Origin of the sequence: Pseudoalteromonas sp. BSi20311, assembly GCF_000239875.1 — a bacterium.
In the GTDB taxonomy this organism is placed as follows: domain Bacteria; phylum Pseudomonadota; class Gammaproteobacteria; order Enterobacterales; family Alteromonadaceae; genus Pseudoalteromonas.
On the sequence record NZ_BADU01000084.1, the window covers coordinates 1 to 57,671 of the forward strand.

The window sequence follows — 57,671 nt, forward strand, 5'->3', positions numbered from 1 at the left end:
TTTTTTTGTATTTATAACTTTAACTTACAGTTGCGATTGTAAGTAGTTTTCAAGCCCAGTGTTTTTGATCAGTAGTTGCTGTGTTTCTAGCCAATCAATTTGCTCTTCTTGCTCATTTAAAATGTTATCGAGCGCTTCACGGCTAATGTAATCTTTTTTACTTTCAGCTAGTTTAATCGCAGCACGTAGCTCATCTACTGTATCAAGTTCAAAGCTCATGTTAGCGGCAATCATTTCTTCGCTGTTTTCACCAATGCGTAAGCGTCCTAAATCTTGAAGGTTAGGCAGGCCTTCTAAAAATAAAATACGCTCAATTAAACGGTCGGCGTTTTTCATTTTTTGTATCGATACTTTGTAATCAGCTTTGTCTAGTTTACTAAAACCAAAATCTTTAAACATGCGTGCATGTAAAAAGTATTGGTTAATACCCACAAGCTCATTAGCAAGTACTTTATTTAGTGCTGCAATAACGTCTTTATCGCCTTTCATAATATAAGTCCTTATTCGCCCATTTGAGCTTGGTGATAGTTTTGAGTGCCAATTTTGTCAATTAGACCTAGTTGTTGTTCTAACCAGTAAACATGATCTTCTTCGGTATCAAATAATAGCTTTTCTAGAATTTCACGAGATTGATAATCTTGCTGCTGTTCACAGATGGCAATAACGTCTTTAACACACTCAACCACTTCAAGTTCTAAAGTTAAGTCGTTTTGCATCATGCTTTTTACATCGCTACCAATTAAGAGGTCACGACGTTTGGTCATGTTTGGTACGCCTTCTAAAAAAAGAATACGTTTAATTAGCCAGTCAGCGTGGTCTTTTTCTTCTTCCATTTCATGGTTAAGACGCTCATAAAGTTTGTTTAAGCCCCAATCGTCGTACATACGAGAATGAATAAAATACTGGTCAATAGCAGCTAATTCGTTAGCTAACAATGTATTGAAGGCGTCGATTACTTTTTGATTACCTTTCATAGCGCTTATCCTAAAAATTCTAATTGTGGCTAGTCTAGTATATAGGCACAGAATTGCAAGTAATTTACTTATAAATCATATGGTTAATATTGAGTTTGATTCTCGTTTAAGTTTGCATTGCTGGTTAATAAACGGACAGGTTGTTATTTGTATTTTAGATCAGCAAGTTAGTTGAGGGTATAAGCGCGTTCATACCGTAAAAGTATGAACGCGTAAGTGATCAAAATTGATAAGTAACACCCACTGTGGCCGTTGTACCTAAACCTTTAATGTTGTATCCACCATAGGTGTAAGATTGCGCACGGGCAGGGAAGTAGTCTTGGTTAAATAGGTTTTCTATCCCGATAAAACTTTTCCAGTTGTCTGCAAACTGATACTGACCACTTAAATTAAAAACCGTGTAGTTATCGACAGGTCCCTGATCGCCAACATATTTACCATTATCATTAGGCTCAAAGCGCTTTCTATCACCCACATACAAGTAACTTAATGTTAATGATAGGGCATCCGTAGGTTGCCAGTTAAGATTGGCTGTGGCTTTTGGTGGGCTGATTTGCTTAGAGCCTAAGTATATATCTGCTTCAGTATTTTCACCTTCTACATAACTATAAGTTGCCAGTAATTTAAGAGATGGGCTTATGGTGTAGTCTACTAAGGCTTCATAACCCCAAATTTCTTGAGGTGCTCTAACCGGTTCATAAACACCCGTTACTTCATTAAATTTGTTTGTAGTGCCAAGCTCAGAGGTGCTTCGATATGCTGCGACTTCTAAACGAACTGCATCAAATTGAGAATTAAAACCAATTTCATAATTATCGATAATTGAAGCCTGTGTTTGAATAAGGCCTATATCATTTACTGTGGCAGAGCGAAGTAGGCGGCCAATATCTGATATATCAGATCCCTGTGAGTAGTTTAAAAAGGGGCTGAATTTTTCATCTAGATTGTATTTAATGCCCACGTTATAGGTCGTAGCATTGTAATCAACCGTGTCGCCTTTTACGCTAATTGGCACAGAGCATTGCGTGGCCGTTTTACATAATTTAAGCGTGCGATAATCATCTACGCTAAGGTCGATATTTTCTTTGCGTACACCGGCCTTTATTATTAAGTCATTAGCGATAACCCACTTAGTTTGTAAAAAGCCCGCGACACTTTTCATGTCCATTTCTGGCACCCAAACACGCCCATCAACCAGCGGTTGTGCAGTTACATCATTTAACGCATCAATTCCGTAAATAAATGACGCTTCAACTGAGTCAAAGTCCACCTGGGTATTAAAAGTTGCTCTGGCGCCTTTTTTTTCTGAACTTATAACTGATTGACCACCTTGATAATTCTCATCAGGATTGGCAAGGTTTGGAGAGAAGAAAAACACATTTTCTATATCTTGCGTATAGAAGTCTAACGTCATTTGTGTGTTTTCAAGCAGTGCGTAGTCGGTGTATTTTAAGGTTATATTTTCGTTGCCTTCTGGCCCTTGTGGTTTACCTTGCTTTTGTAATTCTGACGGCACATGAATGGCGTAGGTTTTTTCTCCTAGGCTCATATCACCAACAACATCGCCTAAGTCGGTTTTTTGTTGTGAACTGAAGTAGTTATAACTAAATTGGAGTTGCTTTTCATCATCAAAGTCATAGCCAAGCTTAGTGAAGTAATTTTGTGTAACGGCATCAGATAAACCATATTGTAAACCGAGAATATCGCCTTGCGAATCGCGTTGTACACCGTTTTCTTCATAGCTTGCAGTCACTAAATAACTCAATTTATCTGCACGACCATTCAATGCTGCAGATAACCTTGCGCCTGCGCTTTCTTCAAGTTTTACCGCACTAAAACGACTCGATAAGCTTATTTCACCTTGGGGTTGGCCATCGCTTTGTGCTTGTTTGGTAATATAGTTAATAATTCCGCCTGATGCGCCGTTACCATAAATTGACGTTGCCCCTTTAATGACTTCTATTCGACCTATTGCGCTTGGATCTAAGGTTTTTACCCCTAATGATCCGTTACGCAGTGGCGTTGACTGTGGCACGCCATCAATCATGATCAGTGGGGCACGCCCGCGTAAAGTTTGTCCTGAATTACTTGAGCTTCCAGTATCTGGAGCAAGGCCGGGAACCATTTGTGCTAAAAGGCTTTGTAATTCTGGATTAACTTTTAAATGCGCTTCTATTTGCTTTTGACTAATAATAGTTATGGAAGCTGGGACCTCATCAATACTTTCAAAAACACGACTACCCGAAACAATAACGTGCTCCATTTCTGTTTGATTTAAATTTCTTTGGATCGTTGATTCGTCTGCAATACTGGCGCCACTGACTATTAATGCTATTAAGCTCAGAGATGTTTTAAACATGCGGGTCCTTCGTTTGAATGGTTTTAGTTGTATTAATGATGGGCGCAATATTAAGAGTAATTTAAAGTAAGCGCAAGGTTAATGATAATTGTTTTTATTTGCATATATGCTGTTGCAAGCTACAGGGGGTCAGATATAACGTTGCGTTAAAAATAGATGCTCGTAACGGCAGTTGATTATTGTTAGCAGGCCTTCTGCGTTTTGTTGCACAAGGCATAAAAATAAAGATGTGTTCAGTTTTAATTACAAAGTACTTTGTATAATCAAACTAAGGTGAACAACACTCAATTACGCAGTGTTCAATTGCAAATTCATCATGTAAATAGTGTTTTATGGCATTAAGCTCAATAGGGGTATCTGTTTGCATCACAATTTCACAGTGAGTGGTAGTATCGTCCAGTTGCCACGCTTTTATGGATTTTATTTGCGTAATAGCAAACTGTTGCAGTAATTTCTTGCTTATAAGTTGCTGATCAAAACCAATGGGTGCTGCTTGCATTAAAATACTACAGCTGGCTTTAAGTAATAATACGCCGTGATAAATAACGTACAGTGATATTAAAATGGTCGCTATTAAATCAACTACATACCACTGGTATAAAATGATTAAAGTACCGGCAATAATAACGACTATTGATGCCATTGCATCAGACACATTATGAATAAACGCCGCCTTTATATTCATGTTGTTTTTAGCACCGGCTCTGTAGGTTAATAAAGCGGTTAACAAATCAATAAATAGGGCTATTGCAGCCACCCACACAATAATCCAACCATTAATAGGTTGCGGGTTTAAATAACCGCTAATTGCTTCAAAAATTAAATAACAGCCAATCACAATCAAGGTTGTACTGTTAAAAAGTGTGGCTAATATTTCAGCGCGTTTGTAGCCAAAATGGTGCGTGCTATCAGCACTTTTTTTGCCAATTTTTCGAGCAATAAGCGCTATAAATATGGCTGCCGCATCGCTTAAGTTATGCAGCGCATCAGCAATTAATGAAAGGCTGCCTGAAAATACACCACCTATAACTTGAGCTATAGTAAGCAGTACATTAATAAAAACGGCTAAGGTGAGTTGTTTATCACTGTGGCTGTCATCTACATGACTATGAGAGTGTTCATGCCCCATATTATGTTGCCCATTTATTGTTGATATTCTGTATGCTCATCATGACAACTTTAAAGCGGTTATTAAAGAGAATTTATGGTTTGTACGCAATTAGTCTAAATCTAACAATAAGTTAATATTGATTATAAAGTGTTATGTTGTAATAGGCGGGTTTTATGCTTTAATGGCTTTATAACGAAAAGATAAAAGTGGCTAAGTAAAAAGCATGGCCTGTAGGTTAGTATAATTAATTATGAAAACACGCTCAATTCAACATCAGTTAGCCATTATTTTTATCGTTATTGCTTTAGTACCCTTGGCTATAATGGCTTTTATAAACCATCAGCAAGTGCAAAATAGTCGAACCCTTAATGATTCTGCAAAGCTTAACCAGCTCAGTAGTATAGCTAAGCAATTAGCAGAGACTTGGTTTGTTGAGCGGTTAAATAACTCCCAACAATTAGCAGAGCTATTAACTCGTGACTCAGCACAAAGTAACGCGTTAACGTCGCCTTTAATTGATGACTATATTAAATTACACCCCTATATTAATGCTATTGAGTTAATAGAAAAACCAGAACAATTCACATCACTCAACACAAACTATTTTAGCGCTATTACTCGTGACGATATAAACGCTATTTTTACTCGTCTAAATAGCAGCCAAAAAGCTGTATTTCGCTCTTTTGCAGTCGATAAACAAACCTTTCATATTATTGCAACGCCACTTTTTAATAGTAATGAGCAATTACACGCTGTGCTGCTTAGCGATATTTCCGTGGCAAAATTATTACGTTATCTCAAATTACAGGTTATGCAAAATACCCAAGCCGACTTTTATATATTTTATAAAAATAACGCTCAAGGAGTCGATTCTGACTTAAATCAACTCTTAACCTTGCCTTTTGAGCCATCTTTAATGGCTTTGCCGGTGTTTGAGTATACCGATAAAAACAAACAGCTACATGCTGCAACAACCACGAAGTTAAACTTTTTAAATGCCCAAAGTTGGCAATTAGTTGTAACTAAGCCTGTGGTATTTAGCGAGTTTCAGCCTTTTTTAACCATGCACGTTATTCTCGTACTAGTTGTGATTATTTTGATTATGAGTGCTTTAGGGTGGAGTCACCGACGTTTATCTAGGCCATTACATCAACTTACTCATGTTACTGATGAAAGTACAACGCCCACATTACTTAACAGTAATGCTGAATTTGCGCATTTACCACATGAGTTACAGTTATTAATTAATGTGCAGCAACACCAGCATCGTCAATATCATACACAAGCAACTTCATTACAAAATGCGTTAAAGCAATTAGCGCAGCAAAAAAGTGCATTAGATGAGCATGCTATTGTTGCGGTGACCGACTTAAAAGGCACGATTACGTTTGCCAATAGTAAATTTTGCAAAATTAGTGGCTACGAACACCACGAGTTAGTTGGCAAAAATCACCGTATTTTAAATTCAGGTGTGCACCCTAAAGCGTTCTTTAAAAATATGTATGAGGCGCTTAAAAAAGACAAAATTTGGCATGGCCAAATTTGTAATAAAGCTAAAGATGGGCGTTTTTATTGGGTAGATACCACTATTGCTGTTTTTGTAGATGATGATGGTAGGGCACACAGTTATGTTGCAATTCGTACAGATATTACCGCGCTTAAATTACAAGAAATAGAATTAGAGCAGCATAAAACACAGCTGGAACTTGTCATTGACTCAACCGCAGTAGGCATATGGGATTGGTACATTGATTCGGGCAAGGTTACCTTTAATTCACGTTGGGCGGAGATCATCGGTTATACACTCAGTGAATTAACGCCAACCAGTATTGAAACGTGGCAAAAGTATGCACACCCAGAAGATTTAGTACTTTCAAACCAAAAATTACAGGCACATTTTGCCGGTGAAACCGAACATTACGTTTGCGAAGCGCGGATGCGACATAAACAAGGGCATTGGATTTGGGTGTTAGATACCGCAAAAGTGGTTGAATATAATAGCGATGGTTCTCCAAAGCGGATGATTGGTACACATTTAGATATTTCTGAACAAAAAGCTACCCAAGAACAGTTACAAAGTAGTCGCGATCAGTTTGCTACATTGGTGGGTAATATCCCCGGTATTATTTATCGCTGTAAATATGATGCGTTGTGGACCATGATTTACATGAGTAAACAAACAAGTGAAATAACAGGGTACGAGCCTACCGCCTTAATAAATAATCAACAGCATAGCTTTATTAGTATTATTCATCCTGATGATCGCACTGACGTTAGAAATAAAATTAGAGAGTGTGTACAAGAACATCGTTCTTGGTCTATAGAGTACAGAATAATTACCAACGATAACTGCACTCGTTGGGTCAACGACAAAGGCCAAGCCATTTATGACACCAATGAAGACGTGTCTTATCTCGATGGATTTATACTTGATATTACTGAGCGTCACGAAGCGCAGCTGAAAATTGCTCGACAACAAGACTTACTTGAATCAATGAGTAAACAAGGGCAAATAGGTGCGTGGGAAATAAACTTAAACACCAATGCTGTATATTGGTCTGATGAAGTTAAAGCTATTCATGATGTGCCTAGCGATTATGAGCCAGAAATTACCACCGCAATAAATTTTTATAAGTCAGGTGAGCACCGACAAATTATTGAGACGCTATTTGAAAAGGCGATTACAACCGGTCAAAGTTGGAGTGTAGAACTTATTATACTCACCCATAAAGGAAACGAAATATGGGTTAAATCGATGGGGCAAGCTGAATTTAAAGAAGGCGAATGTGTTCGTGTTTTTGGCTCGTTTCAAAATATAGATGCGCACAAGCGGCTTGAATTAGAAAGCGAAAAAGCCAATAGATATAATAAAAACTTAGCCACACTTACGGTTTCTCCTGAGGTGCAAAGTAGCGACGTCGATAAAGTAAAATTACTGGCGGTAAAATCAATGTGTGAGGTGTTAGATGTTGACCGTGCCTCAGTATGGATTTTTAATGAGCAACGCGATGCAATGCTCTGCCACAGTTTATATATAAAAGGTGAGGGGCATGTTCACTCAAATAGTGAGCTGAGTGTGGAGCAATACCCCGCCTATTATGATGCAATTTATAAACAAAATTTAATTGCCATTGATGATGTGTATACCCATGCCGCTACCAGCGACTTTATTGATAGTTACGCTATCCCACTGAATGTTAAATCGATGCTTGATGCGGTAATCGCAACAGGTGATGGTAATTTAGGTATTTTATGTGCAGAAACCGTTGGTGAACCACGTCATTGGACCCAAGGTGAAGAAACCTATTTACGCTCTTTGGCCACTTTAGTTGGCAGTTCATTAGTTTCTCAACGCCGTAAGCAAACCGCTGAAAAATTAAAAGTAGCGCTTGTTCAAGCAAAAGAAGCTGGAGTAGCTAAAAGCCAATTTTTAGCCACTATGAGCCATGAAATTCGCACCCCAATGAATGGGGTGTTAGGCATGCTCGAGCTGATCCAATTAGAGCCACTGCCTAAACATGTAGAAACCAAAGTAGGTATAGCCAAACAAAGTGCGCATTCTTTATTAGCGGTTATTAACGACATTTTAGATTTTTCAAAAGTTGAGGCGGGTAAAGTTGAATTAGAAAGCATTAACTTTAATGCCCGTGATCTGATTGGGTATGTTGCAGAGGCTCAAGCTTTGAGTGCGCAAGGCAAAGGCATAGAAATTATTTTAGATTTAGTTGCTGTAGAGCCCTCGCATCTAAAAGGCGATCCTAGTCGAATTCGTCAAGTTTTGACCAACTTACTCAGTAATGCGGTTAAATTTACTAGTCAAGGTGAGGTGGTGATCAGCGCGTCGATAAAGCCGACTGATCAAGGGCTTGAATTTAAGGTAAGTGTAAAAGATTCTGGAATAGGTATAAGTAAAGAAAAACAAAAACAGTTGTTTAGCCCGTTTACCCAAGTGGATGCATCAACCACCCGAGAATATGGGGGTACAGGCTTAGGGCTCGCTATATGCAAGCAGTTATGTGAACTTATGGGTGGATACATTAGTGTTAGCAGTGAAATAGGCAAAGGCAGTGTGTTTACTGCACAAATGATACTTGAGGAAGGGGAAGAGCAAGAGCGCTATGTACCCAATGTAAATATTAATGAGCTCACTATTTTGGTGGTTGACGATAACCAAACAAATCGATTAGTGATCAGTGAGCAGTTAGGGCATTGGGGAGCACATGTTGAATTAGCAAGTGATGCCAAACAAGCGCTTGAAATGTGTGAAAATAGAATTAAAAACCAACAAAAAGTATATGATATCGCTGTATTAGACATGCAAATGCCAGATATGGATGGTATTGAGCTGTGTAAAATATTAAAAGCGGATGCTAATTATCAACCTATGCCATTAGTCATGATGACCAGTATTGCGGGTATGGAAGATGCGCAGCGTTACTCTGATGCAGGTTTTCAAGCGTATTTTCCAAAACCGGTGACCACGGCAGATTTAATTTCAGCGCTTTCAGTTATTGCCAATAATCCGCAAAAGCAGGCTCTTCCGCTTGTGACGCCTGGCTTTATTGCGTCAATGCGAAAAGACGAAGCGGATAAACCGGCTGAAATATTACTGGTCGAAGATAACCCTATTAATCAACAAGTCTCCACTTTAATGTTAAAGAAATTGAGCTGCGAAGTGACAGTGGCAGAGAACGGTCAGCAAGCAATAGAGATACTCAGCGCTCATGAAAAAGGGCATTTTAGCCTTGTATTAATGGATTGTCAGATGCCAGTCATGGACGGTTACAGTGCCACCACCGCAATAAGGAACAATGCGGCAGGGGAGCAACATAAAGCAATTAAAATTATTGCCTTGACCGCTAATGCGATGGAATCTGACAAACAGCGTTGTATTGATGCCGGAATGGACGATTATTTAAGTAAACCAATTCAACTAGACGTTTTAAAACAAAAATTAGAACAGTATTTTTAAGGTTATAAACAATGAACAAAGCAATAGAAATTCGCGATGCAAAGCCTAGTGACGCAAAAACAATCTTACACTTTATCAATGAACTTGCCATATACGAAAAAGAGCCTGATGCAGTAAAAACCGATGAGCAAGCCATTTTAAACACCCTGTTTTGCGACGGCGCAACAGCGCATAGTTTAATATGTTTACAAGACGATGAGCCAATTGGCTTTGCCGTGTATTTTTACAACTACTCTACTTGGTTAGGTAAAAATGGTCTCTATTTAGAAGATTTATATGTTAGCCCAGATAGCCGTGGAAATGGCGCTGGTAAAGCCATTATGAAAGAGCTGGCAAACAGAGCAATAAACAAAGACTGTGGTCGCTTTGAGTGGGTGGTACTTGATTGGAATAAACCTGCGATTGATTTTTATAATAGCATGGGGGCTGAGCCACAAAATGAATGGATTATTTATCGTTTAACGGGCCAAGCATTGATTGATTTTGCAAACAAAGATTAGGGTCTGTTGACCTTTTAAGGTTAAATTTGCAGCAGTCTGTTTGGTATTTAGGCAAGGCAGAGCCTAAGTGGTGTGGTTATTCCCCATAAATAGGCGATAACGCAGCATCAATGCCAAACAGGCGCTGCCCTTCGGGTTCTGCCTAGGGGCGATTTACTCTTTGTTGCTCGGTTTTGACTTAGCCCACTAGGTTACAAACCTCGCGCCGCGATTAAACCGCCCCTAGTTTGAACAAATTTTAATCCGCAAAGGTTAACAGACCCTAGTGCCGAATATGGCCAGTAATATACCTAGTTTTTGTTAAGCTAAGCGCTACAGAACTTATAAGAGCAATTTATGGTTAATCAGCATTGGCAAAAAGCGCGTCAGAGCCGCGATGCGCGTTTCGATGGGCTTTTTTATGTAGCGGTAAAAACCACAGGTATTTATTGTCGGCCAATTTGCCCCGCGCCCACTGCGCATGAAAAAAATGTAACCTACTACCAGTTTGCGCACTCTGCTGCGCAAGCAGGGTTTAGGCCTTGTATTCGTTGCAGGCCCGATAGTGCACCAGGTAGTGCTGCTTGGCAGGGAGCAAAAACCACTGCCTTACGCGCTAAACAGTTAATTGATCAATTTAACGAGTGTGATTGTGAAGTACTTGCAGCGCGTTTAGGAATAAGCAGTCGCTATTTAAGACGACTTTTTTCTCAACATTTTGGTCTTTCAGTTACTCAATATCGATTATTCAATCAATGCCATTTTGCAAAAAAATTGATTCAAGAAACCAGCTTACCGCTTACCGAGATAGCGTTTGCCTCAGGCTTTAAAAGTGTACGACGATTCAATGATGCTTTTTTAAAACAACTTAATATCGCGCCCTCAGCGCTTAGAACTACCAGGCACCCAACTGATCTTGGGCTCACCTTAATTTTGCCTTTTCGTCCACCGTATAACTGGCAAGCATTGCATGGGTTTTTAGCAAAACGACTTATAGAGCCAATAGAGTGGTTAACGCCAACCAGTTATGGGCGTACTTTTACTTATAAATCGTGTAGAGGCCGCTTTAATGCTGAATTTATTTCAGATAAACATCATTTTCGGGTGCAAATTGATATAGATAATACGCAATATTTACAGCCAGTTATTAACAACATTCGCCGTGTACTTGATTTAGATGCAGATACTTATTTAATTGAGGCGCATTTAAGCGAACACATTAATAATGCATTTCCACTTACTAAAGGCTTAAGGTTACCGGGTATTTGGTCAAGCTTTGAAGCGGGCATTCGCGCTGTGTTAGGTCAGCAGGTGAGTGTAACTGCGGCGCATAATTTAGTGACTCAATTAGTGCAACAGCTTTCGGAGCAACAAGAGGGAAAGATGTACTTTCCAACACCTGAAGTAGTGTCAGGTAGTGATTTTGCTTTTTTTAAAATGCCGCAGGCACGTAAAAATGCACTGCATAATCTCGCTGAATTTTGTGCTATTCACCCCAAGGAGGATGATTTAGACCAATGGCTTACTTTAAAAGGAATTGGCCCTTGGACGGTTAATTACGCAAAACTGCGCGGTCAAAGCCAACCCGATATTTTACTTGATGGCGATTTAGGGGTTAAAAAAGCCCAAGCGGCAGCAAGCTCGTTTGAATCTGCGAACTGTGCACCATTTCGATCTTACTTAACTTTTCAACTTTGGCAGCAATTATGATAGTGCAAACCAGTTTACCCAGTCCGATTGACGATATTATTATTCAGGCAACTGAAAACGGTATTAGTTATGTGGGGTTTTATCCACCGACCAGTTATGTCAGTACGCCTTTAAATAAGGTGACTAATTCACATGTTTTATCTTGTGTGGCGCAGCTTAATGAGTATTTTGCTCATACGCGTACTGAGTTTGATTTAGAGCTTGATACTGGCGGCACGCCATTTCAGCAAAGCGTATGGCAGGCATTACAAAGCGTACCGTTTGCTAAAGTGGCAACCTATAAAGATATTGCCATACAATTAAATAATCCTAAAGCAGTGAGGGCGGTGGGGGCTGCAAATGGCAAAAACCCAGTCAGCATTATTGTGCCGTGTCACCGCATCATTGGTGCAAATAAAAAGCTAACTGGTTATGCTGGTGGCCTAGAGCGTAAGCAATGGTTACTAGAGCACGAAGCAAAATAAATAAAATAGCGTTTCCAAATTTGTATTCTCTGCACTTTAGGGTAGCATAAGCGCACTTTTTATTTGAAGGCACGGCCATGGCGCAATTATACTTTTACTACTCTGCAATGAATGCAGGTAAATCAACCACTTTATTACAATCAGCGTTTAATTATAAAGAGCGCGGTATGGAGCCGGTGATCCTCACCGCAGCCATTGACGATAGAGCAGGAGTGGGCAAAGTATCCTCACGTATAGGCCTTCAAGCAGATGCACATATTTATGATGCGGATAAAGACGTATACGAGCTAATTAAATCGCTCAATAGTGATAAAAAACGCCATTGTGTACTCGTGGATGAATGTCAGTTTTTATCTAAAGATCAAGTTATGCAGTTAACCGATGTAGTCGATGAGTTAGGTATTCCCGTATTGTGTTACGGCTTAAGAAACGACTTTAGAGGTGAGTTATTTAGCGGCTCGCAATATTTACTTGCTTGGGCTGATAAGTTAATAGAACTTAAAACGGTGTGTCATTGTGGGCGTAAAGCAAATCACGTATTACGTACCGATGAAAATGGCGAGGCTATTGCCGATGGCAACCAAGTAGAAATTGGCGGCAACGATCGTTATGAATCGGTGTGCCGCAAACATTATAAAGCCGCGTTAAATATGGGCCGTTAAGGCTTTAATAAAGGTATCTATATCCGCTTTGGTAATACCTAAATGGGTTACTAGCCTAAGCTGCTTACTTGGGCTAAACACAATGTCCTGTGCTTTTAAATCGGCTGCTAGTTTTGTGATGTTTATGTTGTTATCAAACGTAGCGTAAACCATGTTTGTGGTATTACTCATGTTTACGTTAAAACCTGCCACGTTATTTAACTGCTTTGCTAAATAACGTGCATTAGCGTGGTCATCGACTAAACGTTGAGTGTTATTTTCTAAAGCATATTGCCCCGCAGCAGCTAATATACCCGCTTGGCGCATACCGCCGCCAAGCACTTTTCGCCAGCGTCTTGCTTTGGCTATCAATGCTGTTGAACCAAGCAATAATGAACCAACAGGTGCACCTAATCCTTTTGATAAGCAAATAGATACAGAGTCAAAATGTTGGGTTATTTCTTTAATATCAACGTTAAGCTCGGCAGCGGCATTAAAAGCGCGAGCGCCATCTAAATGCAGTGCTAAGTTATGTTGGTTAACAAATTCGCGTGCTTTGAGTAAATAATCAATACCGAGTACTTTGCCACCTATGGTGTTTTCAAGGCTCAGTAATCGCGTTTTCGCAAAGTGGCTATCATCGGGTTTTATTGCAGCAGCAATTTTAGTAAAACACAAGCTACCATCGGCTTCATTTTCAATAGGCTGTGGCTGAATAGAGCCTAAAACGGCAGCGCCACCGCCTTCAAACTTGTAGTTATGAGCATTTTGGCCACATATATACTCGTCGCCGCGTTCACAATGGGCCATTAATGCAAGCAGATTTGTTTGTGTGCCTGAGCTACAAAAAAGTGCATCTTGCACATTAAAACGTAATCGAGCATAAGCTTCTAATTGGTTTACACTTTCATCATCGCCATAAACGTCGTCGCCGACGGGGGCATGATACATAATATCCCGCATTTTGCTGCACGGCTTTGTTACTGTATCTGAGCGAAAATCTATCATGGGGTGTCCTTAAGTGGCTTTATACTAATTCTTCACAAATTTGTTCTCGGGTGGCTTTATCAAAATAGCTCCATGCAATAAAGCGACTGACTTTTTGCCCTTGTGCCATTTCAACAATTTTAAATTCACTAATAGGCTGTTGTTTTAGCTGTGCTTCTAAGGCTGCTAGAGTTTCTTTTTTAGAAACCAACGAGGTAAACCAAATTACTTGGTCACTGTGATCCCTGCTTTCTTTGATCATGTTAGAAATGAATGCTAACTCACCACCTTCACACCATAGCTCATTACTTTGTCCGCCAAAATTAAGTGCTTGCGAAGGCGTTTTGCCTAAGTTTTTCCATTTACGTTCACTGCCTTTATTGGCTTCTTCTGCACTGGCGTGAAATGGCGGGTTACACATCGTTAAATGATACAAATCTTTCGCATTAACCACCCCTTTAAAAATATGCTCGGGATTTTTTTGTTGTTTAAGCGTTATTTTTAGATTATTGAACTGAGCGAGCTGCTTGGCTATTTTTATTGCTGCAGAGTCTATGTCGCTGCCAGTAAAGTGCCATTGGTATTCGCTATTGCCCGTTAGCGGGTAAACTAAGTTAGCGCCAGTGCCTATATCAAGCACTTTAATTTGTCGGCCAGTGGGAATAATCTGCTGATTATCTTCGCTGAGTAAGTCAGCTAAGTAATGAATATAGTCAACTCTTCCTGGAATAGGTGGGCATAAGTTGTGCTCAGGTATGTCCCAAAAGTTAATGTTGTAATGACTTTTTAATAGCGCCTGATTCAAGGTTTTTACAGCTAAGTTATTACTAAAATCAATACTTTGATTGCCTGCTGGAGTCGTAATTAAAAAAGCAGTTAACGAAGGGGTTTGCGAGGTAAGCAAATTAAAATCGTAACCATTTTTGTGTTGATTGCGCGGATGTAATTTAGAACGAGTTGATTTTGCTTTCATGAGGCTTTTTTAACAACAGGAATAAAAGCCAATAGTAACAAATACAGACAGAAAAAGTGCATAATTTTCCCTTTGGCTTACCAGGTATTACTGGTAGGATGAGTTGTTAGCAATTATAAGGAATTCGCTTTGGCAGTTACTCAAGAGTCTGTTTTTATTAAATTAGATGACCATCAAACACTGCATTTACGCCGTATCGCCAATCAGAAGCCAAGTGGGCCTGTGGTGTTATTAATTCATGGTGCGGTAGAAAATGGCAAAATATTTTACACTCATAGCAATAAAGGGTTAGCGCCTTTTTTAGCTGAACACGGATATTGTTGTTACGTAGCTGATTTACGCGGGCGTGGTGAAAGTAAACCTGCTATTTGTAAGCAAGCACGGTATGGACAAACTGAGGCGATTGTTGAAGATATTCCGGCATTTATTGAAAAAATTGAACAGTTAGAGAGTAAAAAACCTGACTTTTTAGTTGCTCATTCTTGGGGTGGGGTGTTGCTTAATAGCGTGTTTGCTCGCTTCCCTGAGCTGATAAACGATGTAAAAGCGTGTGCCTATTTTGGTTCAAAGCGTTCGCTATTTAATAACCACCCTAAAAAGTTATTTCAGGCCAATTTGATTTGGTATTTTATGGCGCCAATATTAGCGAAAAAACACGGTTATTTACCAGCAAAACGCTTAAAGTGGGGCAGTGATGATGAAACTCAAAAGTCGCATTATCAAAGTATGCAGTGGGCTAAGAAAAATCCGTGGATAGACAGTGATGATGGCTTTGATTACGCTAAAACATTAGCAAATCTCACGCTTCCTCCAACGTTACATATTGCGGCAGTAAAAGATAAAGCATTGGCACAGCCTATCGATATTCAAAAGTTTATTGATGAGTCAGGTACTGGGGTGCAAAAAATGCAAATATATGGCCGCCGCTTTGGGCACAAAGTAGATTACGACCATATTAATATGCTTACCCATCCACAGGCACGCCAAGAACAATTTATAGATGTGCTTAATTGGTTTGAGGCAACGAGAGCAAACTAAGTAAAGGGGCTTCATAACGCTGCCATTTATCAAGGCTTTTGTTATTTACAGGCTGCCTAATCGCATGTTTACTGAGCGTTGTAACGGCGCTTTTATTTTTGTAAAAGTCTAAACAAGTCTGTTCAAATTCACAGCCAGTAAAACTCAATAGTGCGGTTAATTGATCTTTAGGGTTTTCAATTAACTGCTCATAACTTAAATTATAAATAGCTAAGCGGTTAAATTGCTGCCAATGGCTCATCAGTTTTTCATAAAGCTGATGGTACAAAGTAAATTCATTCAAATCACAAAAATAGGGTTCGTTTTCAGCAAAGTAATTAGTAAACACTGAAAATGCGGTTGCGTTAAAGTTGCGAGTCAGGTTAATAAACTTAGCGTCTGGGAATAGAATATAAATTAACCCTAAGTTTTGGTAATTGCTAGGCAGTTTATTGATCACAAATGCGCAATTGCTCCCAGAAGAACTTAAGGTATCTAAATATATAGCTCTGGCTTGGTTAATTAAAGGCGTTGTTAGCTTAGTTAAGCATTGAGGGTAGCGTAATCTTGTTTTATGTTCTAAAAAAGCAACTACCTTACTACTAATACTGGTGTCTTCTCCAAGCGTTGCCCATTGACTGTGCCCTGATAACATTTGCTCAAGTAGGGTTGAACCGCTTCGTGGCATACCAATAATAAACACGGGCGTAACAGGATACTGCTTATTTAGGTTTGCTAAATTGAGCACACTTTCATTGTTATATTCAATAAGTTGATCATAAAACTCAATTAAATCCTCAGTATTAAATTCACTGAGTTTACGTTGTTGCTGATTGGCAATAACAAAGTAATTAAATGCTTGATCAGTATCGTCTAACTTGTCGTAACTTTTAGCTAAAGCATAGTAGCAGACCATTTTTAAGCGTAGGTTATTTGTTTGCGTTAAAAAATGGTGTAACTGATCAATGTAATTATTTGCTTTATTAAAGCGCCCTAATTGTACCAATTCAAATAAAACATAAGCCGTAACCGGTGCTATTCCAAGCTTTAATGACTCCTCAAATGTGGCCTGTGCTTTATCGAGCTCGCCAAAGTTTAAATAATGCTGAGCTAAATAATAATGGGTGTCTGGGTTGTCTGTGGCAATGCTTGTTGCGTATTCGAGTACTTTTTGCGCGTCCTCAGGGGAGTTGACTGCATTAAATGCATCACTTAATGCATACAAAGGTTCTAATACATAAGGGAGGTGCTGACACGCTCGTTGTAGTATATACACAGCGGCATCAAATTGTTCTAAACGCAGTGCTACCTTACCTAGGCCAAACAGGGCGTCACCATTGTCAGGCTCTGCTTGTAATAGCGTTTTGTAATGAAACTCAGCTTCTCTAAGCTTGTTTTGTGACAATAACTCATTCGCTTTTTTTAGTAGCATAATACAACTAATATTCTTTTTATTTAATATAACCCCAAAGCCACAAAAAATGCGAGTGTAAAAGTCATTTTAAATGGGTTTATAAAGGGCAATAAAAAGGCGAAATGCATTACACATTTCGCCTTTGATTATCATTAACACATTTTAGAAAGTATAGGTTGCTTTAGCGTAGTAAAAGCCACCATTAATCCCGTATGGAGATGTTTCGTAGTACTTACCACCCCAGTTGTTATTTGGTGCTACGGAGAAATCAAGTTTTTCTGCTTCTTGATCCAGTAGGTTTTGTGCACCGACTGAGAAACTAATTGAGTCATTCATGAAGTAAGTTACTTCAACATCTAACGTCACAGCTGCGTCAGCCATTTTAGCCGTTTCATCATAATCTACGTGAACGCCTTGGTACTCACCAAAGTAATTAAGGCGAGAAAATGCTGAAAAGCTTTCCCATTGTTGTGCCCAGCTCAGTGTTGCACGGTGATTAGGTAAGTCATTTTCAAGACGACTTACTTTAAACGCACCGGTAATATCACTTGAACGTGTTACTTCTGTTTCATTCCAGTTGTAAGCTAAGCTAAATGTCGAGCTACCACTGAACAATTCAGCTGAGTAGTTAGCAACTAAGTCAACACCTTGCGTTGTGGTGTCAAAGTCATTGGTAAAGAAACTAACTTGCGCTAGGTTTTGTACGTTAGGTACGCCCGCAGCTTCAAGGGTGTCTTTATCTGCTTGGCTAAGTTCGATTTTATCTGATTGGCTAATACGATCATCTACTTGGATGTTGTAGTAATCAACTGTTAAGAATAAATCGCCAATGGTGTATACCGCGCCAAAGGTGTAGCTTTGTGATTCTTCAGGCTCAAGTTCAGTACCGCCTAATTGAATAGCAATTGGGTTTGTAGGTGGTAACAAGGCTGAGTCTACTAATACACCGCTGCTTAAGTTAGTTTGTACGTTACTAACATTCGCTTGGCCTACGGTAGGTGCACGGAAACCAGTACTAATTGAACCACGAATATTCAGATCATCAGTAAGGTGGTATTGACCCATTAACTTATAGTTAGTGGTTGAACCAAAGGTATCGTAATCTTCGTAGCGAAGCGCTAAGCCCATTAAGAACTCTTCAGTGAATGGCGCCTCAATATCAATGTAAGCTGCATAGTTTCGACGGTCGTATTCGCCTGCATCTGATGGTTTAAATCCAGGGAAACCGTTAGAACCAATACCAAAACCTTGATCAGTTAGTGGGCCAGCTATAAACGAAGCTTCATCGCCTGATACCACGGTAAAGGTTTCTTCATGCCACTCTAAACCACCGGCAATGTTTACATCGTAAGCTAAGTCAAAGTCAAAACCCTTTGAAATATCAAAATTAAAGTTTTTCTCTAATTGTTCATATTTACCTGGGCTAAAATCACGCGGGCTATCTGGACCCAACGATGCATTGATTGTGTCGTATATAAAGTAGCGAGATTCGTTGTAACCTACAGTACCGCTTAAATCATAGTAAGCGCCTTCTAAAAAGCCGCCAGTAAACTCACCTTTAGTACCAATAGTGAGTGACGTATCTGTGATATTACCACCAAAGTTTGGTGTAAAACCGCCCGGAAGCATTTCGTTAAATGCGAAACAATCAGGGTTGTTTGCTACACCATTAATGTAGTCAGGGTTATCAAGAACGTTGTCATCAATCATGATTGTTGGACAATTACCGCTCATATCGCCGGTTAAATCACCAACAAGGAGTGTTTCGCCACCATCGTTTGAGTATGCACCAGGGCGAGTATGTGGGTTACGGTAATAAAAACCACCACGTACATCACGCTCAGAATAGTTACCAAACATATAAAATTGTGAGTCATTAGTTAGCTCTAAACCAACATTACCAAAGATAGAGATGTCGTCATCAACCTCTGGTGCACCCCATACTTGGGTGAACGGAGCAATGTCTGGAACGCCTGCAGCATCAAGTGCTGTGGCATCGGCTCTTTGTACTGAACGGCTGGTCGCATCGGCTGTTTTGTACTGAAAACTTAAATTTGCAAAACCGCTATCGGTAAATGGTAAGCCCACATTACCTGAAATTTGGGTTGTATCGCCGTCGCCTTCGTAATATTGACCTTTACGAACTTCGAACGATCCGCCTTCTGAGGCATCTTTAAGCTGGAAGTTTAAAACCCCAGCAATTGCATCAGAACCATATTGTGCAGCAGCACCATCACGCAGTACTTCTACTTGTTTTAGTGCAATACTTGGAATAACTGAAATATCGGCACCTTGAGCACCATCGTTTATACCACCACCTAAAAAGGCAATAACAGATGCGCGGTGACGGCGTTTACCGTTTAATAGAATGAGTGTACTGTCTGAAGGTAATCCGCGTAAATTTGCAGGGCGAACTAATGATGCAGCATCACTAATTGGCATTGAGTGAACGTTTAAAGAAGGAATAGCCCCTTTTAATAGCTCTAACATATCAGTATTACCTGATTTGCTAAGCTCTTCGCCACCGATAATATCGATAGGTACAGGTGAATCACCAATAGAGCGAGGCGCAGAGCGCGTACCAACTACGGCAATTTTTTCTACATTTTTGTTTACTTTAACTTCGGTTTGCTCTTCTTGAGCAATTGCTGAACCAGAAACAAATAAGCCTGCGGCTGTTGTTGCTAGAGCAAATTTGATCGCCTGTTGAAGCGCATTGCTTTTTAATTTCATTCTAAATATCCCCAGTTAGAATTGATTTGTATAGTCTATTTACTGACTTATTATTGTGGACATTTCACATTCAATGGGGAGCAAATATTGCTAACTCACTCCTAAAAGCTTAATTAATTAAGCGCACCTCCTGTGAGTCCTCGAAATAGACTATAGATAAAAAAGCTAAAGAGGGCAATGGCTAATTAACTAGTATTTAACAAGTTGAAACAAATGGTTTATCTAAAAACAACGCGGGGTTAATCATAACTAGAGCGAGAAAAGGCAGTAAAAGCAGGCATTGATACATAATAACTATTTAAATAAGCTATTTTAGTTATTTTCTATTATTGAATTAAATTGATTTACTGTTGATATTTTCACCATGGTGTTTTTTCCATGCAGCCAGCTTTTCTTTATATTCATCCCACACGCAAGGGCAGCAGCTTCCGCCGCCACAGCATTCATCAGATTTTGGTCTTTCGGGTTTAGTACTAGGGATGATTTTTTGCATTTTTTATTACAAAAGTGGAAAAAAGGACCCTTAGAATAAATGATTGGCTAAAGCGTGTAAATTATTCTTTGTGAACTTAGAGTGCTGTGTGAAAATACCCACTATGCGATTATATAAAGTTATTCATCGTGCGCCCTGGCGGGTTGCTAAAATAAGTAAAAAGCGACAACAACTACGCTTTCGTCGTGCTATGGTCGCGCTTAAAATAGCTCTAGCTCAAGAAAGGCAAGAAACCAAAGAGATGCTAATAACCTACAGGCGTTATACGCAAGGGCAAACAAACAAAGCAGAGCTAAAACGCGCCAACGAGCAGTTTGTTGATATATTAAAAGGATTGGGGCTAGGCGTGTTTGCGTTATTACCGTTTGCACCATTAACTATTCCATTGGTTGTTAAACTAGGGCAGTTAGTGGGCGTTGATGTATTGCCGAGTTCTTTTAGTATGAATAAGCCTATTAAAGAAATTGATCAACAAATTGCTCAACAAAACCAAGAGCAAGACTCAACCCCCCCCGAAAAGAAGTGAGCTAGTAGAACATAATTAGCTATACCTTTTAACAGTGCTTATTGTTATGCTAAGGCATCATTTTCTATTATGTGAGTCATTAATGAGTGCTTTACTTCGTCATACCTCTTCAGGAATTCCTCTATCTTTTATTGTTAAAAATGAATTAACAGACTGGCTTACTCAGCAACCAAGCTTTGTGCAGCAGTGGCTTGTAAATACCGATTTTGAAAAGTCTGGACTGGCGTTAATACCAAACGCAGAAACCGGTGAATTAAGCCACGTATTTTGCATTATGCAGCGAGCCGATGATTTTTGGGCCGCAGGCGATCTCGCAAGTAAATTACCTAAAGGCTGCTATCAAATTCAAGGCGATAAATCTTTAGTTTCTCAACTTGCTTTAGGTTTTGTGTTAGGTGGTTATGAGTTCAGTGAGTACAAGCAAAAAGCCACAGCGAAAGCTCAGCTTGGCATTGCTGATAAAACATTATACGAACAAGTAAAACAACAGGCTGATGCAATTAATCTTGCCCGTGACTTAGTAAATACCCCCGCTGCGGATATGATGCCGCAGCACTTATCACAGGTAATGAGCGATTTAGCTGATACATTTGACGGTGAGTTTACCCAATGGGTAGGCGATGAGTTATTAGAGCAAAATTACCCAACTATTCATATGGTAGGACGTGCAAGTGAAAACAAACCACGGTTACTCGATTTAAAGTGGGGGGCGGTTGATGCGCCACAGATTACATTAGTAGGTAAAGGTGTATGTTTTGACTCAGGTGGGCTGGATTTAAAACCAAGTTCAGGCATGCGCAACATGAAAAAAGACATGGGCGGGGCAGCGCACGTTATTGCCTTGGCTCAATTAATTATGGCTGCTAACTTACCAATACGCCTTCGCGTGTTAGTCCCTGCGGTTGAAAATGCTGTTTCGCGTAATGCATTTCGCCCTGGCGATGTAGTAAAAACTCGTAAAGGTATTATGGTTGAAATAGATAATACTGATGCAGAAGGGCGACTAGTACTGTGTGATGCGTTAAGCGAAGCACAAAACGATGATCCTGAATTAATCATTGACTTTGCTACCTTAACTGGTGCGTGCCGTGTTGCTTTAGGGACAGAACTGCCAGGCTTTTTCTCAACGGAACGTGATGTAGCTAATGCGATTATGGACTCGGGGATGCAAGTTAATGACCCTGTATGGCAATTACCGTTATTTGAGCAATACAGACCATTTTTGAAAAGCGATGTGGCTGATATGACTAACTGTTCAAGTACGCCATTTGGTGGTGCAATTACTGCTGCGCTTTATTTGAAAGAGTTTGTAGAGCCAAATACACCATGGGTTCACTTTGATGTAATGGCATGGAACTTACGAGCATTACCAGGGCGCCCAGCAGGTGGTGAAGCTCTGGGTGTTCGTGCAGTATTTACTTACCTACAAAATCGATTTAACTAACCTAACTAGGGTTAACTAAATCAAACATATCTTGCCTTGAGTTATTTGATGTTAAAGCGCATATAACTCAAGGGGTAAACCATCTGGATCGGCAAAAAAGGTGAATTTTTTGCCGGTTATTTCATCTTCTCTTATTTCTTCTACGTCGATTCCATGCGACTCTAAGTACGTTTTACTGTTTTCTACACTACTAACCTTAAATGCTAAATGTCTAAGTCCTTGTGCTTCGGGATAGCTTGGTCTACTTGGCGCATCTTTAAACGAAAATAATTCTAACTGACTACCATCTGGTAAAGCTAAATCGAGCTTATAAGACTTTCGCTCTGCTCGATAATGCTCATTGATAATTGTAAGTTTTAATATTTCACTATAAAAATGTTTAGAGCGAGGGTAATTACTGCAAATAATGGCTACATGATGAATGCCTAATAGCTGCATATAAATTTTCCTTAAAAAGCAAAAAGCGCACTGAAAGCAGTGCGCTGTTTATAAATACATATTTGCTTGGTGTAATATTAGCTTTTAGCTAGGCTCTGCGTCTTTACAGGCTTTTACAGCTGGTGCAACAAGCTCTAAACCTGTTTTATCACACGGTGGAAGTTTAGCATCGCTAACAGCAATGGGTGTTACTCGCTCGCCCCATTTGATATAGCTTGCCGCCCACGTTAGGCCTGCTCCAAATGCAGCCGACATAATATTGGCATGCGGCTTAATTAAACCTTGCTCAACGGCCTCACACAGCGCAATGGCAATCGTTGCAGCAGAGGTATTACCGTATTCGCCAATGTTCACCATTACTTTGCTGTCTTCAACCTTTAAACGGTGTTGAATTGCTTGAATAATGCGTAAATTAGCTTGATGAGGAACGAGTACATCGATATCGTCTAACTTGAGATTAGCTTGTTCAAGCACATCGTCACAGGCTTCACTCATGCCTTTAACGGCACGTTTAAATATTTCACGGCCTTCAAATAAAAGATCCGATGGACCAATTGGCTCATACTTATTTAAATCACTGCCGAAATTAGTAATGTGTAAAATATCACGATCTTCGCTGTCACAGCCGGTTTTAGTCCCTAGTAATCCAGCAGGTGTTTCTGCTGCTTCAAGCACAACGGCACCGGCACCATCACCAAATAAAACGGCACTGTCGCGTCGTGCCCAGTTTACGTACCACGTCATGCGTTCAGCGGCAATAACTACGGCTTTTTTGATCATCCCAGCCTGTATTTGCGCTGTCGCAGCTTGTAAAGCATATAAAAAACCAGAACATGCTGCGTTAGTGTCCATGGCTGCAGCGCCTGTGGCACCTATATTTTTTTGTACTAATGAGGCGGTGTTTGCCACTACAGTTGACGGTGTGCATGTTGCTAAAATAACTAAATCGATATCTTTTGCATCTATGCCTGCACATGCAATGGCGTGCTTTGCAGCAACACTGGCAAGCTCGGCAGTACTAACATGGCTAACTCTGCGAGACTTAATACCGGTACGTGTGGTGATCCACTCATCGGTGGTATCTACAATTTCACTTATTTCGTCGTTGCTGATGCTGGCTGGTGGAATGCATTTACCCCAACCAGTGATATGTGCGTAAGGCATAGTGTGTTCTCTTAAAAGTGGTATGACGTGTTCGTCTAATGAATACGTTATAACAAAAATTAGCTGTTAACACTAGTTTATAGCATGGTTTGCATAGTAATTACTGCTATTTTACGGACTATTTGCTGCATTTTTGTTTAAAGGTAAGTGGCTTGTTTTTATTGTGTTAATCAAATGATTTTAATGATTGTGTGTGTTTTACACGATAGCTCATAGGCCTTATACACATATTAGAATACGAACGCTTTGTTGACTATATATGCTTGAGTGCGGCTGAGTGAGCAGCTAATATGAGGCGCATATTATGGAATCATTACTGTAAAAAGCATTATTTATAATGGATAACAAAGCAGTGTATATTCAAACAGGTGAACCTTATTGTGTTAATAAAAACCGACCCGGCTATTAGCCGATTATTAATGCTGCGCAGTGGTGCCATTGTTGTCCAGCTTATTGCGGTACTCAGTGTTTATTTTTTACTAGATCACCAAATTGCACTTATGCCGCTGTTAGGGGTTATTGCTGTTGAGGCGGTTTTTCAGTTAGCCAGTGTCTTTGCCTACCGACAGGTAAACCAAGCAAAGCCCGCTGGTATGTTGATGCAACTGACCGCAGACGTGCTTTTTTTAACTATTTTGTTGTCTTTAAGCGGTGGCGCAACTAACGCATTTGTGTCGTTACTATTACTACCTATTATGATAGCCGCAATAACATTGGGTGCTCGAGGGCTTGCCTATATTGCTGTGTTGGCCATTGCCGCCTACAGTTTATTATTAATTAAAATGCCCGAACACAGTATGCACCAAATAAATATGAGCGGTCATTTTATTAGTATGTGGGTTAATTTTGTTCTAAGTGCCTGTGTGATAGCCTTAGTTATAGGGGCTATGAACCGTGCTTTACAGCAGCGTGAGCGAACTATTTCGAAGGTTAGAGAAAAACAGCTGCGCAGTGAACAACTGGTTATCCTCGATGGCGCAGCGGCGCAAATTACTCATCAATTAGCAACACCGATTGCTAATTTACAATTATTGTTTGAAGAACTTTTAGAAGAGCATCCCAATAATGATGTCATTCAGCAAATGCGAATACCGCTGTCGCAGTGTCGCACTCAGCTGGATGATTTTAGAATGCTCTCAGTGCAGCTTCGTAATAAACAAACTCAAGTACCGATTGAGTCTAAGCAGCTGCAAGTAAAGTTGAATGATACCCTATTATTACACTACCCAGATCAGCAAATAATTTGGCTTAATGAGGCACCCGAAGCCACTTTACAAAGTGATGCTATGCTGTTTCCTGCAATTTTAAATTTATTACAAAATGCGGTTATTGCTAATCAAAAACACGCTCAAATGCAATTAGAATTGAGTTGGCAACAGCCGGATGTACAAAGTATTGCTTTCGTTGTTCGGGACTTTGGCGCTGGTTTTTCACCCTCGCAATTAGCTGAATTAGGTGGGCAGCTCATGCCGAGCGAGCAAGGCATGGGAATAGCGGTTATGTTATCAAACGCCACCTTTGAGCGGTTAAACGGCTCGTTGACGGTATATAATCACCCCGAAGGCGGGGCGGTTGCAAAAGTAACTTTGCCACTATTAACAGCAGAGACAAAAGCATGAAGCTACTTATTATTGAGGATGATATCAATTTAGCAGCGACGTTGGCGCGGCGGTTAACTAAATACGGGTTTAATTGCGAGATCGCACATAATCACACTGATGCACTTCTAAAGGCTCGCCAGCAACAGCCTGACTGTATTTTATTAGATATGAAGCTGGCTGATGAGAATGGACTAACGCTGATTGCACCGCTGCGCCATTTACTCACACATGCTCATATTGTATTGCTGACTGGCTTTGCAAGTATAGCAACGGCGGTTGAGGCGATGCGCTTAGGCGCTAATGACTATTTGACCAAACCAGTTGATATGGCAAGTTTATTAAAAGCACTTAAGGTAGAGCTGGTAAGTACGACAGTAACCGAAATTTCTGAAGGGGTTATGTCGCCCGAGCGTCTAGAGTGGGAGCATATTCAGCATGTTTTACACAGTAATAGCGGTAATGTATCAATGACTGCAAGGCAGCTAAATATGCATAGGCGGACACTGCAGCGTAAATTACAAAAAAAACCAGTGCAGCAATAATGCAAAACCAAAGAATTATTTTATTCGATGCGCAATGTAAGCTGTGTAGTGCATGGTGCAATTTTGTTATAGCTCACGATCCTAGCATAAAATTTAAATTGTGCAGCGTGCAATCGCCAGCAGGGCAAGCATTACTTGCTCAATTTGGTTTTTCGACCACCGATTTTACTTCGATGGTATATATAGAAGGACAAAAACCCTATACCCGAAGCCAAGCCGTTTTTCGTATATTCAGCCAATTAGGGTATCCGTGGAAGTTGCTTAGCGTATTTAAGTTATTACCGCGAAAAGTGACAGATTGGTTTTATAACAAAGTAGCTAAAAACCGTTATACATTATTTGGCAAATACCAATACTGTCGAATTCCTCATCAAAAAGATAAAGATCACTACTTATAGCCACACTTTTAGCAAGTGCTCGATCACTAAGGCTGTGCTAAAATCGCGGCGTTAGATTACTAGTAAATAGGTTTTAAGGGCTTTTTCATGGCAAATACAGCGCACGCACTGCATATTTTAGTGAAACACAAAGAAATTGCAGAAGATATCATTAAGCAATTAGGCAAAGGCGCAAAGTTTCAAACCTTAGCTAAAAAGTATTCGTCATGCCCGTCGGGCAAAAAGGGCGGAGATTTAGGTGAGTTTAGACGCGGCCAAATGGTACCGCAGTTTGATAAAATCGCTTTTAGCGGCGCAATTTTAGAACCGCATTTAGTAAAAACAAAATTTGGCTGGCATGTTATTAAGGTGCTTTATCGTACTTAAATAACCTCATTTAGCCTTAAAATACAACCCCTTTATTAGTAGTTATACTGCAATTTAATTTGTCTGCTACAATGTTTGTCATTGAACCGCTCATTTTTATATGGGATTTATTTAAAAACGGCGTTGTTAGTCCATTCGATAGTAGGAGCTAAGAATGAAGCTATGCTTATTTTTCAGTCGTATTTTAATTTTATTGGGATTGCTTTTTAGTTCAATTAATAATGCTTATAGTGCACAAGAAGATATAGTGCTTGTACTGGCAAAGCCAAATGCACCATTTACCCAAAAAAATAGCTATATCACAACCTTATTAAAAAAAGCTTTTGCAGAAGTGGGGACTACGTTAAGCTTTTCTTATACAGATAAGCCAATGAATAATAAGCGTATTTTAGAAAGTTTGAACAAGAATTCAGAGATAACTCTAGCTTGGTTAAGCTTGGCAGAATCTCAAACAAATAACCTTTTACATACAAGTTATCCAATTTACCGAGGCCTTCATGCGAAGCGTCTCCTGATGATTAAAAAAGACCGCTTAGCCGACTTTGAAAAAATAAATAGCTTAGAACAACTTAAACCGCTGATCGCGCTTCAGCAGCAAAGTTGGTCTGATTATTATGTGTTAAAGAAAAATGGATTAACTGTTAATGGAGAGCTTGATTACTTTGGAATGCTCAAAGCGTTAGATGAAGGCTTAGGAGATTACTTCCCTCGCTCAGTTACGGCAATTCAAGCCGAAATAAACAAATATTCACAATACGACTTTGTGATCGAACCAAACATAATGCTGCAATACACTAGTCAGTATTATTTTTATTCTAACAAAGAAAATAAACACATTATTGAGTTATTACAAAAAGGCCTTGATAAATTAGCGCAAAAAGGCGAGCTTAATGCGCTATATGAGCAATTTTATGGGTATATTGAGAAAGATAACCACCTTAAAAAACGGCTTGTATTCAAATTGAATAACTAATTACTACTTTTAAAGTAGGGTTTTTATTGCTGAGCCTCTTCTTCACTTATTTGCTTAAGTGCTTGAATAAATGACTCACTCGGCTGCCCACCAGTAAGAGCATACTTATCATTTATAATAAAAGTAGGCACTGAAGTAATACCCATTTGCTTAAAGTTATTTTGCTCTTCGCGAACCGCTTGTACGTATTTATCTGAGTGTAAAATATCGCGGGCTGTGTCTTTGTTAAGGCCGACTTTTTCTACCACATCTAGTAATGCATCTTCTTGATTTAAATATTTTAAATCGGTGAAGTGTGCTTCAAAAAACGCCAATTTTAACTCAGTTTGCTTGCCTTCTTCACGAGCCCACATTAGCAAGCGGTGTAGATCAAAGCTGTTGATCATGATGCGTTTACCGTCAAAATTAAAGGTAAAGCCAGCTCGTTCACCCGCATCCGCCATATTTTGACGATTTCGCGCGCTTTCTTCTTCGGTTAAGCTGTATTTTTGCTGCAAATGCTCGTTTAAGTCTTGTCCTTCAAGTGGCATATCTGGATTAAGCTCAAAAGGGTGCCATGTAATATCCGCACTCATTTCTTCTTTTAGCTCGGTCAATGCGGTTTCTAGGTTCTTGTAACCGATAATACACCATGGGCACATTACGTCTGAGACGATATCAATTTTTAAGTTTTTCATAGGGATCCTTGAAGGATTGCTTAGTAATAACAATGGATATTGGGATGAAGTCTACATTATCAATCACTGAACACAAAAAGAGCAGCGAAGGTGCTGCTCTTTTTACATATTAGCTGTTTAAGCCAAACGGGTCGTCAATGCTGTAACTTGGCTGGGTAAACCAGCGCGGGCCGTCATCTGTCATGTAAAAGTGATCTTCTAATCTAACCCCAAACTCATCTGGAATAACCAGCATAGGTTCGTTACTAAAACACATGCCTGTGGCAAGCGGGGTTTTATCACCGCCAACTAGGTATGGCCATTCGTGAATGTCTAAGCCAATACCATGGCCTGTACGGTGTGGGCAACCTGGTGTTTGATACTCAGGCCCTAAATCTTGTGCTGCTAAGTAGCTGCGAGCGGCTTGATCAACCGATTCACAGGTTTCGCCAAGGGCTGCTTGATTGAAAGCTGCTAACTGTGCCGCTTTTTCAAAATCCCAAAATAGGCGTTGGCGGCTGGTTGCTTCACCAAATACATAAGTACGCGTAATATCAGAAAGGTAATCGTGCACTTTACATCCAGTATCGATAAGTACCATGTCGCCTTTTTTCAAAATTTGTGGGTCTTTTACACCATGTGGGAATGAGGTGGCCAGGCCAAACAATACAATACAGAAGTAATTGCCCGGTGCACCTACTTTTTGATGGGCTTTTTTTATAAATTCTTCGACTTCTACGGTGCTAATTCCTTCATAAAGCATGCTCGCTGTAGCCTGATGAACCGCTAAAGTCATATCCATGGCACATTGCATTAATGCTAATTCATTAGCTGATTTATGCATTCGACAATGCGCGGTTACAGGTTGTGCGTTAACTAGCTTTAACCCTGAACTGGCTTTATTGATACCATCAAAAATGAAAAACTGTGCGCTTTCATCAATACCAACGGTAGCGGTGTCGCTAATATTAAGCTGCTTAAGCACTTTGACACATAGCTCAAACGGGTTTTCATGCTCTTGCCAGCCGTGTATTGGGCCATCAATAACCTTAAAGCCATTTAAAGAGCCAATTTCAAAATGTGGAGCAATGTATTGCACATCACCTACGGCAGGTAAAATAGCGCCAACAAGTCGTTCACTGGCATACCATTTCATTCCGGTGAAATACGTTAAGTTGGTACCTGCGTTTAAATAAATGGCATTAATGTTATTCGCTTGCATATAGGCTTGCGCTTTGGCCATACGCGCTAAATACTCATCGGCCTGAATTGGCGTTACTGAGTGGGTCATATTACTTAAACTAGCAAGTGCTTGCTCGGGTGTGTGAGTACCAATACCGACTGTGGTCATATATTTCTCCTACAAAATTTTTCATAGTGTGTAGGTTTAATAGTTTAATTTCAAATTAATTGCGATTGGCGAACAAGGAACTCAAAAACTGGGCATGAGTTATCAAGTCACTTACTGTGAAGGACTTGATAACCTAGGGCTATTTTTTCGCGTAGGGTAAGCGAGTGAGCTTATTTGCCGTGTGGTAACTATCTAATCCGGTTACTGCAACTGTGTCGATGGCTTGTAAGTCTAAAAAGCCATCACTTTGGAGTGCTGATTCATCTACATACACATCCATTATTTCACCAATAACCAATTCGGTACCATTGACCGCTAAATGTTGGTTCTCAACAAATTTTACCGCGTATTTGAGTCGACTTTGCGCAACAAAGGGGGCGTTAAACTCGTTTAAGTATTCTTTAGTCAAGTTGGTTGCATCAAATTCGCACTCGTCTTTGCTATAGCGGGCAGAAGTTTGGTGCGCCTGTTGGTAAATATCACTATTTACTTGGTTTATAGTATAAACGCCCGTTTCTAAAATATTTTCGAATGTATGCCTTGGTACACTGTGCGGGCGCATTATCATGCCTACTAACGGCGGGTGTGCGCCCAAATGAATAACCGAACTAACTATGGCTAAATTGGTATTGCCTTGTTCATCTTGCGTGCCAATTAGGTTGGCACTTTTAAATCCTGACAGCGAATTTATAAAGTGCGTGCGTGTGTGTTTTTCAAGTGCGACTATGCGGTCTTTCGAAAAATGCATGTGTTGATTCCTTACCATTTTATGGTGTTTCCTTGCCAATCTAGGTAGGCAGGTTCGCCGTTAAGTGCTAATTGGGGATTATCGTAAGTAAATTTGAATAATTGTTGGGCAACAAACTCAGGGGTAAATAGTTTATCGGCAGGCACATTTTTTTGAAATGGCTTAGATAGCTCAGTATCTGTGGTACCTGGGTGAAATAAGACTAGTTTAGTGTTTTTAGCACGACGAGCAAGCTCAATGGCAGCTGTTTTAAATAGCATATTAAGTGCTGATTTTGATGCGCGGTAGGTATACCAACCACCCAATTTATTGTCGTTAATACTACCTACACGAGCACTTAAAGCGGTAATTGTGCAATGAACTTTGTGGTTAAGTAATGGCATTATGCTTTGTAAGCACAGCAGGGGGACAAGCGTATTAGAGTGCATAAGCTGCATAAAATAATCACTATTGATGTCCTCGAGTTTTTTTTCAGGCATATGTTGGCCATTGTGTAGTTGGCCATTAAATATAATCACCTGAGCAAGCTCAACCTGCTGAGACTTTAGCGAGTCTGTAAGCTCACTCAAGCTTTGCGCTGAATAGTCGCTATGAAAATAGGTTACACTTTTATCACTGTGATTAATATTCGATGAGCTAACACAAATGATATTAAATTGTGTTGCTTGTTGGCTTAAGTGATTAACGTAAGATTGAGCAATGGCGCTACTGGCGCCAAATAAAATCACTGTTTTCATTTTCCACCTTTGGTTTTGATATTGCATTGACCTGAATTGCACTGTGCATTAGGCATTAAAAAACGGCTAATGTGATGACGGTACTTAGCAAAGAAAGTATAAGCATGATCGGCAAAAAAACGAATGACGGGCAAACGAATAATTTTAAGCCAAGGGTATTTGCCAACAGTACGCCAAGCTTGATAAGTCACGTCTAAGCCGAAAATTATCTGCCCATTATCAGTTTGGGCGTGCAGTATATTCATGGCGTGTTGCTTATCGATTGCGGGAAAACGCTCACTAAAGTCATCAGCATTTAAATCTTCTAGTGTAACTTTATGATCAACATCGGCACGTTTTAAATGCTGCATCTCTGCATTGCAAAGGGGGCAATTACCATCGTAAAAAATGATCATGTCATCGCTTTGTGTTTATTTTACATATGCTTTTTTACGACATGCCGGTGCAAATGGATCTATTAAATAAGTAAACATAATGATATTAATAGGTCTCAAAGAAACAAAGGAGAGCTAAAAATGAGTGAACAATATGCCGCCTTGCGAGGTAATGTAAATTTACTTGGGCAATTATTAGGACAAACTATTAAAGATGCTCAAGGACAAGATATTTTAGATAAAGTAGAAGAAATTAGGGCTTTATCAAAATCATCTCGCAGTGGCAATGAAGCCGATCGTAAAGCGCTTATAGATGTACTGCATGCGCTTAGTGATGAAGAGCTTTTACCGGTTGCCCGTTCATTTAATCATTTTTTAAACTTAGCGAATGTTGCAGAGCAGTTTCATACCGTATCACGTTTTAATGATGTTGGTTTTTGCCAACTAAATCCTCTCACTCAAACATTAAAAACGTTAGCAGCAAAAGCCGAACAAGGTCAGCTTAATCATAACCATTTAGCCGATACCCTCTCAAAACTCCACATAAACTTAGTACTTACAGCACACCCAACCGAGGTGACTCGCCGTACTATTATTAATAAACACGTTGAGCTTAGCGATTGTTTAGCGTCGCTTGAGCGTACCGACAACCTTGCGCAAGAACGCGAAGCAATATTAAACCGTATTGCGCAGTTAATTAGCCAAGCATGGCATACTGACGATATTCGTCGTTCACGCCCAAGCCCTGTCGATGAAGCTAAATGGGGCTATGCAGTTATTGAAAACAGTTTGTGGGAAGCGGTGCCTCGTTTTTTACGTGAGTTTAGCCAGCATGTAAAACAGCATTTAAGCTTAGAATTGCCTGCAGATTACAGCCCGATTGAATTTACTTCATGGATGGGCGGAGACCGTGATGGTAATCCGTTTGTAACCGCCGAAGTAACCAAGCAAGTGCTCGATCATGGCCGTTGGATGGCATTGGATTTATACCAGCGTGATTTAGAAACACTCTGTGCTGAACTTTCAATGTCGGATGCCAGCGATGAGCTTATTAAGCTGGCAGGGCAAGAGTTTGAACCGTACCGGGCTGTTTTGAAAGAAGTTAAAAATCAAGTTGCAGAAACGGTGATGCATTTAAGCGCTAAAATCAAAAATAAGCGCACTGAGTCGCAAGATTTAATCACCGATATCAACCAAATTAAACACCCTATTGAGGCATGTTATCGTTCATTATTAAAATGCAATATGCAAGTGGTGGCCGATGGTTTATTACTGGATATGATCCACCGAGTAAATAGCTTTGGACTGCGTTTGGCAAAACTGGATGTGCGCCAAGATTCGTCAAGGCACAGTGATGTATTTTCTGAACTAACTCGTTACTTAGGTATTGGTGACTATAATCAATGGCAAGAGCAAGATAAACAGGCCTTTTTGCTCGCTGAGCTTAACTCTCGTCGCCCGCTTATTCCTAAGCATTGGCAACCTAGCCCTGATGTACAAGAGGTGCTCGACACCTTTGATGTTATTGCACAGCAAGATGCAAAAACCTTTGGTTTATATATTATTTCTATGGCCCGAACCGCTTCTGATATTTTAGCGGTGCAGCTATTACTTAAAGAGTCAGGCTGCGGTTTTGAGCTCCCTGTGGCGCCATTATTTGAGACCTTAGATGATTTAAATGATGGTCATAATGTTATTACTACATTGCTTAATAATGAGTGGTACCGAGGTCATATTAAAAATACTCAAAATGTGATGATTGGTTATTCAGACTCAGCCAAAGATGCCGGTATGATGGCTGCTGGCTGGGCACAATATGAGGCAATGGACAAATTAGTGCAACTGGCGGATGAACGCGGTATTGAGCTGGTTTTATTTCATGGTCGTGGTGGAACGGTTGGTCGAGGCGGTGCACCTGCAGCGCAAGCCTTGCATTCGCAGCCACCGGGATCACTCAAAGGGGGCCTGAGGGTGACAGAGCAAGGCGAAATGATCCGCTTTAAATTTGGCTTACCCAATGTGGCATTGCAAAGCTTAAACATATACGCGGGGGCGGTGCTGCAAAGTAACTTATTACCACCGCCAGAGCCCAAAGATGAATGGCGCGAAGTGATGGCATTAATTAGTGATGTGTCGTGCCAGCATTACCGCAATGTGGTGCGCCACGATGAAAACTTTGTGCCTTACTTTAGAATGGCGACACCTGAATTGGAACTGTCAAAATTACCGTTAGGCTCAAGGCCTGCAAAACGAAATCCAAATGGAGGGGTTGAGAGCTTACGTGCTATTCCATGGATTTTTGCGTGGAGTCAAAACCGGTTAATGTTACCTGCATGGTTAGGTGCATTAAGTGGACTTAAAGCCGCGCTTGAAAAATATGGGATTGAAACCTTAAGTGAAATGAGTTTGCAATGGCCGTTCTTTAGAGCACGTTTAGAAATGCTAGAAATGGTATTTAGTAAAGCGGATAGCTGGTTGAGTGAGCATTACGATAATGCGCTGGTGGAAGAGATGTATAAGCCTTTAGGTGTTGCCTTGCGAGAGGAACTTGGTGAGGCGATGACGTTAGTGCAATCATTAAGCCCACAAAAAAGCTTATTGGCTGATCAGCCTTGGATCAAAGAGTCTATTGGGCTTAGAAACCCATACACCGACCCGCTTAATGTATTACAAGTTGAGTTATTACGTCGTTCTCGTGGCGATGATAAAGGCAATGAAAATGATATAGACAATGCCTTGATGATCACTATGACCGGTATTGCAGCGGGTATGCGTAATACAGGTTAATCCAAAACTAAATTAGTTTTAGAGGGAACACGCGACGTGTTCCCTTTTTTTACGTTGAATAGGCTGGTATTTAGTTTGCCAACCTTTTACACTACTTAGCCATTGAACAAATAAAAACTATTATGGCTTCAGCAACTTTTAAAGTGCAACATAATACAGCACTTAGCAATTCACACATTTCTTTAAACGTAGCGCAAACGCAAGCTCTACGCAGTCAATTAAAAACTCAACGCGGTATTTTATATTCAAGCGATATTAAAGCGCTTTGCACCGAGCTTAATGTTAGCGAAGATATTTTATTACAAGGCTTAGTGCCTATGGCTTCAGAGTTTTCGGTTGCACCTATTTCCAAATTTCATGTCGGCGCAATTGTAAAAGGGCTCGATTCACAAGGAAACACCACTTTTTACTTTGGCGCTAACGCTGAGTTTGACCATCAAGCACTTAGTTTAGTGGTGCACGGTGAGCAATCTGCAATTAATAATGCCTGGTTAAATGGCGGTAAAAAAATTCTTAAAATAGCGATTAGTGATGTCCCATGTGGGTACTGTCGTCAATTTATGAATGAACTCGCTGATGCGAAAGAGCTTGATATTTTACTGCCAGCACAAAACTTTAAATTGGCAGAGTTATTACCTCATTCATTTGGACCAACCGATTTAGGCAATGAGCACAGCTTATTTAACCCAGCAGAGCAAACTAATTGCTTTGAAAACAAACAACTTGATGAAAAGCTGATGAGCTATGCTTTAGCGGCTTATGTGCCTTACAGCCAAAATTACAGTGCAGTTAAAATAAGTACATTTGAAAACGGTGACTTTTATGGCAGCTATGCTGAAAATGCAGCGTATAGCCCGAGTTTATCGCCATTACAAAGTGCCGTGAGTCAGCTGTTTTTAGCAGGACTGAGCTTTGATAAGCAAACAATAAAATCAGTTACGCTGTTAGAAACGGCTGGTCATGAAAACCAATCAGGGGTGGCAAAAACTGTGTTAGCAAGCTTTACTGGCTTGCCAACACTTGAGGTTATTAGCGCAACATTAGCCAAGTAACACTTTAGCGGCTTCAAGTACCACGGCAACCGATTTTTTCTCAATCTCGCCGTGGTCTACGTTAGGAATTTCTTGACGTGTTCTATTTACTAATACACCTGCAACACAGGCTGCTTGTAGGCCAAGAGCGGCACACATAGTAAATAAAGTAGCCGATTCCATTTCGTAGTTCATCACGCCTAGTTTTTGCCATTCTTCACAGCTACCCTGTAATGACTTAGGAACATAACCAGAATGCGTATCGTAACGCTCTTGTCCTGGGTAGAAGGTATCGCTTGAAGCGGTGATACCGATATGAAAATCGATGTTTAGGTTTTCACAGGCTTTTACCATCGCTTGAGTGGCAAAAAAATCAGAAACAGCAGGGTAGCACAGCGGTGCAAAATGCTGACTCGCGCCATCTAAACGAACTGAGGCTTGGCTAATTAAAATATCGCCTTCGTTAATGTGCGGCTGAATCGCGCCTGTTGTGCCAATGCGAAGAAAGCTACGTACGCCAAGTTGAGCCAGTTCTTCAACCGCAATTGACGTTGAAGGGCCGCCGATACCGGTTGAACATACAACCACTGAGTGGCCGTTTAATTGGCCTAAATAAATGTGAAACTCACGCGTTTGAGCAAGGCAGGTTGGATTATCTAAGAACTGTGAAATGCGTGCTGCACGATCTGGATCCCCTGGAACAATAGCCAGTTTTGCACCTTTTAAATCATCAATACACAGTCCTAAGTGAAATACCTTTTCCATAACTAAGCCTTTTTAATAAGAGTTGTTGTCAATTTAACATGATTACGAGAAACCTAAATGAAGTACAGGACGGATGTCCGTATTGATTTATTCATCAACTCTGAATATTCAATCAATGGCTAAAATTACTAACAAAATGAGCCAGTTGACTTGTTTGCTCAGACACTATATTCATACCTCAGAGCAAACCAGTAGCTAGCTAAAAGAGTTGTTAGCTAAATTTTAAATTGTTTATATTCAGAAGGTTAGTTAGTAGGTTTTGTATTGTTTTGCCGCTGACCTAACCTCGCAAAACACAACGTTCAGTGATTTTTATAACCACAGACAATTAATTTTTAATTTATTCAGCGTTCGTCGTTTTGCATAACTACTCAATAATAGACAAGATATTCAGATTGAAAAAGGGTTTACAATGAGCACACAATTTCAAGCATTTAAAAATAAAGTTGAACACTGTTTATGTGCACCTGGCGACGGTGTATTCACGGTTAATACGGCAAAAGAACGCAAAGCAGCACTCAGAAATAAATTATATGGTCAAACTGAAGATGTCGATGTTTTATGGCGTGACTCGCTAAATGAATTACCTAACTCACCCCACAAAGCGGTTATGCTTGGGATCAGCTCTGATTGTGGTGGTGGTATTTTACGCGGTGCAAATTGGGGGCCTTTATTTTTACGTTCAGCTTTAATTGACCAACAAACACAGTGTCGTTCATTTGACTTAGGTGATGTGCGCGTAATACCGCATTTATTACACGATAAATACTTAAACGAAGCAACAATTACCAATTGCCAAAAAGCGCTTTATGGCAATGACAATAACGATCATTTCGTAAGTCCACTGTCTATTACCGAAGATGTATGTGACAGCTTTTATGCAACATTCCAAGATAAAGGCATTTTTGGCATTGGTGGCGATCATTCTATTAGTTACCCGTTAACAAAAGCGTATTTAAAAGCCAAACGCGAGCAAGGTAAACGTACGGCTATTATTCATTTTGACGCCCACACCGATTTATTGGTTGAGCGTTTAGGCATCGATTTATGTTTTGGCTCTTGGTGTACCCATATTTTAGAATTTTTACCCGCGCCACATCATTTAATTCAATTTGGTATTCGCTCAAGTGGTAAGCCTAAATCACATTGGGAAAGTACCTTTGGCGTTAAACAGCACTGGGCTGCTGAAATTATTGAGCGTGGCGCAGCCGCTGTTGCTGCCGATACAATCGCGCAATTAAAGGCCGACAAGGTTGATGAAGTGTATGTAAGCTTTGATATTGACGCACTAGATGCTCAATTTGCCTCTGCAACAGGTACGCCTGAAGAAAATGGATTAACACCACAGCATGCGCTTGATATTTTGTCAGCTATTGCCGATGAGTTTCCAATAACCGGTGCAGATATGATGGAAATCGCGCCGTTTACCGACAGCTCATTAGTGGGTCAATCAAGCTCAGAGACGACGCTTAGAGAAGGCGCTAAAATTTCAGCATTCTTAATTGCAGCAATGAATCGTTAATCCTAAAGGTCAAAATTGGCTATTTGTAAATAATCCGCTATATTAAATTTGCTTTTATCAAAAAAGTAACATCTTAAATTTTATATAGTGGGTTATTGTGACTAAGTGGTATTGTGTATTATTGTTCATTGTAAGCCATCATTGTGTGGCTAAACTTACTGTTGTAACAGAGAACTTTGCGCCTGCGCAGTATCTGGACGCGAATAACAATTTAGTAGGTGATGCTGCCGATAAAGTCCGATTAGTGCTTGATAGCGTAGGTATTGATTATTCAATTTCTGTAAACGATTGGAGTATGGCTTACAATATTGCACTGAGAGATCCCCAAACCTGTATATTTTCTATTTCTCGTTCGCCTGAGCGGGAACATAATTTTATTTGGTTTGCTAAGCTTGCCCAATTTGACACTAATTTTTACTCCCTTAAAAGCAAAGGTATTTCCTTAACTAATTTAGAGCAGGCAAAGCAATACCGTATTGCGGTTTTAAAAGATAACTACAGCCATCATTACTTACTTTCAAAAGGCTTTAAAGAAAACGAAAATTTAATGCTGTTTAGTAGTTTTGATAATATTTTTAAGATAATCCAAACACGAAGTTCGAGTATTGATTTAGTGGTTATACCAGCGCAGCGAATAAACCATGAACAATCTCATTTATTAAATAAATTACAACTCGAATTACTAATGCCAATCAATGCCCATCAAGCCCCTTTATATTTTGCCTGTAATAAAAACCTCCCCGATAACGTAAAGCAACAACTTGGCGTAGCTTTTTCTTCATATGAGTCTAAACTATAAATATTAAGCTTTTGATTTTTATTAGTTATTAATATTATTTAAATATCAATTGCCCTGTCTATAAAAGCGTCTATAATCCAGCTGCATTTGCTTGTAAAAGCGATTATTTTGGAGTTATAAATGGGTGATTTAATCGGGATTGCGTTATTAATCTTGATGAGTGCGTTATTTGCGATGTCAGAAATTTCGATTGCCGCTTCACGCAAAATTAAGTTAAGAGTAATGGCGGACGAGGGCAATGTTAACGCTTTGGCGGTTTTAAAGCTACAAGAGCAGCCTGGGGCTTTTTTCGCCATGATCCAAATTACGCTCAATGCGATTGCGATATTAGGCGGGATTGTTGGCGAGCAAGCATTGTCTCCTTATATGCAAGAAATACTACAGCTGTTTTATCAAGGTCCATTACTTGGACAAATTAGCTTTGTATTATCGTTTTTAATTATTACCTCGTTATTTATTTTATTTGCCGATTTACTACCAAAGCGTTTAGCGATGATTTTACCTGAGGCCGTTGCGGTGAGAGTGGTGACAATTATGCGCTGGGTTACTTTTGCGCTCACGCCACTGGTACTATTTTTTAATGGCTTAACCAATATTGTTTTACGGGTGTTTAAAGTGCCCAGTGAACGTGAAGATATTGTGACCACTGAAGATATTGTTGCGATGATGGATGCTGGTGCTGAATATGGCAGTTTACAGCAACAAGAGTATGATTTAATAGGAAATGTATTTGATTTAGAAGCGCGTTTTTTATCAAGCGTTATGTCACCGCGTGAGCAAATTGTTTATTTTGACATTGATGAATCTAGCGACGATATAGCAAATAAAATTATAGATCACCCGCACAATCACTTTTTAGTGTGCAAAGGCAATCTTGATAAGTTAATTGGCTCTGTTGAGTCTAAAGATATTTTACGCCAAGTACTCAAAGGTGAGGCGGCAAATATTAACGATGACATGCTTGATAAAGATATTTTTTTCTTGCCCGAAACATTGAGTTTATCTGAAGCGTTAAATGCGTTTAAAACCGCTGTACATCCTTTTGCGGTGGTAGTTAATGAGTATGCTTTGGTGGTTGGGATTGTTACGGTTAAAGATTTAATGAAAGGTTTTATGGGCGATTTAATTACTCATCAAAGTGAAGAGTTAATTATTGAGCGCGACGCGAGTTCTTGGTTAGTAGATGGCTTAACCCCGATTGTTGAGCTGGCGAAGGTACTTGAAATTGATGAATTTCCTGATCAAAATCATTATGAAACCGTGGCCGGATATTTAATCTATACCATGAAACATATTCCTAAACGCGCAGAGTTTGTTTTATTTGCAGGTTTTAAATTTGAAGTTGTGGACGTGGAAGGAATTCGTATTGAGCAATTACTAGTCTCTAGAGTTAATACTGACAACGAATAATGACAGCCAACATAGCTTAAGAGCAGCCAATGAAAGTTCATTGGCTGCTTTTTTTATGGGTGTTGCTTAAATAACTCAGCTGTTATTTGTGTTACTTATCTATTCAATTGTAAAAATGTGTAAATGTTGCTCAGTAGCTATTTTTAATTGCTTTACTTTAGTTTAGAATGATCGTTCATTCTAAACTAAAAGGTATTTTACATGCAGCGTTCCCGCATCGCTTTTTTTGTATTTTCGGCCCTCGTTGGTTCTGTTGCTTTAAGTGGTTGTGATCAGGTTGCTGAACAGCCTAAGGCTTCTGCTCCTGCAGCGACACCTGTTGGTGTGGTCACCTTAACAAGCCAAGCTATTACACTTAAAAAAGAATTACCAGGGCGTGTTAGTGCGTTTCAAATTGCTGAAATTCGTCCTCAAGTAAGTGGTATTGTTCAATCTCGCTTATTTGAAGAAGGCACACAGGTTGAGCAAGGCCAAGCGCTTTATCAAATTAATCCTGACATTTATGAAGCAGAACTCGCAGCCAGCAAAGCGGCCGTTGCGCGCGCAGAGGCTAGTATTGCAAGCAGTAAATCTAAAGCGTCGCGTTATAAAGAATTACTAGAAATTAAAGCGGTAAGCCAGCAAGACTTTGATGAAGCCGATGCAGCATACAAGCAAGCACAAGCCGAGCTATTAACAGCAAAAGCACAGCTTAAATCTGCACAAATAAACTTAGATTACAGCCATGTATCTTCTCCGATTAGTGGTCAAATTAGTAAATCGAACGTTACTGTTGGTGCGCTTGTAAGTGCTAATCAAACAACGGCACTGGCAACCGTTACCCAGCTTGACCCTATCTATGTTGACTTAACGCAATCAAGCAACGAGCTAACTCAACTTAAAAAAGCCATTTCTTCTGGTTCACTAAGTGTTGACTCAAAAGCACAAGCCGACGTTGAGCTGCAAATGGTAGATGGCTCTATTTACCCAATTAAAGGCACGTTACAATTTTCAGAAGTAACTGTAGACCCAAGCACTGGGTCGGTAACTTTACGCGCTAAATTCCCAAATCCAGATAAGTTATTACTACCGGGTATGTATGCACGTGCCTCAGTGGTTGAGGGTGTAAAACAAGACGCTATTTTAGTGCCGCAGCGTGGAGTAAGCCGAAACACCAAAGGTGAGCCAACAGCGATGGTTGTAAGTAAAGAAAACACCGTAGAAAGCCGTGTGTTAAAAGTAGATAGAACGATTGGCTCTAACTGGTTAGTTACCGCTGGATTAGCTGATGGCGATAAAGTAATTGTTGAAGGCTTACAAAAAATTCGCCCAGGTGCGCCAGTTAGCCCTTCAGAAGTTTCACCGTCTGCAACAGCCGACAAAGCGCAATAACGGAGAGTTTTAATGTCACGATTTTTTATCGACAGACCCATCTTTGCGTGGGTGCTTGCTATCGTGGTTATGCTTGCAGGTGTGTTGGCTATTCAAAGTTTACCAATAGCACAATACCCGTCAATTGCACCGCCAGCAATTAGCATTACCGCTACTTACCCAGGGGCATCAGCTCGTACCCTAGAGGATACGGTTACCCAGGTTATAGAGCAAAAAATGAAAGGACTAGATGGCTTGTTGTATATGTCATCTACGTCTGAGTCGAGTGGTTCGGCTACGCTTACGCTTTCATTTAGCGCTGATACAGACCCAGACATTGCACAGGTACAAGTGCAAAACAAGTTAGCCACAGCTACACCGCTTTTACCAGAAGAAGTGCAAAGGCAAGGTGTATCGGTGGCTAAGTCTGCACGTAACTTTTTAATGGTATTAGGTTTTGTATCAAAAGATGGCAGCATGACCAATATCGACATTGGTGATTATGTTTCATCTAATGTGCAAGATATTATCTCGCGTGTTGAAGGGGTGGGTGAAGTTCAGCTATTTGGCTCTCAATATGCTATGCGTATTTGGTTAGACCCAGCTAAGTTGCAAAACTACAAATTAACCCCTGCTGATATTAGCACCTCAATTAGTGCGCAAAATGCACAGGTATCTGCTGGTCAATTAGGGGGCATGCCAGCGGTTGAAGGCCAGCAGCTCAATGCAACGGTAACAGCACAAAGCCGTTTGCAAACCGCAGCAGAGTTTGAACAAATTATAGTAAAAGCAAACGCTGATGGCTCGTTTGTTCGCCTTAAAGATGTAGCGCGTGTGGAGCTAGGTGGCGAGAGCTACCGTGTTGTAGCTCGTTACGATGGAAAACCTGCATCAGGCCTAGGTATTAAGCTTGCCAGTGGCGCCAATGCCCTTGATACAGCTGAAGGTGTAAAAGCTGCGATTGCAGAGCTTAAATCGTTTTTCCCTGAGGGATTAGACGTTGTTGTACCCTACGATACCACCCCTTTTGTATCACTATCGATTGAAAAAGTGGTTAATACCTTAATAGAAGCAGTGGTACTCGTTTTTGTTGTTATGTATCTGTTTTTACAAAACTTCCGCGCTACGCTTATTCCAACGATTGCTGTGCCGGTGGTGTTACTCGGTACTTTTGGTATTTTGTACACGTTTGGCTATTCAATAAATACATTAACCATGTTTGCCATGGTACTTGCCATAGGCCTACTGGTTGATGATGCCATTGTTGTAGTAGAAAACGTTGAGCGTGTAATGAGCGAAGAAAAACTCTCTGCGCTTGAGGCAACACGTAAATCAATGGATGAAATTAAAGGCGCGCTAGTGGGTATTGCTATGGTGCTGTCGGCGGTATTTATTCCGATGGCGTTCTTTAGTGGCTCTACCGGTGTTATTTATCGTCAGTTCTCTATTACATTGGTATCAGCAATGGGACTATCGGTATTGGTGGCGCTTATTTTAACACCTGCGTTGTGTGCTACGCTTTTAAAACCAAGCCATGTTCACGATAACAGCTCGTTATTCGGTCGTTTTTTCAGTGGTTTTAACCGCGGATTTGATAAAACTAATACAGGCGCACAAAGTCTTGTCAGTCGTATGATCCGTTTATCTAAGCGCTATCTTTTATGTTATGGCCTTATTGTAGCGGGTATGGTGTATATTTTTTCAAGCTTACCAACGGCATTTTTACCAGATGAAGACCAAGGTATTTTGTTTAATCAGGTGTCATTACCAGCAGGCTCAACGACTGAAGAAACGCTTGAAGTAGTTAAAAAAGTAGAAAAACACTTTTTGAACGATCAATCGGATGCTGTAAATGGTATTTTCACGGTGACTGGATTTAGTTTTGCAGGTTCTGGCCAAAACTCAGCAATTGCCTTTGTTAACTTTAAGCACTGGGATGAGCGTCAAGGCGAAGGTTTATCTGTGCAAGCAGTTGCAGGTAAAGCAATGGGCTATTTTTCTACCATTAAAGAAGCGTTTGTATTTGCATTTCCGCCGCCAGCGATTGTGGAACTAGGTACAGCCAATGGCTTTAATATGTTTTTACAAGACCGTGTTGGACTTGGCCACGAGGCTCTACTGGCCGCGCGTAACCAGTTATTAGGCTTAGCAAGCCAAAGCCCAATTCTCGCGGGCGTACGACCTAATGGCCAAGAAGATATGCCTGAGTTACAGCTGGATATTGATCTTGCAAAAGCAGAAGCGCTTGGTGTGTCGCAAAGTGATATTAATAGTACGCTTTCGACGGCGTGGGGTAGTAGTTATGTAAATGACTTTATCGACCGTGGTCGCGTGAAAAAAGTATACCTGCAAGGCGATGCTGAATCGCGAATGGTGCCTGAGGACTTAAACAAGTGGTATGTACGTAATGATAGCGGTGATATGGTGCCATTTTCAGCATTTGCCAGTTCGCATTGGACCTATGGTTCGCCACGTCTTGAGCGTTATAATGGTTTTTCTGCTATGGAAATTCAAGGCAGTGCAGCGCCAGGCTACAGTACAGGGCAAGCAATGGATGAAATGGAACGTTTAGTCAAGCAACTACCTAACGGTATTGCCTCTGAGTGGACTGGTATTTCGTTTCAAGAGCGATCAAGTGGCGGTCAAGCGCCGTTGTTATATGGATTATCACTGTTATTTGTATTTTTATGTTTAGCTGCGCTTTATGAAAGTTGGTCAGTACCATTTGCAGTAATGATAATTGTGCCACTGGGTATTTTTGGTGCGATTGTAGCCGCCTTTATGGGTAACTTATCAAACGATATTTACTTACAAGTGGGTTTATTAACCACCATAGGTTTAGCCTCTAAAAATGCCATTTTAATCGTTGAGTTTGCGATTCATAAAATGGAAGAAGGCTTAAGCTTAGTTGACTCGGCGATTGCCGCTGTACGCCTTCGCTTACGTCCTATTTTAATGACCTCAATGGCCTTTGTGTGTGGTGTGCTTCCATTAGCTATTGCCTCAAGTGCTGGTTCAGGTGCACAAAATGCATTAGGTATTTCAATTATTGGTGGAACACTTGCCGCCTCGTCATTGGTTGTTATTTTTGTACCGTTGTTTTTTGTTTTAGTACGTAGACTGTTTTCAGGAAAGGCTAAAACCACCTCCGAGGAGGAAGTATAATGAGTTTAAGAGCAATCAGTTTTAGTGCTTTTACTTTAGCAATTTTATCTGGATGTCAGTTAGCTCCTCAAAAGGAAGCGCTAAATTTACCTGTCCCTGATGCGTATGCATCAGAGACAGGGGATGAGCAGGTGTCCTCGTTAAAATGGCAGCAGTTTTTTAATGATGAAAAACTTAAAACACTGATATCACAAAGTCTTGAACATAATAAAGACCTACAAATAGCTGCTCTAAATGTTCAGCGCGTGCGTGGTTTGTATCAGATTGAAGATTCAGCGTTATATCCATCACTGGATTTTAATGCATCAGGAAGTCGTCAGCGTTTACCCAGCGATTTATCAGCAAGTGGTCAACCACAAATAAGTTCTCAATACAGTGCAACGGTAGGCATGACGGCTTACGAGTTAGATTTATGGGGTAAAGTACGCAATCAGTCAGAGCAAGCATTACAAACGCTTTATTCAACTCAACTGAGCCAATACACCATGCAAGTGTCGTTAATTGCAGAGCTTGCTAATGCCTGGTTAAATTACGCGACCGATCAACAGTTGTTAGCGTTGGCACAAGAGACGTTATCATCGCAGCAAGCATCCTTATCATTAACCCAAAAAAGTGTTGATTTAGGTGCCGCTTCTAAAATTACGCTGGAACAGCTTAAAAGTACGGTAGCCACAGCGAAAGTTGATATTGCTAAATACCAACGTTTAGTGAAACGCGATAAAAACGCGCTTGATTTATTAGTAGGTAAAACGGTAGGTGAGGATTTACTGCCAAGTAAGTCATTAAATTATTTATTAGACTTGCCTAGTGTGCCTGTGGGTTTACCTTCTGATTTACTAACGCAGCGACCAGATATAAAAGCAGCAGAGCATCAGCTGTTAGCCGCTAACGCTAACATTGGTATTGCCCGTGCAGCGTTTTACCCGAGCATTAGTTTAACTGCCAATGCAGGAACAGCATCACGTGATTTAAGTAATTTATTTGATGCAGGCTCAGGCACATGGAGCTTCATGCCATCGGTAAATTTACCTATTTTTAATATGGGTCGAAATCAAGCAAATTTAGATGTCGCTAACGCAGAGCAACAAGTTGCTGTAGCAACGTACCAGCAAAAAATACAGCAAGCATTTCGTGAAGTTGCTGATGTACTTGCGGATAGAGAAGGCTATAACGCACAGTTAATGGCTCTTGAGGAGTTATTACAAAGCCGAAAGACAACCTTTGAATTATCGCAGGCGCGCTACGACAAAGGGGTTGATAGCTTTTTGCAAGTGCTTGACGCTCAGCGAACTTGGTATAGCGCAAGGCAGCAATTGATCACGGGCCAACAAGCTGTGCTTGCAAGCCAAATCAATTTATACAAAGCGGTTGGCGGCGGCTGGCAGACCACTACTTCAACCGTTAAGTAAATTAGTACGCATAAAGCCTGTTAACAATAAAAGGTTTTATGCGTGATTAAAGTAATGCCATTTAGCGTTTATTTTTTGTGATCAATGCAGTAAACGCTAAATATTTCGAGTTAAGAGACTCGATACTGGAGTTTCAAATGAAACCTAAAAATAAAAAACACCTAGATCCGGTGCAAGCACAAGCGCGTCGCGAGCAGGTATTAACCGCCGCTGCTGATTGTTTTCGTCGCAAAGGCTACCATGGCGCAGGTATGGCAGAAATAGCTAAAACGGCAGGGATGAGTGCCGGCCATATTTATAATTACTTTGAAAGTAAAGAAGCCATAATTGAAAGTATTATTGAACAAGATATGGAAGAAATGTTTTCCATATTTCAAGAGTTTGAAGATCAACCTGGCGATATTTTAACGGTGTTACTTGATGGCTTACACCATGGTGTGCAGCGTCATATGGACACGGGGGCCTGCGTTGTTGACTTAGACATGATGGCAGAGGCCAGTAGAAACAAAAAAGTCGCTTTATTACTGCGTGAGGCTGACACGCAAGCACGTAACAGAATGCGTGATTTATTAGTCAGTGAAAGTAGTTTAATAAAATCACATTCAGAGCAAGAACTTGAAAGCCGCATTAATGTGATTTTTTCAGTGATGGCAGGATTGTTATTACGAAAAATGCTGTTTCCTGAGTTAACAGAAGAAACCGTGCTTATTGCACTGCGTCCAGCGATGAAAACATTACTTATGCCGTTTGATAATTAATACGCTAAGTTATTAAGTAACCATGAATATTTGACCGTTACAATTGTAAAAAAGAAAGGGCTAGTCTTAGCTATAAACAGCTTTAAGGTTAATATTATAAATAAAGACTAGCTTTGAATAGCTGAAATGGAAACCGAAAATAAAAATATAACTTAGTATTATCAATGCACTAGGTTTTTTTTGGCGGTTTGTTGTAAGCTTGCGTTTTATACCTGAATACAGTAAACAAGAATAGTTGCTTTTTGGCGTATTACTTGCAGTCTTTGAGCTATATTAAAAGCGTTAATTTTGCGTTACCAACTTTAAGGAGAGCACATGTGGGCTGCAGTAAGTTATCTTGTAACAGCATTGGTATTTATAGTCTTAGGATTAACGGTTAACTCCATTTACTTTGCAGTTGCGTTTTTTTGGACCGCACTTTCGCTACTATTAGTCAGCGGTGCTTATTTTTTTAATGCGGGGAAAATATTCAGAAAGCGAGAAAATGGCGTTATCCCTTTTTACATTCGCTGGGCTTTTGTTCCTTTTTTGTTAGGTGCACAAATTTATAATGCATGGTCACGCAAACACGATAAGGTACCCCCAATTCAACAAATAAACGATAACTTATTTTTAGCATGTCGTTTGTTTCCCTCTGATATAGATACATTAAAAGAAAATGGCATTACCGCTATTTTAGATGTGACTTGTGAATTTGATGGACTTGAGTGGACATCTACCCAAGAAAATATTAGTTATTTAAACATTCCTGTTCTTGATCATAGTGTGCCTACTCACTCGCAATTAAACCAGGCAATTAACTGGATCCATCATCATATAAAGAAAGACCGTCGTGTTGTGGTGCATTGTGCATTAGGTCGCGGACGTTCGGTGTTTGTTATGGCAGCGTATTTATTGAGTCAAAATAAAGAAGCTGATGTACATGACATTCTTGCTCAAATTAAAGAAACACGTGAAACAGCCAATCTTAATAAACGCCAATTACGCCATTTAGTTAAGCGCCACCGAAGAGGTGAGCTACTGATAAAAAATAAAGCATATTTAATTGCTAATCCTGTATCAGGTACTAAGTTATGGTCTGAAAAAGAGCATTTAATCGTTACACGTTTATCTGCTTATTATGATTTAACCATTTTAAAAACTACACCAGAACAAAACGGCATTACATTGGCTAAACAAGCTATAGAGCACGAGCCTGATATTATAATTGCCTGCGGTGGAGATGGCACTGTCACAGAGGTTGCGAGTGTTTTAGTGGGTACGTCTTGTCGATTAGGAATTATACCGTTGGGGACAGCTAATGCGTTGGCCCATGTGCTGATGGGAATAAAATCTAAATTTATTCCTGTTGAGCAAGCGTGCGATTTAATAATTGATGGTCAGACAAACCTGATCGATACCGCATATTGTAATAACGATTTGATGTTATTGCTAATTGGCATTGGCTTTGAGCATGCAATGATTGAAAAAGCAGATAGAGAGTCGAAAAATAAAGCTGGCCAGCTTGCTTATTTAAATGGTTTTTTACATTCCTTTGGCGAGAATAAAGCGCAAAAGCTGATGGTTAAACTCGATGATAATGAGCCTGAAGCTATTAATACAAATAGCTTTATTGTCGCTAATGCTGCCCCATTTACAACCCTTTTAGCCCAAGGTGGGGGACAACCCGACCACCGTGATGGATTATTAGACGTAAACTGGTTAACGCCAAACAAAGACAATGAAACCACAGTATTGAGTATTGCTGAGCTAATGTTTAGCAGTATCACGCAAACACATTTTGCTATTAACTCGCATTATACTAACGCAAAACGTGTAGAGATAAGCGCAGATAAAACGCTAGATTATGTAATTGATGGTGAGGTTAAATCTGCCGATAAAGTGGTAGTGAGTATTCACCCTGCTTCATTGAATGTAATATGCCAAGAACAAAACTAACTGACTAAAAATGGCGTAAATATTACGCCATTTAGCACTCATTTATTTTTTAATAGAGGGCCATACAAAATCTGATGTATCAGGTTGCGTGGGCTCTGTTAGTTTTGGTTTATTTCTGGGTTTTCGTAGCGGTTTATTACTCATGGTATGAATATAAAGTGCTTCTACTTTATCTCTTGCCCATGGGGTTTTACGTAAAAATTTTAAGCTTGATTTGATACTCGGAGAATCAGTAAAGCATTTTATGTTTACTTGTTCACCCATTGCTTTAAAGCCTAAAAGTTGCTCTAGTTCTACAAGAATTTGCTCTAAAGTTATCCCATGTAGCGGGTTTTTTGGTTGATTATTCATAGTCACACTGCTTTTTTAAACTGCATGTATTGTAACGTATCCCACCGCATCTTAATAGTTTGGAGATGGCTGGCAGATTCCAGATTGTTAATCTTGATTAATTTACAGTAATAGTTGCAGGCTTCTTGGGGTAAATAAGGTTACCTTGCTTATCAAGCTTTAGCCAAATCAATTGACTGTTGTTATGTTGGGGGTACTTTGCAGCACAAATAAGCGTAACTGAGTGAACCTGCAGTATAGCTCCTTCGCTGTAACGTTTATTATCATACCAGCACTCAGTGCTAGTGTTTATAAGCTGGGTAGCATCAACAATAGGAAGCGTTTTTATTGTGCTAGCGAAGCTTAAAGCTGAAAAACACAAGCATAAAACAGTAATAAACGAAGTAAAATAATAACGCATCAAAAAACCTCCAGTGTTTAAAATAAGTACACTTAGCAAAAAAACATGCTAGGGTAAGTAAGACAACATAAGTAAAACACAGAACAATAAAAAGGTGAACAGATATGCTATTTAATCAAACCATGATTGACGAATTTACACTACTAGCAAAATTTCCACGCGAGAGCAAAATGCAAGGAATTAAACTTCATTCAGACGCTGAACCCGCCTTACTAAGCGCAGCACAACGTTTGTTCGATAAAGGGGTTATAGATAGCCCAGATGGTGGCTATTTAACCGAACTGGGCTTAGATTTAATTGAGCATGTCACTGTAATACACAGTGCACTTAAAAGTTAATTTACTCTATTAGTTTGCATCAGGTTGATTTTCAGGGGCTGCATCAATAAAGGCTGCCAACTCATTACAACGCTGATATATGGCTGCTATTTTAGGGTAGGCAGCCATATCTACTTTAAAACGAATGGCATTAAATACCTGCGGTACTAAACATACATCAGCTAAGCTTGGCGACTCGCCTGCGCAAAATGTATTTTTACTATCGAGCATGCGTTCTATTTTTTCAAAACCCACTTCAACCCAGTGGCGGTACCATTTATTTTTTGCTTCATCATCAACATTGAGTTCACTACTTAAATACTTAAGCACACGTAAATTATCAATCGGGTGAATATCACACGCAATTGCATAACTTAAATTGCGAATATGTGCTTTTTGCCATGCATTACCAGGCAGTAATGGTGTTTCAGGATATTGCTCTTCAAGGTACTCTAAAATTGCTAGAGATTGACCTAATATGCCGTTTTCTGTTTCTAAAGAAGGTAAAAGTCCTTGGGGGTTTTTCTGTAAGTAATCTGTGCTTTGTTGCTCTGATTTTAGTAAGTTTACCGGCACCAACTGGTGAACAATATTTTTTAGGTTTAATGCGATGCGCACACGATACGCTGCAGATGAGCGAAAATAAGTATAAAGCTTCATAATCTAATTACCCTTGATTGCCGTTAAAGTGTTTTTTAATTGTGCGCCAGCAGTCAGTGTAATTAGCTTGGCGCTCTTTACCTTCTAATGCGTATTTAGTCGGTGAAATGACATAACGGGATTCAAACATAAACGCTAAGGTATTTTCGTATTTTTGTGGAACCAGTTCCGCATTAGATGCTTTTTCAAATACATCCGCTTCAGGTCCATGCGGAGACATACAATTATGTAAACTTGCGCCACCTGGCACAAAGCCATGCTCTTTTGCATCATATACACCTTCAATTAACCCCATAAATTCACTCATGATATTACGATGATAGTAGGGCGGACGAAAAGTGTTTTCAGCAACCATCCAACGCGGTGGAAAAATAACAAAATCAACATTAGCCATTCCTTCAGTAGCTGATGGCGAGGTTAAAACGGTAAATATAGAAGGATCCGGATGGTCAAAGCTTACTGTGTTCATTACATTAAATCGCGATAAATCGTATTTATAAGGCGCGCTATTACCTGTCCATGCAACAACATCGAAAGGGGAATGCTTAATCTCACAGCTGAATAAGTTGCCATTAAATTTTGACACCAGTTCAAAATCACCTTCTTTATCTTCAAAAGCTGCAACTGGATATTGAAAGTCACGGTCGTTGGCATAGCCGTTTGCACCAACAGGGCCTCGCTCTGCAAGCTCCAAAGCATGTCCATAGTTTTCGCATATATAACCACGGGCCGTTGATTGTATTAAATCAACAGAAAACTTCATCCCTCGGGGTATAACTGCAATTTCACCTGGTTTAACACATAGCTTACCGCACTCTGTATGCAGGAGTAGCTCGCCTTGTTGGGGTACAAATAGCATCTCACCGTCAGCGTTGTAAAAGTAGCGATCAACCATAGACTTGTTAGCAACATAAACATGAATACCAATACCGGCTTGCCCATTAGCACTGCCGTTAGCAGCCATTGTTATGAGTCCATCTAGAAAATCAGTTGGCTTTGTAGGAATTTCAACGGGGTTCCAGCGAAGCATAGTCGGAGGTGTTACGGCTTCAGTGATAGGCGCAGTTCGGATCAGGCCGTTATCAATAGCGATGTAATCACCTTGCACTACCGAAGGGCGTAACCGGTACAGCCATGTTCTGCGATTTGTGGCTCGTGGCGCAGTAAATGCTGTAGAGCTAAATTGTTCAGTGTAAAGATCGTACTTAACTTTTTGAGGAGTAAATTGCCCTATAGGCAAGGCACCGGGTAGCGCTTCGGATTCAAATTCATTACCAAAACCGGTCATGTACTTTAACTGTTCTGCCATTACTGACTCCTGTGAGAGAAGGCTAGTTTTATGTTTTATTTATTTAAGTTAAGATACTCTCAAGTGAGAGTAATTTCAAATTGCTCTATAAATGTGTATGTAAATATAAATGAACAGCTAGTAAACCTATTTAACGGGATAATCATGAAACTGGATTTAGACACTTTTTTAGCATATCAACTAATTAATGTAGCAAGTTTGGTAAGTAATGACCTTGCTAAGGTATACCAGACCAAATTTGACTTAACGATACCTCAATGGCGAATTTTGGCGAATTTAGCGCAATTTGGTCAAAGTAATGCCAAAAATTTATGTACGCAGGCAAATATGGATAAATCGACCGTGTCGCGTGCAATAAAAATATTAGTAGAACAAAAGTTGCTAATAACTCAAATTAATTCAGAGGATAAGCGCGCAGCCATACTTTCATTGAGTGAAGCTGGAAAAGATATGTATAAAAAAATAGTACCCGAGGCGTTAAGGTGGGAAAAAGAACTATTGGCTTCGTTAAACACACATGAACAGGATTTATTAATAAGCTTACTTAATAAGCTAAAAAATAAATTACAGGCATAAAAAAGCCCATCAAATGATGGGCTTTTATAATTTTAACTAATCTAACAATTTAGATTAGAAAGTGTAACGTACACCTACACGCATTTCCCATACTGAAGCACCAGTTTGTACTGAAGTATTAGCGTTATTACCGTTAAAGCCTGAGTAAACGTAACGACCTTGGTCATCAATAGATGTTGAGATCATGCTTGCACCTACGAAAGGACCTTTCTTAAGAACGCCCCAGTCATCATTTAGCATGTTTGTAAGGTTGTCGATTACAAAGAATGCTTCACCTTTATGGCCTTCCATAAAGCCTGGTAATTCTTGTGTAACTTTAAGGTTAAACTTAACAAACCAGTCAGCATTTTGTTGGTTACGACCTGTGATTTCACCACGTTTAAGTCCTTCAGAAGCAATAAAGTCGTTAAACTCATTGATTTCATCAGCCGACATGTTGTAAACAACGTTAGGATCGTTTTCAAGTGGAACGTACATTAACTGACGGTTGCCATTCCAGTTGTTATCACCAAAGGTAGTGTTGCGGTTAGCATCTGTGTTATCGCTACCATCAAACGTAAAGCTGTAAGGTAGGCCTTTGTATGCTTCACCGTAAAGGTTAAAGCGTGTCTCAAAGCCATCTACAAACTCATATTTGTAACCAAGCGTCATAGTAAAACGATGCGGAATTTCATAATCTGAAGACGCAACACCTGGGTTACCTGGGTTAGTAAGTGCGATGTTACCATAGTTAGAACCAGCTACAGAGCTAGTCATTGGGTTTACATCGTCTGCATCTGTGTATGCATAACCAAAGCTAAAGTTGATGCCGTTATCGAACATTTTGCTAACTGCTGCAGAGATAACTGAAGAATCACCGCTATCGCCACTAACATTTGTTAATAAATACTCATTACTACGACCTTCGATTGACTCGTAAATTGGGCGACCATCAAACGTAGTTTCACCGCTATCTTGAAGTGCGATATCACGCATCAATGCAGCATCTTTCTTCTTCGAGTATAGGTAGTCTACAGAGATTACGTATTCGTCTTCAGTTGTGTATGTAGCACCAAGAGAGTATTTCCACTCTGAAGGAATTTCAAAATCTGGGTCTACAGCATTAACTGTTGCATCGCCTACACCAATTTCTGTATTTGCAACAATGTCAAACATACCTTGTGGTACGTCAAAACCAGGTGTACCGCCGTTTACGTTAGCTGTATTGAATAAATCTACACCACGGAACTGCGTACTAATGTTTGTAATACCATCGTTAGAGTAAGAGTTAGACAGCCATACGTTCGGGTTACCACCAGAGAACAAGCCTAAGCCAGCGCGCACTTCAAGTTCGTCAGTTGCATACCATTGGAATCCAACACGTGGCTGCAGTAAGTCAATACCGTCGAATGTAGACTGGTTGCTGAAACCGTAACGGTTAGTGAAGTTTTGGTTAAAGTTAGGAACGTCATCACTTGTGTACTTGTCGTAACGTAAACCAAACTGAATTGTTGCATCTAAGTCAGTAAACGCGTATTCGTCTTGTACATAAAATGTGTGTTGAGCATATTTAAAGCTTGCAGCCGCATCATTCGGGTTATTAGTACCTGCAGCATTGTTGTAGTAGATACGCGCTGCTTGACCTGCTTCAAAGTCGTCAATTGAGTCAAAGCGCCACTCACCTTCTGTTTGCTGTACGAACAAGTTAAAAACAGATAGCTCTTCAAACTCGTAACCAGCAGTAATTGTGTGTTGATCTAAGTAATAAGTACCAGCAACTTTAAATGTAGTTGTGTCGTAATCTAGGTCGTTTGATTGACGAGAATCATCAGGACCAATGTAAACCGTACCACCATTATCAGTGCGGATTTGCATTTCACCAAAGCTGCTTGCAGCATCTAATGACTGAACCGTTGCATCTAGCTCTGATTTACCTAAACGAATTTCAGTAGAAAAATCGTCTGACCAATCAGAATATACAGAACCAATGATTGATGTAAACTCAGCACTTTGATTATAGAAGTGGTTTGATAAAGAAACGCGGCTAGAACCAGTATCAGACTGAGAAATTGTGTTACCGTCGTTGTAGTTATAGATTAAGTTTGCACGGTGATCTTCGTTGATGTTCCAATCTAGTTTTACTAAGATTTTTTCATCTTCAACAGGCATGCTTGATGGCATACCGCCAGCATCGTAGCCGTAAACTGATTGAGAAATACTCTGAATGCGAGATACGTCATCAGCTGTAACACTACCACTGCTAAGACCGTCGTAATTAAACTGGCGAACACCTTCAAGTTTTTCGTATGAAGTGAACAAGAATAATGTATCTTCAACAAGCGGAAGGCCTACGTTGAAACCGTAACGTTTTTCAGTGTAGTTACCGTTATCAACTTCATTACCTTCAATTTCGTCGCCTTTCATTGAATCGTTTGTGTAATCGAAGAAAACACCACCGTGAACGTCGTTGCCACCAGATTTAGTTACAGCGTTAATGTTACACGATGTAAAGCCACCGTATTGAACGTCAAAAGGGGCTAGCTCAGCTGAAACTTGTTCAATAGAGTCGAAAGAGAAAGGGGCACGGATAGTAGGGTAACCGTTTGAGCTTAAACCGAAGTTATCGTTCATGCGAACGCCGTCAAGCGTTAAGCTGTTGTAACGTGGGTTACCACCACCACAGTTGATTGAACCACGGCTATCATCAATTGTGATACGTGGGTCAATACGGATGATGTCTTTTAAATCACGGTTGATAGCTGGTTGGTTTTCAAGATCCGTTAGCGTAAAAGTAGACGCAGGACCTGTACCACCAGACATAGCACTGATAGGGGCACCCGTAACTACAATTTGCTCGATGTTAGAGATATTCTCTAAAGAAGCATTTACCGGGTAATCGTTACCAATGTTAAGAATAATGTTATTGAACTCTTGGTCTGCATAAGTGTCAGAATCTACAACTACTCTGTATGGACCACCAACACGTAGGCCTTTAGCTGTAAAGTAACCAGCATCATTAGTTTCAGTTGTTTTAACTGAGCCTGAAGGAACGTGTAAAATAGTAATTTTAGTTCCTGCAGCAGGGTTACCGTTAGGACCCTTTATTTGACCTTTAATTGCAGAGGTTGTTTCGTTTGCAATTGCAGCACCACTCACACCAACACATGCTGCTATAGCAAGTGATAGAGCTGTTTTGCGAAGTTGAATTTTCATTTTATTTTCCCGTGTAGTTAAATAAACTTTTAATAGCTTTTTTATTTTAATTTTGGATTAAGCGACCGCAAAATACACTTTACCCAAAATACTTACATAGTGTACCTCATTTGTTTGTTACAAATAAAATACAACTGTAATTTTTTTATTATAAAACACTTTATTTATGAAATTTAGCATTTTATCTATGTTTCAATATTTTACCGTTCAAATAGTAAGTAGTTTTTATGACAAACAGATGAAAAGTGATTTTTTCCATAAAAAAAGCCATTACATGCATGTAATGGCTTTTTTAATTTTACGAGTTTTTGATGTACAGGCTATGTATTAAAACTTATAGCTAACACCAATTTTAGCTTGCCAAGCTGATGAGCTAGTTTGATATTGGCTATAGTTACGAACATCAGCGCCATTAAATCTGCTATCAATTATATAACGACCTTGATCGTCTAACCCGCCAAAGTCGTAAACTGCTTGGTCAGAGAAACCTAAGCGCTTTTCTACGCCCCAGTCACTGTTTAATAAGTTGGCAAAGTTATCAATCATAAAGTAAACCTCACCGCTATGACCTTTTGCAAAACCAGGGATCTCTTGTTTAACGCTAATATCCATAGTGGTAACCCATGGTTGCGTGCCTGAGTTACGGTCTAAGATTTGGCCTCGCTCAGAAATACCCGCTCTATTAAGTAGTGTCTCAAGTTCACTCCATGATAGCCCTGATTCATCCCAATTTACATTGGCATCATCTGCACCAGTTGGAATATACGCTAAATAAGCTGAGCTTGAATAAAAGTCACGCGTATCACCTAAGTCACTATCTTGATACATACCCATAGTATAGCTAAATGGACGACCAGAGCGACGTTCGAAATACACATTAAATCTTGTGGCATAGCCACTGAAGAACTCAGTGTTATACGCTAAATTAACTTTAAAGCTATGCTCTACTTCATACGCACCACGGGCAGCAAAGTCTTCATTTCGGCTCTTAGTGATATTGTACTGATAGTTGCTTTGTGCACGTGATGAAGAGCCTGAAGACGCTTCTGTTACATCTTGATGTGCATAGCTTGCTGAAATATAAAGGCCATTTTCCCACTCTTTAGCAAGTGCTGTTGAAATAATAACAGAGCGACCATCATCAGTTGAGTTAGTCATTGCGATATCAAAGTTATCAGCTAAATCACCGCTGTAAATACTTTCATAGATGATACGCTCGCCGTCGGCCGCTACACCTACAGGTTTTATGGCGGTGTTATGCCACACAGCTTCGTTTTCTTTTTTGTGATAAGCAATTTCTGCTTGCCATTTAAAGCCTTCACCTAGTAACTCAGAATCAAAGTCGTACTCAAATCCAAGTTGTGCACGAATACTTGACGGTAGTTCAAAGTTAGGATCAACATAGTTTGTGCTACCTGCACCTTGAACTAAAGAGCCTTTTATGGCATCTGGTACTTGAGTGATATCAGCTTGATTATTAGCATAATAATCGTTAATAGCACTTTGAGGTGCATCTACAAAAGTAATGCCATCGTTTTGGAATGAGTTATTGTACCAAACGTTAGGGATACCACCTTGGAAACGACCCACGCCACCGTTAACTGTTAATGCTTCTGTAGCGTAATACTTAAAGCCAATACGCGGTAGAATAATATCTAACCCATCGAGGTTTTCTTGATTGCTAAAGCCATAGGTGTTTAAAAAGTTTTCGTTGAGTGTTGGTTTATCATCAGAAGATAAACGCTCATAACGAACACCTGCTGTTACTTCTAAATCATCACCAACATAAAAAGTATCTTCAATGTAAAGTGCTAATTGATTACGGGTTGCGTCGTAAGCGGTGTCATTAGGGTTATTTGTAAAGGCATTGCTGTAGCTAAAATCGTACTTTCCTTTGTAGTTACCTACTTCACGATTTTCGAAACCATTAAAGTTATCAAATTCCCATGAACCGAGTGAGTTAGCTGCAAAAAGGTTGTATAAGTTTAACGACTCATATTGCATACCAAAGTTAATTTCATGCTCGTCCATTAAATAAGTGGCATCAAGAGAAAGTGTTAAATTTTCTGTTGCTGAGCTATTTGCATGGCGAAACTCATCGGTACCAAAGTTATAAGAAGGCCCGCGGAAGTATTCTTCAACTTTAACGCTACCAATATCAGAATTTGTTAAACTTCTCGATGATACATCTTTGTATGCAATACCGATTTCAGTTGAAAAGTCTTCGTTCCAATCTGAATATAGCTTGGTAGCAAAGTTATTAAACTTGGTTGCGTAGGTATAACGA

At 40.0% G+C, this 57,671-nt stretch carries 48 protein-coding genes (1 of these 48 running past the window's edge); 25 read left to right on the top strand and 23 right to left on the bottom strand.

Annotated features, from left to right (window positions below):
* Nucleotides 1–24: 24 nt before the first annotated feature.
* The 4 genes from bfr (P20311_RS09735) to P20311_RS09750 all read right to left on the bottom strand — a co-directional run bounded on the left by bfr (P20311_RS09735) (nt 25) and on the right by P20311_RS09750 (nt 4,462).
* The gene (gene bfr, locus P20311_RS09735) at nt 25–489 is read right to left on the bottom strand and encodes a bacterioferritin (protein WP_008112262.1); all 465 of its coding nucleotides are present in this window, start codon (nt 487–489) and stop codon (nt 25–27) included.
* An 11-nt stretch (nt 490–500) separates the two neighbouring features.
* Nucleotides 501–974, bottom strand: coding sequence for a bacterioferritin (gene bfr / locus P20311_RS09740; RefSeq protein ID WP_008112265.1), 474 nt, complete (start codon nt 972–974; stop codon nt 501–503).
* Nucleotides 975–1,194: 220 nt separating this feature from the next.
* Entirely contained in the window at nt 1,195–3,333 is a 2,139-nt protein-coding gene (locus P20311_RS09745) for a TonB-dependent receptor (RefSeq protein ID WP_008112267.1), read from the bottom strand.
* 268 nt (nt 3,334–3,601) lie between these two features.
* On the bottom strand, nt 3,602–4,462 hold the full coding sequence (locus tag P20311_RS09750; protein WP_008112269.1) for a cation diffusion facilitator family transporter: 861 nt from the start codon (nt 4,460–4,462) through the stop codon (nt 3,602–3,604).
* Between the two features lie 232 nt (nt 4,463–4,694).
* Between P20311_RS09750 and P20311_RS09755 the strand changes: the two genes are divergently transcribed.
* From P20311_RS09755 to P20311_RS09775, 5 genes are all read left to right on the top strand, one after another.
* Entirely contained in the window at nt 4,695–9,416 is a 4,722-nt protein-coding gene (locus P20311_RS09755) for a PAS domain-containing protein (RefSeq protein ID WP_008112270.1), read from the top strand.
* Between the two features lie 11 nt (nt 9,417–9,427).
* Entirely contained in the window at nt 9,428–9,916 is a 489-nt protein-coding gene (locus tag P20311_RS09760; RefSeq protein ID WP_008112272.1) for a GNAT family N-acetyltransferase, read from the top strand.
* Nucleotides 9,917–10,252: 336 nt separating this feature from the next.
* The gene (locus P20311_RS09765; RefSeq protein ID WP_008112274.1) at nt 10,253–11,605 is read left to right on the top strand and encodes a DNA-3-methyladenine glycosylase 2 family protein; all 1,353 of its coding nucleotides are present in this window, start codon (nt 10,253–10,255) and stop codon (nt 11,603–11,605) included.
* Nucleotides 11,602–12,069 (top strand): methylated-DNA--[protein]-cysteine S-methyltransferase, encoded by a 468-nt coding sequence (locus P20311_RS09770; protein ID WP_008112277.1) that lies wholly within the window; start codon nt 11,602–11,604, stop codon nt 12,067–12,069. Before P20311_RS09765 ends, P20311_RS09770 begins: the two co-directional genes overlap by 4 nt.
* A 77-nt stretch (nt 12,070–12,146) precedes the next feature.
* Nucleotides 12,147–12,731 (top strand): thymidine kinase, encoded by a 585-nt coding sequence (locus tag P20311_RS09775; RefSeq protein WP_008112278.1) that lies wholly within the window; start codon nt 12,147–12,149, stop codon nt 12,729–12,731.
* Here the strand turns inward: P20311_RS09775 and ltaE are convergent.
* Together ltaE and rlmF are read right to left on the bottom strand one after the other, a co-directional pair.
* A complete protein-coding gene (gene ltaE, locus P20311_RS09780; RefSeq protein WP_008112280.1) occupies nt 12,714–13,718 on the bottom strand; it encodes a low-specificity L-threonine aldolase in 1,005 nt (334 codons plus the stop codon). The two genes, P20311_RS09775 and ltaE, sit on opposite strands and share 18 nt — an antisense overlap.
* 19 nt (nt 13,719–13,737) lie before the next feature.
* Entirely contained in the window at nt 13,738–14,670 is a 933-nt protein-coding gene (gene rlmF / locus P20311_RS09785) for a 23S rRNA (adenine(1618)-N(6))-methyltransferase RlmF (RefSeq protein WP_008112282.1), read from the bottom strand.
* A gap of 129 nt (nt 14,671–14,799) precedes the next feature.
* Between rlmF and P20311_RS09790 the strand changes: the two genes are divergently transcribed.
* The gene (locus P20311_RS09790; protein WP_008112284.1) at nt 14,800–15,708 is read left to right on the top strand and encodes an alpha/beta fold hydrolase; all 909 of its coding nucleotides are present in this window, start codon (nt 14,800–14,802) and stop codon (nt 15,706–15,708) included.
* Here P20311_RS09790 and P20311_RS09795 read toward each other — a convergent pair.
* The 3 genes from P20311_RS09795 to P20311_RS18695 all read right to left on the bottom strand — a co-directional run bounded on the left by P20311_RS09795 (nt 15,677) and on the right by P20311_RS18695 (nt 20,327).
* Nucleotides 15,677–17,119, bottom strand: coding sequence for a sulfotransferase (locus P20311_RS09795; protein WP_008112287.1), 1,443 nt, complete (start codon nt 17,117–17,119; stop codon nt 15,677–15,679). The genes P20311_RS09790 and P20311_RS09795 overlap by 32 nt on opposite strands.
* Nucleotides 17,120–17,263: 144 nt before the next feature.
* Nucleotides 17,264–19,834 (bottom strand): TonB-dependent siderophore receptor, encoded by a 2,571-nt coding sequence (locus P20311_RS09800; RefSeq protein WP_008112288.1) that lies wholly within the window; start codon nt 19,832–19,834, stop codon nt 17,264–17,266.
* A 334-nt stretch (nt 19,835–20,168) separates the two neighbouring features.
* Nucleotides 20,169–20,327: an oxidoreductase-like domain-containing protein gene (locus P20311_RS18695; protein WP_008112290.1), complete on the bottom strand. Its 159-nt coding sequence runs from the start codon at nt 20,325–20,327 to the stop codon at nt 20,169–20,171.
* Nucleotides 20,328–20,430: 103 nt separating this feature from the next.
* On the opposite strand from P20311_RS18695, the gene P20311_RS09805 reads away from it, so the two are divergent.
* Complete coding sequence (locus P20311_RS09805) at nt 20,431–20,853, top strand: hypothetical protein (RefSeq protein ID WP_008112292.1); 423 nt, start codon at nt 20,431–20,433, stop codon at nt 20,851–20,853.
* A gap of 82 nt (nt 20,854–20,935) precedes the next feature.
* Nucleotides 20,936–22,297 (top strand): M17 family metallopeptidase, encoded by a 1,362-nt coding sequence (locus tag P20311_RS09810; RefSeq protein ID WP_008112294.1) that lies wholly within the window; start codon nt 20,936–20,938, stop codon nt 22,295–22,297.
* A gap of 51 nt (nt 22,298–22,348) precedes the next feature.
* On the opposite strand, the gene P20311_RS09815 is transcribed toward P20311_RS09810, so the two are convergent.
* Both P20311_RS09815 and P20311_RS09820 read right to left on the bottom strand, forming a co-directional pair.
* Nucleotides 22,349–22,735, bottom strand: a complete 387-nt coding sequence (locus tag P20311_RS09815; RefSeq protein WP_008112295.1) for a VOC family protein — start codon at nt 22,733–22,735, stop codon at nt 22,349–22,351.
* Between the two features lie 84 nt (nt 22,736–22,819).
* Complete coding sequence (locus P20311_RS09820) at nt 22,820–23,899, bottom strand: ketoacyl-ACP synthase III (RefSeq protein ID WP_008112297.1); 1,080 nt, start codon at nt 23,897–23,899, stop codon at nt 22,820–22,822.
* A 380-nt stretch (nt 23,900–24,279) separates the two neighbouring features.
* Here P20311_RS09820 and P20311_RS09825 point away from each other — a divergent pair, with 380 nt between their 5' ends.
* The 5 genes from P20311_RS09825 to P20311_RS09845 all read left to right on the top strand — a co-directional run bounded on the left by P20311_RS09825 (nt 24,280) and on the right by P20311_RS09845 (nt 27,779).
* A complete protein-coding gene (locus tag P20311_RS09825) occupies nt 24,280–25,518 on the top strand; it encodes an ATP-binding protein (RefSeq protein WP_008112298.1) in 1,239 nt (412 codons plus the stop codon).
* Entirely contained in the window at nt 25,515–26,042 is a 528-nt protein-coding gene (locus tag P20311_RS09830; protein ID WP_008112299.1) for a response regulator transcription factor, read from the top strand. The genes P20311_RS09825 and P20311_RS09830 overlap by 4 nt, the downstream gene beginning before the upstream one ends.
* Nucleotides 26,042–26,440, top strand: a complete 399-nt coding sequence (locus P20311_RS09835) for a thiol-disulfide oxidoreductase DCC family protein (protein ID WP_008112301.1) — start codon at nt 26,042–26,044, stop codon at nt 26,438–26,440. Before P20311_RS09830 ends, P20311_RS09835 begins: the two co-directional genes overlap by 1 nt.
* Before the next feature lie 87 nt (nt 26,441–26,527).
* The gene (ppiC, locus tag P20311_RS09840; RefSeq protein WP_008112303.1) at nt 26,528–26,806 is read left to right on the top strand and encodes a peptidylprolyl isomerase PpiC; all 279 of its coding nucleotides are present in this window, start codon (nt 26,528–26,530) and stop codon (nt 26,804–26,806) included.
* A gap of 154 nt (nt 26,807–26,960) precedes the next feature.
* The gene (locus tag P20311_RS09845; RefSeq protein WP_008112305.1) at nt 26,961–27,779 is read left to right on the top strand and encodes an ABC transporter substrate-binding protein; all 819 of its coding nucleotides are present in this window, start codon (nt 26,961–26,963) and stop codon (nt 27,777–27,779) included.
* 23 nt (nt 27,780–27,802) lie between these two features.
* Here the strand turns inward: P20311_RS09845 and P20311_RS09850 are convergent, their stop codons facing one another.
* The 5 genes from P20311_RS09850 to P20311_RS09870 form a co-directional block, all read right to left on the bottom strand.
* Entirely contained in the window at nt 27,803–28,456 is a 654-nt protein-coding gene (locus P20311_RS09850) for a DsbA family oxidoreductase (protein WP_008112307.1), read from the bottom strand.
* Nucleotides 28,457–28,565: 109 nt separating this feature from the next.
* On the bottom strand, nt 28,566–29,786 hold the full coding sequence (locus tag P20311_RS09855) for a Xaa-Pro peptidase family protein (RefSeq protein WP_008112308.1): 1,221 nt from the start codon (nt 29,784–29,786) through the stop codon (nt 28,566–28,568).
* Nucleotides 29,787–29,925: 139 nt separating this feature from the next.
* Nucleotides 29,926–30,534 (bottom strand): flavin reductase family protein, encoded by a 609-nt coding sequence (locus P20311_RS09860; RefSeq protein WP_008112310.1) that lies wholly within the window; start codon nt 30,532–30,534, stop codon nt 29,926–29,928.
* Between the two features lie 11 nt (nt 30,535–30,545).
* Nucleotides 30,546–31,271, bottom strand: coding sequence for an SDR family NAD(P)-dependent oxidoreductase (locus P20311_RS09865; protein WP_008112312.1), 726 nt, complete (start codon nt 31,269–31,271; stop codon nt 30,546–30,548).
* Nucleotides 31,268–31,666, bottom strand: coding sequence for a thiol-disulfide oxidoreductase DCC family protein (locus tag P20311_RS09870; protein ID WP_008112313.1), 399 nt, complete (start codon nt 31,664–31,666; stop codon nt 31,268–31,270). The genes P20311_RS09865 and P20311_RS09870 overlap by 4 nt, the downstream gene beginning before the upstream one ends.
* A gap of 120 nt (nt 31,667–31,786) precedes the next feature.
* Between P20311_RS09870 and ppc the strand changes: the two genes are divergently transcribed.
* Complete coding sequence (gene ppc / locus P20311_RS09875; protein WP_008112315.1) at nt 31,787–34,432, top strand: phosphoenolpyruvate carboxylase; 2,646 nt, start codon at nt 31,787–31,789, stop codon at nt 34,430–34,432.
* A 122-nt stretch (nt 34,433–34,554) separates the two neighbouring features.
* Nucleotides 34,555–35,484 carry a cytidine deaminase gene (cdd, locus tag P20311_RS09880; protein ID WP_008112317.1) on the top strand — a complete coding sequence of 310 codons (930 nt, stop codon included), beginning with the start codon at nt 34,555–34,557 and terminating at the stop codon, nt 35,482–35,484.
* Here the strand turns inward: cdd and udp are convergent.
* The gene (gene udp, locus P20311_RS09885; RefSeq protein WP_008112319.1) at nt 35,473–36,228 is read right to left on the bottom strand and encodes a uridine phosphorylase; all 756 of its coding nucleotides are present in this window, start codon (nt 36,226–36,228) and stop codon (nt 35,473–35,475) included. The two genes, cdd and udp, sit on opposite strands and share 12 nt — an antisense overlap.
* A 412-nt stretch (nt 36,229–36,640) precedes the next feature.
* Here udp and P20311_RS09890 point away from each other — a divergent pair, with 412 nt between their 5' ends.
* The 8 genes from P20311_RS09890 to P20311_RS09925 all read left to right on the top strand — a co-directional run bounded on the left by P20311_RS09890 (nt 36,641) and on the right by P20311_RS09925 (nt 48,579).
* Nucleotides 36,641–37,750, top strand: coding sequence for an arginase family protein (locus tag P20311_RS09890; RefSeq protein ID WP_008112323.1), 1,110 nt, complete (start codon nt 36,641–36,643; stop codon nt 37,748–37,750).
* A 97-nt stretch (nt 37,751–37,847) separates the two neighbouring features.
* Nucleotides 37,848–38,549, top strand: a complete 702-nt coding sequence (locus P20311_RS09895; RefSeq protein WP_036985048.1) for an ABC transporter substrate-binding protein — start codon at nt 37,848–37,850, stop codon at nt 38,547–38,549.
* A gap of 120 nt (nt 38,550–38,669) precedes the next feature.
* Nucleotides 38,670–39,959 (top strand): hemolysin family protein, encoded by a 1,290-nt coding sequence (locus P20311_RS09900; RefSeq protein ID WP_008112325.1) that lies wholly within the window; start codon nt 38,670–38,672, stop codon nt 39,957–39,959.
* A gap of 201 nt (nt 39,960–40,160) precedes the next feature.
* The gene (locus tag P20311_RS09905) at nt 40,161–41,330 is read left to right on the top strand and encodes an efflux RND transporter periplasmic adaptor subunit (protein ID WP_008112326.1); all 1,170 of its coding nucleotides are present in this window, start codon (nt 40,161–40,163) and stop codon (nt 41,328–41,330) included.
* 12 nt (nt 41,331–41,342) lie between these two features.
* Nucleotides 41,343–44,474: an efflux RND transporter permease subunit gene (locus P20311_RS09910; RefSeq protein ID WP_008112327.1), complete on the top strand. Its 3,132-nt coding sequence runs from the start codon at nt 41,343–41,345 to the stop codon at nt 44,472–44,474.
* A complete protein-coding gene (locus P20311_RS09915; RefSeq protein WP_008112328.1) occupies nt 44,474–45,883 on the top strand; it encodes an efflux transporter outer membrane subunit in 1,410 nt (469 codons plus the stop codon). The genes P20311_RS09910 and P20311_RS09915 overlap by 1 nt, the downstream gene beginning before the upstream one ends.
* 137 nt (nt 45,884–46,020) lie before the next feature.
* Entirely contained in the window at nt 46,021–46,641 is a 621-nt protein-coding gene (locus P20311_RS09920; protein WP_008112329.1) for a TetR/AcrR family transcriptional regulator, read from the top strand.
* Nucleotides 46,642–46,956: 315 nt separating this feature from the next.
* Entirely contained in the window at nt 46,957–48,579 is a 1,623-nt protein-coding gene (locus P20311_RS09925; protein WP_008112330.1) for a diacylglycerol kinase family protein, read from the top strand.
* Between the two features lie 42 nt (nt 48,580–48,621).
* On the opposite strand, the gene P20311_RS09930 is transcribed toward P20311_RS09925, so the two are convergent.
* Together P20311_RS09930 and P20311_RS09935 are read right to left on the bottom strand one after the other, a co-directional pair.
* Complete coding sequence (locus P20311_RS09930; protein WP_008112331.1) at nt 48,622–48,930, bottom strand: VF530 family DNA-binding protein; 309 nt, start codon at nt 48,928–48,930, stop codon at nt 48,622–48,624.
* A gap of 97 nt (nt 48,931–49,027) precedes the next feature.
* On the bottom strand, nt 49,028–49,330 hold the full coding sequence (locus P20311_RS09935) for a DUF1496 domain-containing protein (RefSeq protein ID WP_008112332.1): 303 nt from the start codon (nt 49,328–49,330) through the stop codon (nt 49,028–49,030).
* Between the two features lie 104 nt (nt 49,331–49,434).
* On the opposite strand from P20311_RS09935, the gene P20311_RS09940 reads away from it, so the two are divergent.
* On the top strand, nt 49,435–49,668 hold the full coding sequence (locus P20311_RS09940) for a TIGR02647 family protein (protein WP_008112333.1): 234 nt from the start codon (nt 49,435–49,437) through the stop codon (nt 49,666–49,668).
* Nucleotides 49,669–49,677: 9 nt separating this feature from the next.
* Here P20311_RS09940 and maiA read toward each other — a convergent pair whose 3' ends face one another.
* A complete protein-coding gene (gene maiA, locus P20311_RS09945) occupies nt 49,678–50,307 on the bottom strand; it encodes a maleylacetoacetate isomerase (RefSeq protein ID WP_008112334.1) in 630 nt (209 codons plus the stop codon).
* Between the two features lie 7 nt (nt 50,308–50,314).
* On the bottom strand, nt 50,315–51,616 hold the full coding sequence (gene hmgA / locus P20311_RS09950) for a homogentisate 1,2-dioxygenase (RefSeq protein ID WP_008112335.1): 1,302 nt from the start codon (nt 51,614–51,616) through the stop codon (nt 50,315–50,317).
* A 144-nt stretch (nt 51,617–51,760) separates the two neighbouring features.
* On the opposite strand from hmgA, the gene P20311_RS09955 reads away from it, so the two are divergent.
* Nucleotides 51,761–52,192, top strand: coding sequence for a MarR family winged helix-turn-helix transcriptional regulator (locus P20311_RS09955; RefSeq protein ID WP_008112336.1), 432 nt, complete (start codon nt 51,761–51,763; stop codon nt 52,190–52,192).
* A gap of 54 nt (nt 52,193–52,246) precedes the next feature.
* Here the strand turns inward: P20311_RS09955 and P20311_RS09960 are convergent, their stop codons facing one another.
* Together P20311_RS09960 and P20311_RS09965 are read right to left on the bottom strand one after the other, a co-directional pair.
* Complete coding sequence (locus tag P20311_RS09960; RefSeq protein WP_008112337.1) at nt 52,247–55,384, bottom strand: TonB-dependent receptor; 3,138 nt, start codon at nt 55,382–55,384, stop codon at nt 52,247–52,249.
* Nucleotides 55,385–55,711: 327 nt separating this feature from the next.
* Nucleotides 55,712–57,671, bottom strand: the 3' portion of a protein-coding gene (locus tag P20311_RS09965; protein WP_036985049.1) for a TonB-dependent receptor. Its footprint extends 1,247 nt past the window's final position; only the last 1,960 of its 3,207 coding nucleotides appear in the window; the start codon falls outside the window, past its right edge; it ends in the stop codon at nt 55,712–55,714.

Bases quoted from the DNA above. Each gene is read 5' to 3' on its own strand.
- bfr (WP_008112262.1), bottom strand. From the start codon at position 489: ATGAAAGGCGATAAAGACGTTATTGCAGCACTAAATAAAGTACTTGCT.
- bfr (WP_008112265.1), bottom strand. From the start codon at position 974: ATGAAAGGTAATCAAAAAGTAATCGACGCCTTCAATACATTGTTAGCT.
- P20311_RS09745 (WP_008112267.1), bottom strand. From the start codon at position 3,333: ATGTTTAAAACATCTCTGAGCTTAATAGCATTAATAGTCAGTGGCGCC.
- P20311_RS09750 (WP_008112269.1), bottom strand. From the start codon at position 4,462: ATGGGGCATGAACACTCTCATAGTCATGTAGATGACAGCCACAGTGAT.
- P20311_RS09755 (WP_008112270.1), top strand. From the start codon at position 4,695: ATGAAAACACGCTCAATTCAACATCAGTTAGCCATTATTTTTATCGTT.
- P20311_RS09760 (WP_008112272.1), top strand. From the start codon at position 9,428: ATGAACAAAGCAATAGAAATTCGCGATGCAAAGCCTAGTGACGCAAAA.
- P20311_RS09765 (WP_008112274.1), top strand. From the start codon at position 10,253: ATGGTTAATCAGCATTGGCAAAAAGCGCGTCAGAGCCGCGATGCGCGT.
- P20311_RS09770 (WP_008112277.1), top strand. From the start codon at position 11,602: ATGATAGTGCAAACCAGTTTACCCAGTCCGATTGACGATATTATTATT.
- P20311_RS09775 (WP_008112278.1), top strand. From the start codon at position 12,147: ATGGCGCAATTATACTTTTACTACTCTGCAATGAATGCAGGTAAATCA.
- ltaE (WP_008112280.1), bottom strand. From the start codon at position 13,718: ATGATAGATTTTCGCTCAGATACAGTAACAAAGCCGTGCAGCAAAATG.
- rlmF (WP_008112282.1), bottom strand. From the start codon at position 14,670: ATGAAAGCAAAATCAACTCGTTCTAAATTACATCCGCGCAATCAACAC.
- P20311_RS09795 (WP_008112287.1), bottom strand. From the start codon at position 17,119: ATGCTACTAAAAAAAGCGAATGAGTTATTGTCACAAAACAAGCTTAGA.
- P20311_RS09800 (WP_008112288.1), bottom strand. From the start codon at position 19,834: ATGAAATTAAAAAGCAATGCGCTTCAACAGGCGATCAAATTTGCTCTA.
- P20311_RS18695 (WP_008112290.1), bottom strand. From the start codon at position 20,327: ATGCAAAAAATCATCCCTAGTACTAAACCCGAAAGACCAAAATCTGAT.
- P20311_RS09805 (WP_008112292.1), top strand. From the start codon at position 20,431: ATGCGATTATATAAAGTTATTCATCGTGCGCCCTGGCGGGTTGCTAAA.
- P20311_RS09810 (WP_008112294.1), top strand. From the start codon at position 20,936: ATGAGTGCTTTACTTCGTCATACCTCTTCAGGAATTCCTCTATCTTTT.
- P20311_RS09815 (WP_008112295.1), bottom strand. From the start codon at position 22,735: ATGCAGCTATTAGGCATTCATCATGTAGCCATTATTTGCAGTAATTAC.
- P20311_RS09820 (WP_008112297.1), bottom strand. From the start codon at position 23,899: ATGCCTTACGCACATATCACTGGTTGGGGTAAATGCATTCCACCAGCC.
- P20311_RS09830 (WP_008112299.1), top strand. From the start codon at position 25,515: ATGAAGCTACTTATTATTGAGGATGATATCAATTTAGCAGCGACGTTG.
- P20311_RS09835 (WP_008112301.1), top strand. From the start codon at position 26,042: ATGCAAAACCAAAGAATTATTTTATTCGATGCGCAATGTAAGCTGTGT.
- ppiC (WP_008112303.1), top strand. From the start codon at position 26,528: ATGGCAAATACAGCGCACGCACTGCATATTTTAGTGAAACACAAAGAA.
- P20311_RS09845 (WP_008112305.1), top strand. From the start codon at position 26,961: ATGAAGCTATGCTTATTTTTCAGTCGTATTTTAATTTTATTGGGATTG.
- P20311_RS09850 (WP_008112307.1), bottom strand. From the start codon at position 28,456: ATGAAAAACTTAAAAATTGATATCGTCTCAGACGTAATGTGCCCATGG.
- P20311_RS09855 (WP_008112308.1), bottom strand. From the start codon at position 29,786: ATGACCACAGTCGGTATTGGTACTCACACACCCGAGCAAGCACTTGCT.
- P20311_RS09860 (WP_008112310.1), bottom strand. From the start codon at position 30,534: ATGCATTTTTCGAAAGACCGCATAGTCGCACTTGAAAAACACACACGC.
- P20311_RS09865 (WP_008112312.1), bottom strand. From the start codon at position 31,271: ATGAAAACAGTGATTTTATTTGGCGCCAGTAGCGCCATTGCTCAATCT.
- P20311_RS09870 (WP_008112313.1), bottom strand. From the start codon at position 31,666: ATGATCATTTTTTACGATGGTAATTGCCCCCTTTGCAATGCAGAGATG.
- ppc (WP_008112315.1), top strand. From the start codon at position 31,787: ATGAGTGAACAATATGCCGCCTTGCGAGGTAATGTAAATTTACTTGGG.
- cdd (WP_008112317.1), top strand. From the start codon at position 34,555: ATGGCTTCAGCAACTTTTAAAGTGCAACATAATACAGCACTTAGCAAT.
- udp (WP_008112319.1), bottom strand. From the start codon at position 36,228: ATGGAAAAGGTATTTCACTTAGGACTGTGTATTGATGATTTAAAAGGT.
- P20311_RS09890 (WP_008112323.1), top strand. From the start codon at position 36,641: ATGAGCACACAATTTCAAGCATTTAAAAATAAAGTTGAACACTGTTTA.
- P20311_RS09900 (WP_008112325.1), top strand. From the start codon at position 38,670: ATGGGTGATTTAATCGGGATTGCGTTATTAATCTTGATGAGTGCGTTA.
- P20311_RS09905 (WP_008112326.1), top strand. From the start codon at position 40,161: ATGCAGCGTTCCCGCATCGCTTTTTTTGTATTTTCGGCCCTCGTTGGT.
- P20311_RS09910 (WP_008112327.1), top strand. From the start codon at position 41,343: ATGTCACGATTTTTTATCGACAGACCCATCTTTGCGTGGGTGCTTGCT.
- P20311_RS09915 (WP_008112328.1), top strand. From the start codon at position 44,474: ATGAGTTTAAGAGCAATCAGTTTTAGTGCTTTTACTTTAGCAATTTTA.
- P20311_RS09920 (WP_008112329.1), top strand. From the start codon at position 46,021: ATGAAACCTAAAAATAAAAAACACCTAGATCCGGTGCAAGCACAAGCG.
- P20311_RS09925 (WP_008112330.1), top strand. From the start codon at position 46,957: ATGTGGGCTGCAGTAAGTTATCTTGTAACAGCATTGGTATTTATAGTC.
- P20311_RS09930 (WP_008112331.1), bottom strand. From the start codon at position 48,930: ATGAATAATCAACCAAAAAACCCGCTACATGGGATAACTTTAGAGCAA.
- P20311_RS09935 (WP_008112332.1), bottom strand. From the start codon at position 49,330: ATGCGTTATTATTTTACTTCGTTTATTACTGTTTTATGCTTGTGTTTT.
- P20311_RS09940 (WP_008112333.1), top strand. From the start codon at position 49,435: ATGCTATTTAATCAAACCATGATTGACGAATTTACACTACTAGCAAAA.
- maiA (WP_008112334.1), bottom strand. From the start codon at position 50,307: ATGAAGCTTTATACTTATTTTCGCTCATCTGCAGCGTATCGTGTGCGC.
- hmgA (WP_008112335.1), bottom strand. From the start codon at position 51,616: ATGGCAGAACAGTTAAAGTACATGACCGGTTTTGGTAATGAATTTGAA.
- P20311_RS09955 (WP_008112336.1), top strand. From the start codon at position 51,761: ATGAAACTGGATTTAGACACTTTTTTAGCATATCAACTAATTAATGTA.
- P20311_RS09960 (WP_008112337.1), bottom strand. From the start codon at position 55,384: ATGAAAATTCAACTTCGCAAAACAGCTCTATCACTTGCTATAGCAGCA.